The following is a 56,495-nucleotide window of genomic DNA, read 5'->3' as shown; positions in this document are numbered from 1 at the left end:
GTGCCATCCCGATGGCGTGGCTGCTGCGCGTATCGCCTGAGCGCGAGGCCTCGTGGATCGGCGCGCTCGTGTTCGGCGGCATCGTGCTGACGGCCGCCCGCGTGTTCGCGATCGATCCGCTGCGCGGCATCTGGCCGTCGGGCAACATGATGCCCGTGCTCGCGGCCGGCTTCGCCGCGAATGCGGTATGGGGCTTCGGCGCGCTCGTGTTCATGCGTGCGTTCATGTCCGACGACGCGGGCGACGAATAACGCTCGCACGGGCACCAAGCCCTTCGGCCGCGGACCGGTCGACCTCCGCAAAAAAAGGCCGCCTGCTTCTGCAGGCGGCCTTTTCGTTTCCGTCTCGCGTGCCGGTCAGCCCGGACGACGTCAGTCCTTCAGCTTCCGCAGCGGATGCGTATCGGGCGTCCACGGGCTGTCGAACATCGCCGCCACGTCTGCGCGCTGAACATCGGCCGCCGACTTGAAGCGCCACACGGGCTGGTGATCCTTGTCGACGATCAGCGCGCGCACGCCTTCGATCACGTCGCCGCGCGCGAACGTCGAGCGCGTGAGATCGAGATCGCGTCGCAGGCAATCGGCCATCGTCGCGCCGCGCGCGCGTTCGACGACTTCGAGCGACACGGCCATCGACAACGGCGACAGTTGCTCACGCATCGTGTGCGTCGCCTTCTCGACCCACCCGTCGACGGCCGCGCAATCCTGCTCCGCGTCGAGCGACGCGAGGATCGCGTTGAGGTCGGGCTGCGCAAAATGCCGATCGATCCCGGCGCGCGCATCGGCCAGCGCCGACGTGTCGGGCGTCGGCACGACCTTGTGCGCGGCCGCTGCATCGGCGACGCAGGCGACGGCCTGCGCGCCGCTGTCGACCGGCGCGCTGTGCAGCGTGTCGAACAACGCCGGCAGCGCGGCATCGGGCAGATAGACGTCGGCGAGTTGCGCGTACAGGGCGTCGGCTGCGCCGAGCGCCGCACCGGTCACCGCGAGATAGCGGCCAAGCGCACCGGGCGTGCGCGCGAGAAACCAGCTCATCCCCACGTCCGGGAACAGGCCAATGCGCGTTTCGGGCATCGCCATCTTCGTCGAGTCGGTCACGACGCGCAGGCCGCCCGTATGCCGGGCCGCCTGAGAAATGCCCATGCCGCCCCCCATCACGACGCCGTGCATCAGCGCGATATACGGCTTCGGATAGGTAAAGATCGCATGGTTCAGCGTGTATTCCTCGATGAAGAACGTGTCGACCGCGTCGCGGTCGCCGCGCTGCCATGCATCGTGGAAGAAGCGCACGTCGCCGCCCGCGCAGAACGCGCGCGGGTGCGGGCTGTGCACGACGACCGCGACGACATCGGGATCGTCGCGCCACGCATCGAGCGCCTGCTGCATCAGCCGGATCATGCCGACCGACAGCGCGTTCAGCGCCTTCGGCCGGTTCAGTTCGAGAAAGCCGATGCGGTTCGCGACATACGCACGCACATCGGGCTGGGCGGATTCGGCGGAAACGGCAGCGGAAGTGGAATCGGTCATGAGAGTCATCCGGCAAACGGCAGTCGCACGCTCAGTGCGCCTGCATCTTCGAGAACAGGTTCAGCACCACGACGCCCGAGATGATCAGCCCCAGGCCGATCACCGCCGGCAGGTCCGGCACCTGACGATAGAGCAGCATCGCGACGAGCGTGATCAGCACGATGCCGGCGCCCGACCAGACTGCATAGATGATGCCGACGGGCATCGTGCGCAACGTGAGCGACAGGCAGTAGAACGCGATGCCGTAACCGGCGACGACGAGCGTCGACGGCCAGAAGCGCGTGAAGCCGTCCGCCGCGCGCAGCGCGGACGTGCCGACCACTTCCGCGACGATCGCGATCGCGAGCCATGCGTAACCGGGCAGTTGCATCGCTCAGCTCCTGGCGAGAGACAGTACGGCATAGTCGTGGCCGAGTTCCGCACACAACGCCTCGACGACGAATTCGTGATCCGCGCGCTGCGGCAGCCCCGACGCTGTGATCGAGCCGATCACGCCGGCGCCGGCGACGGTCAGCGGAAACGAGCCGCCATGCGGCGCATATTCGGCGATCGGCAACCCGTGCTTGTCGGCGAGCGTAGCGCCGGCCTGCTGCATGCGCAGGCCGATCGCATACGAGCTGCGGCGGAAATGCGCGACGACGTTGCGCTTGCGGCGCACCCAGTCGGCATTGTCGGGCGTCGCGCCGGCGAGCGCCGCGTAGAACAGCGGCTGGCCGAACGTGACGATGTCGATCGCGACCGCATGGCCGCGCGACGTCGCGAGCGCATGCATCCGGTTGCCGAGCGCCCATGCGCGGGCCGGGTCGAAATGGGGAAACACGAGCGCCTGTTCCTGCGCGCCGATCGATTGCAGATCGTGAGCGATGTCCATGAATCCGTCGATGCAGTGATGAGAGTCGCAACGGGGCCGACGCGATCGCGCATGGCCCCGCTGAATAGGAGACGAAACAAACCGCTTGATTCTAGCGCACGTACCCGCCGTACCGGCCCCACAAGCAGCGACAAGAAATTGTCAGAAAGCGCTTGCACGCATTCGGGATAACCCATATAATTCATTTCTTCGACGGACGCGGGGTGGAGCAGTCTGGCAGCTCGTCGGGCTCATAACCCGAAGGTCGTAGGTTCAAATCCTACCCCCGCAACCAACCGTCCAGAATTACGCAAAAAGCCCGGCTCAGCGCCGGGCTTTTTGTTTTTCCGCGCCCGAGCGCCGCGCCCTCTTCGCGCATGCGCACCTCCGCTTCGCACGTCGTGCCGCCTGCATGCGCTGGCGTTCAAGAATGCCGCGCCCCGGTGATACACTCGCATCACCTCGTCCCTTCCACTCGACATGAAATTCTGCTCCGTCTGCGGTCACGAAGTCATCGCGCGCATTCCTCCGGGCGACAACCGCGAGCGCTTCGTCTGCGATCACTGCGGCACGATCCACTATCAGAATCCGCGCAACGTGGTCGGCACGGTCCCGGTCTGGGGCGACCAGATCCTGCTGTGCCGCCGCGCGATCGAACCGCGCTACGGGTTCTGGACCCTGCCGGCAGGTTTCATGGAAATGGGCGAGACGACGGCGGAAGCCGCCGCACGCGAAACGCTCGAGGAAGCCGGCGCGCGCGTCGAAGTGCAGAACCTGTTCACGCTGCTCAACGTGCCGCACGTGCACCAGGTCCACCTGTTCTACCTCGCACGGCTCACCGATCCAGCGTTCGAAGCCGGCGAGGAAAGCCTCGAGGTGAAGCTGTTCGACGAAGCCGACATCCCGTGGGACGAGATTGCGTTCCCGACCGTCAGCCAGACCCTGCGATTCTTCTTCGCCGATCGCGCCGCGGGCGACTACGGCGTGCACACCGGCGATATCTTCCGCTCGCTGCGCAACGGCTGAGCCCCCGCCCCATGGTCCCCTGGCTCGGCCCGGACGATCCGTTTCCGTCCATCGAACGCGCGCTCGGTCCCGCGACCGGCGCGCCCGGGCTGCTCGCCGCGAGCGCCGACCTGCTGCCGTCGCGCCTCATCGACGCATACCTGCGCGGCATTTTCCCGTGGTACTCGGACGGCCAGCCGGTGCTGTGGTGGAGCCCCGACCCGCGCATGATCCTCGTGCCGGCCGAATTCAAGGTGTCGCCTTCGCTGCGCAAGACGCTGAAGCGCGTGCTGCGCCAGCCCGAATGGGAAGTACGCGTCGATTACGACTTTGCCGGCGTGATGCGCGCCTGTGCGCAGGCGCCGCGGCGCGGGCAGCGCGGCACATGGATCACCGCCGAGATCATCGACGCCTATACGTCGCTCTACCGCTCCGGCAACGCGCACAGCATCGAGACGTGGCATGACGGGCGTCGCGTCGGCGGCCTGTACGGCGTGTCGTTCGGGCGGATGTTTTTCGGCGAGTCGATGTATGCGGACGCGACCGACGCCTCGAAAATCGCGCTGGCCACGCTCATCGCGCACCTTCGCGGGCAGGGGCTGGAGATGATAGACTGCCAGCAGAATACGTCGCATCTAGCGTCGCTCGGCGGCCGCGAGATCGCACGCAAGGCCTTTGTCGCTCACGTGCGCAGCGCGGTAGCCGAACCGCCGATTCCGTGGCAGTTCGACAAGCGCGTGCTCACCGCGCTGACGGGCCCCGCCGAAACGGCGGCGCCCTCCGGGACCGAGCGCTAGCGCGGCACTCCTTCCCTGCATCGAGAGCTGCCCATGACTCACCCGACTGAGCTGCCGCTTTCACCGCTTTCGGCGCTGCAATTCTATGCAACGGCGCCCTATCCGTGCAGCTATCTGGACGGCCGCATCGCGCGCTCGCAAGTCGCGACGCCGAGCCACCTGATCAATTCCGACATCTACACCGAACTCGTGAAGGCCGGCTTCCGCCGCTCGGGGGTCTTCACGTACCGTCCGTACTGCGACGGCTGCCGCGCATGCGTGCCGGTGCGCGTGCCCGTCGGCGAGTTCGTGCCGTCACGCACCCAGCGCAGGATGTGGAAACGGCACCGCGCGCTGATTGCGACGGTTTCGCCGCTGCACTACGACGAAGAGCACTATGCGCTCTACATGCGCTACCAGTCCGCGCGCCACGCGGGCGGCGGCATGGATCGCGACAGCCGCGACCAGTACGAGCAGTTCCTGCTGCAGAGCCGGATCAACTCGCGTCTCGTCGAATTCCGCGACCTCGACGCGCCGGGCGGCGAGCCCGGCAAGCTGCGCATGGTCAGCATGATCGACATCCTCGGCGACGGGCTGTCGTCGGTCTACACGTTCTTCGAGCCCGACGACCAGCACACGAGTTACGGCACCTACAACATCCTGTGGCAGATCGAACAGGCGAGAAGCCTCGGCCTGCCGTACGTGTACCTCGGCTACTGGATCCGCGAGAGCCCGAAGATGGCCTACAAGGCGAACTTCCATCCGCTCGAGGGGCTGATCGACGGCCGCTGGAAGACGCTCGATCCGGACCGCATCGACCTGCCGCCCGTCGACGCGGCGCTGGCCCGCGCGCCGCTGCCCGGCGGGCATTCCGGCTCCGGTTGATGCACGCCGCGGCGGCTACGAAGCGAAGCACGCCCCTGCCGCCCAACTCCCGGTAAAATAGCGGGTTGTCATTCATTCCGGCCGTCCGCCCAATTCCCGTGTTCAGTTCCCTCTATCCGCTGGCCCGCGCATCCCTGTTCAAAATGGATGCGGAAGACGCTCACCACCTTACGCTGCGCGCGCTCGGCGCGGCCGGCCGCACGGGCCTCGCCTGCGCGCTGTCGGCCCGCGTGCCGGACGCGCCGCGCACCGTGATGGGGCTCACGTTCCGCAACCCGGTCGGCCTCGCGGCCGGCCTCGACAAGGACGGCGCGGCCATCGACGGCCTGGCGGCGCTCGGTTTCGGCTTCATCGAGGTCGGCACGGTCACGCCGCGCGCACAGCCCGGCAACCCGCGCCCGCGGATGTTCCGCCTGCCGCAGGCCGAAGCGCTGATCAACCGGATGGGCTTCAACAACCACGGCGTCGACCAGTTCGTGAAGAACGTCCAGGCGGCCCGCTATCGCGGCATCCTCGGCCTGAACATCGGCAAGAACGCCGACACGCCGATCGAGCGCGCCGCCGAGGACTACCTGTACTGCCTCGAGCGCGTGTACCCGTTCGCGAGCTACGTGACGATCAACATTTCGTCGCCGAACACGAAGAACCTGCGCCAGTTGCAGGGCGCCGGCGAACTCGACGCCCTGCTCGCCGCGCTGAAGGACAAGCAGCAGCGCCTCGCCGACCTGCACGGCAAGCTCGTGCCGCTCGCGCTGAAGATCGCGCCCGATCTCGACGACGAACAGGTCAAGGAAATCGGCGACACGCTGCTGCGCCACAAGATCGAAGCGGTCATCGCCACCAACACGACGCTGTCGCGCGCGGCCGTCCAGGGCCTGCCGCATGCGGACGAAGCCGGCGGCCTGTCGGGCCGCCCCGTGTTCGACGCGTCGAATGAAGTGATCCGCAAGCTGCACGCCGAAGTCGGCAACGACGTGCCGATCATCGGCGTCGGCGGGATTTTCTCGGGCGAAGACGCCCGCGCGAAGCTCGCGGCCGGCGCGGCGCTCGTCCAGCTTTACACCGGCTTCATCTACCGCGGCCCGGCGCTCGTGTCGGAATGCGTGAAGGCGATCGCCCGCGAACGCACCGCGTAATATAGACATAAACAAACTGTATTTAATGGTCGATAGCGTTTTTGCTATCATCGACCTTACTACCAGAATCATTGACCCGGACAGGGCAAGGACACACACGATGAAATTTTCGCTGCTGAAGAAGCTGCTGGTCGCCGGCCTGATCGGCACGTCGTTCGCCGCCGCGACCGCGCATGCGGCCGACCTCCTCGACCAGGTCAAACAGCGCGGCACGCTGCGCATCGGCCTCGAAGGCACGTTCCCCCCGTTCAACTCGAAGAACCCGCAAGGCGAACTCGTCGGCTTCGACGTCGACATCGCGAAGGCTGTCGCGGCAAAGCTCGGCGTGAAGGCGGAATTCGTGACGACCGAATGGAGCGGCATCATCGCGGGCCTGCAGGCCGGCAAGTTCGACGTGATCGCCAACCAGGTCGGCATCACCGACAAGCGCAAGGAAACGCTCGACTTCTCGCCGGCATACACGTACTCGTCCGCGCAGTTGATCCAGCGCAAGGACGACACGCGTGAGTTCAAGTCGCTGGACGACCTGAAGGGCAAGAAGCTCGGCGTCGCGCTCGGCACGAACTACATGGACATGGCGAAGTCGGTGCCCGGCATCGACGTGAAGACGTACCCGGGTGCGCCCGAGTACCTGCGCGATCTCGCGGCCGGCCGCCTCGACGCAGCGCTCAACGACCGCCTGATGCTCGCGTACCTGACGAAGAACTCTCAACTGCCGCTGCGCCCGGGCGCGAACGTCGGCTCGGCAAACCCGTCGGGCATCCCGTTCAAGAAGGGCAACCCGAAGTTCCAGAAGGCGATCGACGACGCGATGGCGCAACTCGAAGCCGACGGCACGTTCACGAAGATCTCGGACAAGTGGTTCGGCATCGACGTGACGAAACCGATCAAGTAAGCACGCCTGCATTTCCCGCCTGACGGCGGGCCGGAAAGGGCGGCATCCTCAACGATGCCGCCCTTTGTTTTATTGGTCCGGTTTATGATTGCGCTTTCGCGCACGCATTCGATTCGTATTCCATGTCGACAACGTCCCTGCTCGTTCAATCGCTGCCGGTACTCGCTCAGGGTGCCGTGCTGACCGTCAAGTTTGCCGTGCTGTCGATGGTGTTCGGCCTGCTTGGCGCCGTCGTGCTCGCGATGATGGGCATCCGGCAGAGCGAAGCCCTCGACGGCTTCGAGCGCATCTGGGTCAACGCGCTTGCGTGGCTCGCGCGCGCATACGTGAGCCTGATGCGCGGCACGCCGCTGCTCGTGCAGATCTTCGTCATCTATTACGGGCTGCCGAGCCTCGGCATCTCGCTCGACCCGACGCCGGCCGGCGTCATCGCGCTGTCCGCGAACGTCGCGGCTTACATGTCGGAAAGCATGCGCGGCGCGATCAACGGGATCGCGCGCGGCCAATGGCTCGCCGCCTACAGCCTCGGGCTGTCGTGGGGGCAGACGCTGCGTTACGTGATCGGCCCGCAGGCGCTGCGCATCGCCGTGCCGAGCCTGTCGAACAGCCTGATCAGCCTGATCAAGGACACGTCGCTCGTGTCCGTGATCACCGTGACCGAACTGCTGCGCAGCGCGCAGGAAGTGATCGCGGCGACCTATCAGCCGCTGCCGCTCTATCTCGCCGCCGCGGCCGTGTACTGGATCCTGTGCCAGATCCTCGAGTGGGTGCAGCGCTGGTACGAAAAGCGCCTGTCGCTGCCGTCGCGTCACTGAGCCGCGTGGTGCCGCCGGGCCGCGCTCGCGCGCCCGGCTTCCTCCTTCCCGCTTACTCGCCCGAATAGCGCACGCCGAGCACGGCTCGCGCCGCATCGGTCATCGCGATCATCTGGCGCGAATGGTCGTGCGTCATGATCGGGCTTTCGGTCTTGCCCGCGCGCAGCAGGTCGCAGAAATGCGCGGTTTCGTAGTTCAGCCCGCCGCCGTCGACCGGTGCGTCGAGTTCGACGGTGCGTCCGTCCGCGTAGCGGATCGTCGCACGCGCGGGGTTCCACCACTTCTCGTGAATCGTCACGTGGCCGCCGGCCGCGGCGATCAGCGCGTCGCCGCGCCCCATTACGTCGAGCCCGCAAAAGAGCTGCGCGATCCCGCCGTTCGCATGCACGCTGTTCAGGCTCGCGAACAGGTCGACACCCGTCGTACCGACACGGCCGAGCGTCTGCACGTCGAGCGCCGCGCCGAGCCAGTCGACGGCAAGAAACGTCTCGTAGATCCCGATGTCGAGCAGCGCGCCGCCCGCGCGATCGAGACGATAGACGGCATGATCCTCCGGTACCGACGACGACGCGCACCCCGCCCGTACGAGCCGGATCTCGCCGATCGGATCGTCATGCAGATGCGCACGCAACTGACGGTACAGCGGGAAGAACGGCGGCTTCATCGCTTCCATGAAGAGCAGCCCGGCATCGCGCGCCGCCTGCAGCACGGTGTCGAGTTGCGCCGCGTTCAGCGTCGCCGGCTTTTCGCACAGCACGGCCTTGCCGGCGGCCAGTGCGGCCAGCGTGTACTGTGCGTGACTGTCATGGAGCGTCGCGATGTATACCGCATCGATATCGCTCGCGAGGAGCGCTTCGAGGCTCGCGGCAGGCGTGCCGCCGCAAGTCCCGCAAAAGGCGGCCGCGGCGTCGGCGCGGCGGGCCCATGCACCGGCGAGCGTGGCGCCCGGCACGTGCGCGAGGCTTTGCGCGAAGCGGCGCGCAATGCTGCCTGCGCCGACGATGCCGAAGCGCACCGGGCGATGGTCGTTGTCGTTCATCCTGATCTTCCGTGTCGGTCGTATGGCGATGGCCGGCACGCTGCCGGCCGGCCGTCATGATAAACGGCCTGGCGGCACACGGATGAGCGACACGTGCCGCGTCAGGCTCGCATCGGCACGTCGACCGAGAAATCGCGCGAAATCTCGTCGGCGCTGAAATCGATCAGCGCGAGCGATGCCGCTTCGGCTTCACGCGGGTCGCGCCGCTCGATCGCGTCGACGACACGCGCATGCGCCTTCACCGCGATGTCGTGCGCGCCTTCCTTCTGCACGACGCGCGGATTCACGAGGCGCACTGCACCGCGCACGATCGCCGCCATCTGCTGGAAGAACTGGTTGCCGCTCGCCTGGACGATCCGGGTATGCAGCAACTCGTCCGCGGTGTCGTAGCCGGGGTCGCCCGGCTGCAGCACCTTGAACGCATCGAACGCTTCGCGAATGCCCGCGATGTCGGTCGCCGTCGCACGCACCGCCGCCTGCGCGGTTGCACGCGGTTCGATCAGCATCCGGAATTCGATGACGTCGCGCATGAACTGCGGGTCGGGTTTTGCCCGAAATCGCCAGCTCACGACATCTTCGTCGATCATGCGCCAGTCACGCATCGGCCGCACACGCGTGCCGACCTTCGGACGCACGTCGAGCATGTCGCGCGCAAGCAACATCGACAATGCTTCCCGCATCACCGTACGACTCACATCGAACTCTTTCGACAGCACGTCCTGTGGCGGCAAGATGCCGCCGTACTTGTCTTCGACGATACCCGAGACAAGCCCATCCATCACTTTGGCGACCAGTGACCGGTCTTTGCCCTGCTCCATGACACCTCCCCGTGCGTCGATTTGCGAACACCTGCTCCGCAGTTCCGCCGGCCCTGGTTACTACTGTTCTTATGATCTATAAGTTGATGAGTTCGACGATATTTCGCTATCTGGTAAACACCTGACAGGGTTATCCCTCTTTTTGACGGGGTGATTTATACGGCTAAAAAAAAGGCCCGGGAAGCGCGCTGCGCCTGCCGGGCCCCGATTTCCACAAGATTTAAACATTCAGTCCATTACAAGCGATTTCACGCCATTACGGACTGCTTCTCATTCAGATTCAGCCAGCCGGATAGACGATCGTTTCAACGCCGTTTTCCGTGCCGAGCAAGCACAGATTCGCACCACGTTCGGCGAACAGGCCGACCGTCACGACGCCCGGCCATGCGTTCACCTGCGCTTCGAAGCCGCGCGGATCGGCGATCTGCAGCCCCTTCACGTCGATGATCTCGTTGCCGTTGTCGGTGATGTACGGTGCGCCGTCCTGGGTCACGCGCAGCACGGGCACGCCGCCGAGCGCGGTCACGCGCCGGCCGATCGCCGTGCGCGCCATCGGCACGACTTCGATCGGCAGCGGGAACGCGCCGAGCACCGGCACGCGCTTGCTGGCATCGGCGATGCAGACGAACGTGTCGGCCACCGACGCGACGATCTTCTCGCGCGTCAGCGCGCCACCGCCGCCCTTGATCATCGCGCCGCTCGCGTCGATCTCGTCGGCGCCGTCGACGTACACCTGCAGCGAGTCGACCTCGTTCAGGTCGAACACCTTGATGCCGTGCGATTTCAGACGTTCGGTGGTGGCCACCGAGCTCGACACGGCGCCGCGATAGCGCGTCTTGACGACGGCGAGCGCGTCGATGAAGCAGTTGGCGGTCGAGCCGGTGCCGACACCGATCACGGCGCCTTCCGGCACGTTCTGGATCACGTAATCGGCGGCGGCCTGGCCGACGAGGCGTTTGAGTTCGTCTTGAGTCATGGAGTGATGATGCTGCGGGATTGCGGGAAACCGCCAGTTTACCGGAGTCGGCGGACGGCCCGCGTTTTTCGGCGTGCGACGTGCCGCGCGCTCAGGGCGCGCCGGCCGCCGGTGCGCTGTCCATCGGTTGCGTGCCGGGAAAGTACTTGTCGAGCAGCGCCTGCGCGATCGCGTCGCTTTCCGCGTCCGGATTGCCCGCATAGTCGGACGGCCGGAAATGCATCTGGAACGCCGCGAACACGTGGCGTGTGCGTGCGTCGAGCACGCCGTCGGTCGGCACGTCGTAGCCGTAGCGCGCGAGCTTGAGCTGTAGCTCCCGCACGTCGACGGGCGCGTGCGGATCGCGACCACCGAGCCGCGCAGCCACGGTCGCATCGTCCGGCCACGCACCGACACCGGCCTGCGCGAGCGCATGCCACGGAAACAGCGGCCCCGGATCGATCTTGCGTTGCGGCGCGATGTCGCTGTGCCCGACCACTCGCGTCGGCGGAATCCGGTAGCGCGCGACGATGTCCTTCGACAGGCGGGTCAATGCGTCGACCTGCCCGGGTGGGTAGGGCTGCCACGTGCGATTCTGCGGATCGAGCGGGCCGCGGTTCACGTTCTCGATGCCGATCGACACCGCGTTCAGCTCGGTCGCGCCCTGCCACGCGCTGACGCCCGCGTGCCATGCGCGTTGCGCTTCCGGAACGAGCTGGTAGACAACGGGCATGCCGCGCTCGGTGCGCGGCTGCGGCGGGATGACGTAATGCACGCTGACCGAATCGCCCGTCAGCGTGCGCAGCGATTTCGCCTCGTCGCTTTCGGTGTAATGCATCACGAGAAAGCGGATCCGCGAATCGGCACCGCGCGCGTGCAGGCCGGTGTCAGCGTAGTAGGTGCCGCGTTCGACGAGCGACGGCGACGTACAGGCCGCCAGCAGGCACAGCACGGCGCACGACGCGCCAATTCGAAACAAGGTCATCGGTCGCGGGCTCCGGGGAGCCGCGTGCGGCATCGCATCGCCGCACGCGTCGTTCGGATCATCGAGGCCCGCGCGTGTCGCGCGGGACAGGTTGCGTCAGCCCTTCACGCGCCGCTGGCGCACGGCTTCGTACAGGCACACGCCGCTGGCGACCGACACGTTCAGGCTCTCCACGCTGCCGGCCATCGGGATGCTCATCACTTCGTCGCAGGTATCGCGCGTCAGCCGGCGCATGCCTTCGCCTTCCGCACCCATCACGAGCGCGACGGGGCCGTCGAGCTTCGTTTCGTAGAGCGTCGCCGACGCCTCGTCCGACGTGCCGATGACCCACACACCGGCTTCCTTCAGCTCGCGCAGCGCGCGGGCGAGGTTCGTCACCGTGATGTACGGCACCGTATCGGCTGCGCCGCTCGCGACCTTGGCCGCGGTCGCGTTCAGGCCGACCGCACGGTCGCGCGGCGCGATCACTGCATGCGCGCCGGCCGAATCGGCGACACGCAGGCATGCGCCGAGGTTGTGGGGATCGGTGACGCCGTCGAGCACGAGCAGCAGCGCGGGACCCTGGATGCCGTCGAGCAGTTCCGACAGGTTCTGCGCGAGCGGCACGTCCTCGACGCGTGCGACGACGCCCTGATGGCGCTCGGTGTGCGCCAGGCCCCACAGGCGCGTTTCGTCGGCCGCGATCAGCCGCACGCCCGCTTCCTTCGCGGTGTGCAGGAAGTCCTGCATGCGGCGGTCGCGGCGCGTCTGGTCGTACAGCACCTCCGCAACCGTCGATGCATCGTGCCGCAAACGTGCGGTCACCGCATGAAAACCGTAAAGAACCTTCAGACGTGACATGACTGGAACAACCTTCGATCAAACGTGCGGCCGCACGACGTGCGCAGCCGCGATCCATGGAAAAGGAAAGCGCCGCGTGGCCGGCCGATGACCGGTGACGCGGCGTCTCTCGATACTGCAGGGCATGCGCGTGCGCCGCCCCGAACGCTCAATACTTCTTGCGGGCGTGCGTCTTCTTCGCAGTCGGCTTCGCCGGCGCACCGCCACCGCCGCCGCCGCCGCCGCCCTTCTTCTTCGCGGCGGAACGCGCGGCGCGCGCGTCCTTCACCGCGACGCTCGGCGCGCTCGCGGCCTTCTTGCGACGCGGAGCGGACTCCTCCGCCTGCGGCAGCGCGCGCACGCGCGGACCGTTGCCGTTACCGCTGCCGTTACGCTCGGCGCCGGCGGCAGCCGGCGCAGGCGACGGACGCGGCGCCTTCACCGGCGTATCGCGCACGAGACGGAAATCGATCTTGCGCGCATCGAGATCGACGCGGCTCACCTGCACGCGCACGCGATCCGACAGGCGATAGCGGATCCCCGTTCGTTCGCCGCGCAGCTCGTTCTTGATCTCGTCGTACTGGAAGTAGTCCGAGCCGAGTTCCGTCACATGCACGAGCCCTTCGATGAACAGCGTGTCGAGCTGCACGAAGATGCCGAACGACGTCACGCCGTTCACCATCCCGCCGTACTCCTCGCCGAGCTTGTCGCGCATGAAGTAGCACTTGAGCCACGCTTCGACGTCACGCGACGCTTCGTCCGCACGACGCTCGTTCGCCGAGCAGTGCAGGCCGAGCTCTTCCCAGATCGCCGTGTTCGAACGCGAGCGGCCGCGCGATTCGTCGTCGGCCTGCTGCATTGCGCGCGCGCGCGGCGACAGCGCCGTGTTCAACTCGAAGCCTTCCGGCGCCTTCGGCACGTACTTCTTGCCGGACAGGATCGCGTAGATCGCACGGTGCGTGAGCAGGTCGGGATAGCGGCGAATCGGGCTCGTGAAGTGCGCGTACGCCTCGTAGGCGAGACCGAAGTGGCCGATATTGTCCGGGCTGTAGACGGCCTGCTGCATCGAACGCAGCAGCATCGGCTGCAGCATTTGCGCATCGGGCCGGTCGCGGATCTGCGCCATCAGCGCCGCGTAGTCGCTCGCATGCGGCTTGTCGCCGCCGCCGAGCGACAGGCCCATCCCGCGCAGGAAGGCGCGCAGGTTCTCGAGCTTCTCCGGCGTCGGCCCCGCGTGCACGCGGTACAGGCCCGGATGCTTGTTGCGCTTCAGGAAATCGGCCGCGCAGACGTTCGCGGCCAGCATGCATTCCTCGATCAGCTTGTGCGCATCGTTGCGCTGGCGCGGCACGATCTGTTCGATCTTGCCCTGCGAGTTGCAGACGATGTAGGTCTCGGTCGTGTCGAAATCGATCGCACCGCGCTTCTGGCGTGCAGCGAACAGCGACTTGTAGACGCCGTACAGGTCCTGCAGGTGCGGCAGCAGATCGGCGCGACGCGCGGCCTCCGGCCCCTTCGTGTTCGACAGCACGGCGGCGACTTCGGTGTACGTCAGGCGCGCCGCCGAATGGATCACGGCCGGATAGAACTGGTACGCCTTGATCTCGCCGCGCGCGGTGATCACCATGTCGCACGCGAGCACGCAGCGGTCGACGTGCGGATTCAGCGAGCACAGGCCGTTCGACAGTTTTTCCGGCAGCATCGGGATCACGCGGCGCGGGAAATACACCGACGTGCTGCGCTCGAGCGCATCGGCATCGAGCCCGGTGCCCGGCTGTACGTAGTGCGACACATCGGCGATCGCGACGATCAGCCGGAAGCCGTCGCCGCGGCCGACCTTGACCGGCTCGCAGTAAACGGCGTCGTCGAAGTCGCGGGCGTCCTCGCCGTCGATCGTCACGAGCGGCACGTCGCGCAGGTCGACGCGGAAACGCAGGTCGGTCGGCCGCACCTTGTCGGGCAGCGCAGCGGCTTCGTCGAGCGCCGGCTGGCTGAATTCGTGCGGCACGCCGTACTTGCGCACCGCGATCTCGATTTCCATGCCCGGATCGTCGATGTCGCCGAGCACTTCCACGACACGGCCGAGCGGCTGCGAATGACGGCTCGGGAAATCGGTCAGCTCGACGACGACGACTTGACCGACCTTCGCCTTCTTCACGTTCTGCGTGATCAGGATGTCGTGGCCGATGCGCTTGTCTTCCGGCGCGACGATCAGCGCGCCGTTCTCGTTGAGCAGACGGCCGATCACGCGCTTGTTCGCGCGCTCGGTGACTTCGACGACATGCCCTTCCGGACGACCGCGGCGATCGTAGCCGACGATCCGCGCGAGCACGCGATCGTTGTGCATCACCTTCTGCATTTCGCCGTTCGGCAAAAACAGGTCGTCCTGACCGTCGTCGCGGATCACGAACCCGTAGCCGTCGCGATGCCCCTGCACGCGCCCGGCGACGAAGTTCGACGGATGAGTCAACTGGTAATGGCCGCGCTTGTCGAGGCGGATCTGGCCGTCGCGTTCCATCGCGGCGACACGCCGGAAGAACCCCTCGCGCTCCTGACGCTTGATCGACAGTGCTTCGGCGATGTCGTTGGCGGCCAGCGGCGCGTCGCTCGTACGCAGCACGCCGAGAATTTCTTCACGGCTCGGAATGGGGTACGGATATTTGCTCAAGGGTTTGTCGATGGTTGTTCTCGTTGCGTTGATTGATGGTGCACGGCATCAACATAGAGGTGTCCGTCAGACAGTTCTATATTGACGGCGGCGGCCCATTCTATCACCCGCCTGTGTCGCCAAATGACGGGAATGCCGCCGGCAGGCGCGATGGCAGCCGGTTTACGATGCATCGCAAAAAAGTGTTGACACGAATAATTGGGGCGCTATAATTTCGCTTCTTTGCAGCAAGCAGCTCACTGCAAAACGTGCCCAGGTGGCGGAATTGGTAGACGCACTAGGTTCAGGTCCTAGCGGTGGCAACATCGTGGAGGTTCGAGTCCTCTCCTGGGCACCATCTGTATTTTGAAAAGGTCGGCTTCTAGCCGGCCTTTTTTCATTTCCGCGCCCGCATCGCGATGCGGCCGTCATCGGCCTTATGTCCGCCGTTCCGATCGATAGCAGAATTAATCGGTTATCAATCGCCCTTCCCGTTGTTACGTTAGCCGCCTTGCTTGCAACGTATCCAACGAGGAGCACGCTTCATGACGTCGATGAACCGCCGCGCGTTCGCGCGCGCGATGCTGGCCGCAGGCCTCACCGCCGCAGGCGTCCGGGTGCGCGCCGAAAATGCGCCTGCCGCCCTGCGCATCGGCTATCAGAAGTCGTCGACGCTCATCACGCTGCTGAAGACACGCGGCACGCTCGAACAGGCGCTGACACCGCTCGGCCTGCGTGTGTCATGGCATGAATTCGCGAGCGGATTGCCGCTGACCGAAGCACTCAACGTCGGCGCCGTCGACTTCAGCGCCGACGTGGCCGATACGGTTCCAGTCTTTGCGCAAGCCGCACATGCGCGCTTCGTGTACGTCGCGCAGGAAGCACCTTCGCCGAAGGCACAGGCGATCGTCGTCAAGCAGGACAGCACGCTGCGCACTCTCGCCGACCTCAAGGGCAAGCGCATCGCGGTCACGAAGGCGGCCGGCAGCCATTACCTGCTGCTTGCCGCACTCGCACGCGCGAAACTCGCGCCCGCCGATGCCGCGATCCACTACCTGACACCCGCAGACGGCCGCGCCGCATTCGAGCGCGGCAGCGTGGACGCATGGATCACCTGGGATCCTTATGTCGCATCGGTCGACAGGAATCCCGACGTTCGGATTCTGGCCGACGGCGACGGACTCGCGTCGTACCAGCGCTACTACCTTGCATCGAGCAGTTTCGCTGCTGCGCGGCCCGACGTCGTCCAGATCCTGTTCGACCAGTTGTCGCAGGCCGGCACGTGGCTGCGCGACCATCCGCAGGAGGCCGCGGAAACGCTCGCGCCGATCTGGGGGCTCGACGCTGCGACGATCGCACGCGCGAACGCGCGACGCAGCTACCTCGTCCGCGCCGTGGCCGCGCAAAACTTCGGCGAACAGCAGAAGATCGCCGACACGTTCCTCGCGGCCGGACTGCTGCCCGCCCGCGTCGATACCGGCCAGGCGCAGCGCTGGAATTTCACGGCGAAACGTGCGGAGCCGGTCCACGCATGAAGGCCCGCCACGCACGGGCGCCATATTTTTATCGCTTCGGATGAAATTGTGTTGACAGACTCCGCCGACACGCTAGAATAGCGGTCTTCGCACTGCAGCAAGCGAAACGTGCCCAGGTGGCGGAATTGGTAGACGCACTAGGTTCAGGTCCTAGCGGTGGCAACATCGTGGAGGTTCGAGTCCTCTCCTGGGCACCACTCGATTGAGAAAAAAGGTCGGCTTCTAGCCGGCCTTTTTTCATTTCCGGCACCGGAATCGATGTGCATGCGCGCACCGACATCGATGACTTACGTTCGCCGCCACGCGCTTGCACGCACTGCCCGCCCCGCCCGAACACGCCCGACCAATTATTTTCGTTCGCGACCTCAAATAGTGTTGACAGCCTCGATAGACGCGCTATAATTTCCCTTCTTTGCAGCAAGCAGCTCACTGCAAAACGTGCCCAGGTGGCGGAATTGGTAGACGCACTAGGTTCAGGTCCTAGCGGTGGCAACATCGTGGAGGTTCGAGTCCTCTCCTGGGCACCACTCGATTGAGAAAAAAGGCCGGCTTTTAGCCGGCCTTTTTTCATTTCCGGCGCCAGAATCGCACCTCGCCCCGATCACGCGCACCGCGTGCCGGATGCCGCCTCTCGCCATCTTCGCGTACGGACATACCGCTTCGGTTTCCGCGACCAGCGCACGCGCGATCATCAAGATCGACGCCCGGCATGCCGACCTCGACATCCAGTTCGATCTCGAACAGGCCATCCGACGGATCGCGCTGAATCGTTGCGCTCGCCGAGATCGCCAGATCCGTCGGCAGGCGAATCCTGTGCTTCATCGCGACCAGCGTCAGCGCACCGTGAAAACATGCCGCAAACCCGGCGGCAAACACCTGCTCCGGGTTCGTGCCGCCGCGCGCACCACCCAATTCCATCGGCAAACGCAACGACAGTTCGCGTTCGCTCGATGCCACGCGCGCGCCCGGACGATCGGCCGTGCGCCGATTCGCCACCGGTGACGACGACCGTCGTCGTGTAAAGCAGCAGCGGCTCGCTGCCGGCAAGCGATCAGGCAACGACACTGAAGGTCGTGTCGTGCGTTGCATGGGTTTCTCGCGGAAGAAGACACGGCGCGATCCCGATCGCACCATGCCGGATGTTCAAGAGCGATTCCGAACCGTACGATCCCGCACCGCCGGGCTTCGCCTCGTGCGGGTTACGGCGATACGTGCAATCCCGCGGGAAATCGTGGCGTGCTGGTCCATCCCGGCTCATCAGACGAATGCCACATTTCCCGATTTCCAGGCACTCGCGATCGATCCCCGGTTCCCCATGCCGGCACGTACCCTCCCCGTCACAAGACAAAACCGGGATTTCCCTAGGCTGACATGCCGGCGCTCACGCGGTTAAATAAATCAACGTGATTTATTTAATGCGCCGCCAAGCGGTGCGACATGGAAGGAGACGCCATGAGAAGCCCGCACTTCGGCCAGGGAAGCAATTCGGCCAACGTGCGCCGTTACAACGAGCGCCTGCTGCTGAAGACGCTGCGCCGCGTGGGCAGCGCGTCGAAGGCCGACCTCGCCCGTCTCGCGAACATGACGGGCACGGCGGTCGGCAGCATCATCGAATCGCTCGCCGACGCGAAGCTGATCGAATTCGCTGGCCGCACCGAAGGCCAGCGCGGCCAGCCCGCCTCGTTGATCCGCCTCGACCCGCGCGGCGCGTTCGGCATCGGCGTCCATCTCGACCGGATGCGCATCGAGACCGCGCTCGTCAACTTTGCAGGCGACGTGCTCGGCCGACGCTCGCACGACACGCTGCTGCCGCCCCCCGCCGACGTGCTCGAAATCGTGCGTCACGACATCGGCGCGATGCAGGCCCTGCTCCCCGACCATGAACGCGCGCGCCTGACCGGCATCGGCGTCGCGCAGCCCTACAACCTCGGCGCGTGGATGCGCGAGCTGGGCCTCGCGCCCGACACGTTCCGTACATGGGAAGACGTCGATTTCGCGGCCGACCTCGGCCGCACGCTGTCGCTGCCGGTCTTCGGCGAAAACGACGGCAACGCGGCCGCGATCGCCGAACTGTTCTACGGATACGGCCGGCAGTGCGACGATTTCGTCTACCTGTTCATCGGGCCGGCGATCGGCGGCGGCATCGCGATCGATGGCGACTGCCTGCGCGGCGTGACCGGCAATGCGGGCGACATCGCCGTGATTCCGGTACCGCCGAGCCGGCTCGCCTCCGCACCGCCGCCGCGCGGCCCGTGGGACATCCTGCTCGCGCGCGCGTCGCTGCATGCACTCGTGCGCCATCTGCGCCATCACGGCGAGACGGTCGACAACCGCGCCGATCTCGAAGCATGCATCGCCCGCGGCCTGCCGGCCGTCGACGAATGGATCGACGATTGCGTCGACGCGCTTGCGCCCGCGTTGCGCGCGGTGCTGTGCGTGGTCGATGCGCCGGTGGTCGTGCTCGACGCCGACACCGATGCGGGCCTGCTCGACGCGGTCACGACGCGCCTGCGCTCGGCGCTGGTCGCCACCGCGCCCGAAGCGCGCGGCACGCCGACGCTCGTACGCGGTACGTTCGGTGCCGACGCCGGCGCGATCGGCGCGGCCACGCTGCCGATGTTCTTCAACTTCTCCCCGCGGGCCGGCATCCTCAAGGGCGCCCGCACCGACTCGCAGGAGGTCAACCATGTCGCGATCTGAGTCGCCCCGTCCTTTGCTCGAGATGCGCGGGATCAGCAAGACGTTCCCGGCCGTACGCGCGCTCGACAACGTCAGCCTGACCGTCTATCCCGGCGAGATCCATTCGCTGATGGGCGAGAACGGCGCGGGCAAATCGACGTTGATGAAGATCCTGTCGGGCGCGTATCGCGCCGATGCCGGCGGCGAGATCCTGATCGACGGCGAACGCATCGACATCGACAGCCCGCTCGCCGCGCGCGATGCCGGCGTCGCGGTGATCTACCAGGAGCTGTGCCTGTCGCCGAACCTGACCGTCGCGGAAAACATCTACATCGGCCGCGAACTGCGGCGCGGCAACCGGCGCTGGGGCACGATCGACCGCGCGGCGATGGCGCGCGGCTGCCAGGACGTGCTCGCGCGCCTGGGTGCGCCGTTCGGGCCCGACACGCTCGTCGATACGCTGTCGATCGCCGAACAGCAGCTCGTCGAAATCGCGCGCGCCGTGCACACCCGCGCCCGCATCCTTGTGATGGACGAACCGACCACTCCGCTGTCGTCGCGCGAGACGGAACACCTGTTCAGCCTGATCCGCCAGTTGCGCGAGGAAGGCCTCGCGATCATCTACATCAGTCACCGGATGGCGGAGATCTACGAACTGTCCGACCGCGTGTCGGTACTGCGCGACGGCGCGTACGTCGGTACGCTCGAACGCGCCTCGCTGTCGGCCGATCGGCTCGTCGCGATGATGGTCGGCCGCGACATTTCCGGCTTCTACAAGAAGGAGCACGCGCAGTACGACCCCGGCCACCTGCTGCTGTCGGTCCGCGACATCGCCGACGGCGCACGCGTGCGCGGCTGCAGCCTCGACCTGCACACCGGCGAAGTACTCGGCGTCGCGGGGCTCGTCGGCGCGGGCCGCACGGAACTCGCGCGGCTGATCTTCGGCGCCGAACCGCGCGTGCGCGGCGACGTGAAGCTGGGCGACCGCACGTTCGGCGCACACTCGCCGCGCGACGCGATCGACGCGGGGCTCGTCTACCTGACCGAGGACCGCAAGCGCCAGGGCCTGTTCCTCGACATGAGCGTGCGCGACAACATCAACATCTCGGTATGCAACCGTGACGCCCGGCTCGGCGCACTCGACCTCGCACGCGGCGCCGAACGTGCGCGCGACGCGATCGCGTCGTTGTCGATCCGCGTCCCCCACGCGAACGTCAACGTCGGCGCGCTGTCCGGCGGCAACCAGCAGAAAGTGCTGCTGTCGCGGCTGCTCGAGACGAAGCCGCGCGTGCTGATCCTCGACGAACCGACGCGCGGCGTCGACATCGGCGCGAAATCCGAGATCTACCGGATCATCAACGAACTGGCCCGTGCCGGCGTGGGTGTGATCGTGATCTCGAGCGAGCTTCCGGAAATCATCGGCGTCGCGGATCGCGTGCTCGTGATGCGCGAAGGCGAGATCGCAGGCGAACTCGGCGGCCACACGCACACGCCCATCACGCAGGAAGCGATCATCGCGCTCGCCACCGGCTCGCAGGCCGAACTCGCGGACGCGCACTGAGCCCGCCCCTTCATTTCACTCTTACATTCAGGTTACCGAAATGATCAACCCGACCAAGCAGCGGAACCTCGCTTCCGCGACGGCCCATCCGGTGGCCAACCGTACGCCCCTGATGCGCGGCGCCGATCATCGCGCCCGCATGCAATCGCTGATCCGCACGGCCGGCATGCTGCCGGTGCTGCTGATCCTGTGCGTCGGCTTCGGCTTCCTGACCGACGGCTTCTTCACGCTGCAGAACCTGTCGATCGTCACGCAGCAGGCATCGATCAACATCGTGCTCGCGGCCGGCATGACCTTCGTGATCCTGACGGGCGGCATCGACCTGTCGGTCGGCTCGGTGCTCGCCGCTGCGGCCGTCGCCGCGCTGCTCGCGTCGACGATTCCCGGCTGGGGCTGGCTCGGCGTGCCGTTCGCACTCGTCGTCGGCCTCGTGTTCGGCGCAATCAACGGCGGGCTGATCTCGTTCCTGCGCCTGCCGCCGTTCATCGTCACGCTCGGCGCGATGACGGCCGTGCGCGGCGTCGCGCGCCTGATCGGCAACGACACGACCGTGTTCAATCCGCAACTGCCGTTCGCGTTCATCGGCAACGGCTCGATCCTCGGCGTGCCGTGGCTCGTCGTGATCGCATGCGCGGTGATCGCGATCTCGTGGTTCATCCTGCGCCGCACGGTGCTCGGGATGCGGATCTATTCGGTCGGCGGCAATCCGGAAGCCGCACGCCTGTCGGGCATCAACGTGCGGGCGATCCAGATGTTCGTCTATGCGGCGTCGGGGCTGCTGGCCGGCCTCGGCGCGGTGATGTCGGCCGCGCGGCTCTATGCGGCCAACGGCCTGCAGCTCGGCCAGTCCTACGAACTCGACGCGATCGCCGCGGTGATCCTCGGCGGCACGAGCTTCGTCGGCGGCGTCGGCTCGATCGTCGGCACGCTGATCGGCGCGCTGATCATCGCCGTCCTGACGAACGGCCTCGTGCTGCTCGGCGTGTCCGACATCTGGCAGTACATCATCAAGGGGCTCGTGATCATCGGCGCCGTTGCGCTCGATCGCTATCGCCAGCGCGATTCCGCGCGCACCTGATCCCTTCCCGTCGATTCCACCTTGCGGCGCAGGCCGGACCGCCTGCGCCCGTTCGCCAACCAACCTCACGGAGACACCACGACATGTTCAAGCACACCGCCGCCCTGACCGCCGTCGCCTGCGCGCTCGCCTTCGGCGCTGCCGCCGCCCATGCGGCCGACAAGCCGCTCAAATCGATCGGCGTCACGGTCGGGTCGCTCGGCAACCCGTACTTCGTCACGATCGTCAAGGGCGCCGAAGCACGCGCGAAGCAGCTCAATCCGAATGCGAAGGTCACGGCCGTCTCGGCCGACTACGACCTGAACAAGCAGTTCACGCAGATCGACAACTTCATCTCCGCACACGTCGACATGATCCTGCTCAACGCAACCGATCCGAAGGCGATCGAACCGGCGGTGAAGAAGGCGCAGGCGGCCGGCATCACGGTCGTCGCGATCGACGTCGCCGCGGCCGGCGCGAATGCGACCGTACAGACCAACAACGTGAAGGCCGGCGAACTCGCGTGCGACTACATCGCGAAGAAGCTCAACGGCAAGGGCAACGTGATCATCGAGAACGGCCCGCAGGTATCGGCCGTGATCGATCGCGTCAACGGCTGCAAGACCGTGCTCGCGAAAAACGCCGGCATCAAGCTGCTGTCGAGCGATCAGGACGGCAAGGGCTCGCGCGAAGGCGGGATGAACGCGATGCAAGGCTACCTGACGCGCTTTCCGAAGCTCGACGCGGTGTTCACGATCAACGACCCGCAGGCGATCGGCAGCGACCTCGCCGCGAAGCAACTGAACCGTCCGGGCATCGTGATCACGTCGGTCGACGGCGCACCCGACATCGAAGTCGCGCTCAAGTCCAACACGCTCGTGCAGGCGTCGTCGAGCCAGGATCCGTGGGCGATGGCGCAGCAGGCCGTGAACGTCGGCTACGGGATCATGAACGGCCAGAAGCCGGCCAATCCGATGATCCTGATCGAGCCGACGCTCATCACGCGCGACAACGTGAAGACCTACAAGGGCTGGAGCACGCCGCGCTGATCGCGCCGCCCCGCTGCCCGCCGAACCCGGGCGGTGCAGGGCCGCGCCGCCATGCGAGACGGCCCGCACTGCCCGCTTTCTTGGATCAACCGCCGTACGGCCGTGCGCAACGCCACGGCACAAGGTTTCGACATGACGACGACGTTCCCCCGCCTGATCGTATTCGGCGAAGCGCTGACCGATTTCATCCGCGACGACGCACAGCACTGGCACAGCGTCGCTGGCGGCTCATGCTGGAACGTCGCACGCGTCGGCGCGCGGCTCGCCGTGCCGACGGCCTTCGCCGGCACGGTCAGCCGCGACACCTTCGGCGACGAGCTGATGCGCAAGAGCGCCGACGCCGGGCTCGACATGCGCTTCATCCGGCAGGTCGACCGCGCGCCGCTGCTCGCGATGGTCGTGTCGAAGCAGCCGCCCCACTATTTCTTCATCGGCGAGAACAGCGCCGATCTCGCATTCGATCCGGCCGACCTGCCCGCCGGATCCTTCGACGCGGCAGAGATCGTGCACGTCGGCTCGCTCGGCGTCGTGCGCGAGCCGCTCGCGTCACGCCTGATCGAGGTCGCACAGGCCGCGCGTGCGGCCGGCAAGCGGATTTCGTTCGACCCGAACTTCCGGGCGCCGATGGCTGCGCCGTCGTATCGCGACACGCTGCGCCGGCTGGCCGCGCTCGCCGACTGGATCAAGGTATCCGACGAAGATCTGCGCGGGCTGTTTCCCGAACTCGACGAGGCGGCCGCGCTCGCGCAACTGCGCGAATGGGCGCCCGACGCGACGATGCTCGTCACGCACGGCGCATCGGGCATGCAACTCCTGCATCGCGACACCGTGCTGTTCCAGCCCGCATTCCCGACCGAAGTCGCCGACACGGTCGGTTGCGGCGACGCGAGCGTCGGCGGCTGGCTCGCGAGCCAGCTTACGCGCCCCGATGCGGCGGCCGTCGAACATCTGCGCTACGCGGCCGCCTGCGCGTCGGTGGCCTGCGCGCATGCAGGCGCCTATGCGCCGACGGCCGGGGAAGTGGCCGGCATGATCGATCGCACGGCCAGCGCCGCCGCGCTTTCGCAATAGACGGCGCCGTCGCGCCACAGTGTCAGGCGGCGGTCGTTCCGCCGCTGCCGTCCGGCGGCATGCCTGCCGTCAGCAGTTGCAGGCTCTCGTCGACGCTCAGTTCCGACATCGCGTCGTCGTGCAGCGTATCGTCCGCCGCGCGGCGCAGCGCATGCAACGCATGCACCTTGAGCCGGACGATCGCGAGCCGCAATCCGCGCGCCGCGCATTCGGCGGCAAAGGTACGCAACGATTCGATCGTCGTACCGTCGACATCCGGCGTTTCCTCGAGACTCAGCATCACGGTATGCGTGTCCGGCGCGGCCTTCATCAGCGCACGCACGCGATTCAGCATCCGGTCCGCATTCGCGAAGAACAGTTGCGCCTCGGGCCGCACGATCAGCACGCCCGGCACCGGCTTCGCGTCGGCATGGCTCGCGACGTCGACGAAGTCGTGGCTGTCGCGCAGCCGGCCGAGCACGCTGACGTTCGGTTCGGACAGCTTGCGCAGCGTCAGCAGCAGGCTCACGCCGATGGCCGCGAGCAAGCCGTGCAGCACGCCGAGCACGAGTACCGCGAGCAGCGCCGCGATTACCACGAGCCGGTCGCGATGCCACGCCCAGTACGGCCGGAACACGGACGGATGCAGCGAGTGGCTGACCGCGAAGATCACGATGGCGGCAAGCACGGGCTCCGGCGTGCGCGCGAGTTGCGGCAGCAGCAGCCAGACGATCAGCGCGACCACGCCGGCCGCCCACAGGCCGGCAAAGCGCGACTGCGCACCGGCCGCCTCGTTCGCCGACGTCGCCGAATAGCCGGCGCCCACCGGCATCCCGTGCAGCAGCCCCGACACGAGGTTCGCGCAGCCGAGCGCCACGAGGTCGCGGTTCGGCGACACGGTATCGCCATGCTTGAGCGCAAAGTTGCGGATCGAACCGTACGACTCCGCATACAGGATCAGCATCAGCGCGAACGCGAGTTCGACCGTCTGCATCCACGCGTTGCGGTCGAGATGCGGCAGGCCGAATTCGAGGTGCCGGAAGTCGATATGGCCGACGATCGCGATCCCGTATCGCTGCCAGTCGATCGCATAGCCGGCCGCGATCGACAGCACGATCACGACGAGCGTCGCGGGCACGCGCGAGCGGCGCCCGAGCGCGAACAGCAACGCCAGCGCGAGCGCACCGAGCACGACGCTCGCGAGGTTCGCATGCGGCGCGCCGGTGATCAGGTCGAGCGCGACGCGCGGCGCATCGCTGTGCTGCACGGAAATCGCGAGGATCTTCGGCAACTGCTTGATGACGATCGTCAGCGCGAGACCGAACGTGAAGCCGCGCAGCACCGGCCGTGCGACGAAATCCGACATGCCGCCGAGCCGCGCGGCGCCCGCGAGGATGAACAGCACGCCCGTCATCGCAACGAGCGCCGCCGCGAGCGCGAGCTGCGCGGCCAGCGCCATCCCCGACTCGGCGAGCACGGTTGCCGCGAGCACCGCGGCCGACGACGACGTCGACGACACGATCGCGAAGCGGCTGCTGCCCGTCAGCGCATAGACGACGAGCCCCGACAGCAGCGCGATCAGGCCGGCCTGCGGCGGCAGGTTGGCGAGCCCCGCATACGCGACCGCTTCGGGAATCAGCAGCCCGGCGATCGACAGGCCGGCCAGCGCATCGAGGCCGATGCGCCGCCTGGGCGGCGGCGAAGCCGCATCGAGCGCGGCGAAATGGTCCGCATGCTGCGGGCCGGCGTCGGGGCGGATCGGGGCAGTCGTCATGAGCGGTCGGCGCCGTGCGCCGGTCAGGGTTTGACGGCGATGACGCCCGACCAGCCGGGCAGATAGCGCGCATCCTGCTCGTGTGCGCGATGCAGCGCGACGTCGAGCGCCTTCGCGAAATTCTTGCGGATCTGGTCGAGCGACACGTGCTGGCGCAGGTAATCGGCCCACAGGAATTCGCTGAACGGCGTTGCGTCCTTCGCATAGCCGCCCGCCGTGCGCAGCTCGCCGGCGAGGCTGCGGTACGGATCGTCCTCGAGCCCCGTCAGCGCCTTCGGCAAGTGCGCATAGTCGCGCCGCGAGCCGTCCGCGCCGAACGGATGCACCCACTGGTTGTGTTCCATCATCCGCCAGAAGATCGTGTCGTCGAGCCACGACAGATCCTTCAGCAGCATCGCGTTCACGCGCGACTCGCCCTCCTCGATCAGCGCGAGGCCGAGGTGGTGATGATCGGTGATGTAGTGCATCCCGTCCGGGCCGAGGATCGCCGGGAACCAGTGCGATTCGATCGCGGCCTTGCGCGCACGCTTGTTGAGCGCCTTCCAGTGCTTGCGCTTCGCCTTGACTTCGCGATAGCCGACCGTCATCTGCGTCGGACGCAACGCGTCGAGCCGGACGGGAATGAGATGAACGTCGTTGCCGAGTGCCATGGTCGTACCCCATGTTGCGAAATTCCGGCAACGATACTCCTGATCGCGCGAGCCGTTAATACGTCATGACCTCGATACGCGTGCGGTTGACGATCTCTGACACCCGCCGCGCGCACGACGCGGCGTTACGTGCGCAGATCGTTGCGTTCGAGACGATGGCGAATGTAAGGAATGCCGTCGTTCACGACGCTCACGCGGCGCATCCCGAGCTTGTGCGCAACGTTCAGCGAGCCGCTGTTGGCTTCCGCGATGTCGGCGATCACGCGCGGCAGGCGCACGGTGTCGAACGCGTGCCGCACGACGGCCTGCGCGGCCTCGCTCGCGATACCGCGCCCCCAGGTCGCGCGCACGAGCCGCCAGCCGATCTCGACGTCGTGCGCCCCGTCCACATAGTCGGGAATCAGCAGGATCCAGCCGACGAATGCATCGGGCGCCGTCTTCTCGAAGATCGACCAGTAGCCGAGGCCCGGCGGATAGTCGCGCGTGATCCGGTGCGTGACGAAGCGGCGATGCTCGACGGGGTCGTGCCACGGGCCCGCGATGTGCCGCGTGACCTCTGGATCGCGATCCATCGCGACGCACGCATCGAGATCGGCCAGCACGCGCGGACGCAGCCACAGCCTGGCTGTTTCGAGCACGGGCAATTCGGCGGCGGAACGTTCATTCATCCGGACTCCTGATTCGGTGACGATGCGCATCGAACGCATTACAGAATGGATACAAAAAGCCTTCCGGAATGATACAGACACCTGTCGCGGGTCTCGCGCGGCCCCGTTTCCGTTTCCGAAACAGTTCATTTCGTAGGGATTATTCCCGATTCGGGGGTATCGCGCCCCGCATCGCGCAGCGCGGACGCCTACACTCGATCCATGCCCCCGCGCCGCGCGCCGGCCGGGCCGGCATCCGCATGCACAATCCGCATGCACATCGTGCGCGCACAAGCCAACGTGGAGACCTCGGACATGAGCTGGACCCGCGAACAACGCAACGTCACGATCGCCGCCTACCTGGGCTGGACGCTCGATGCGTTCGATTTTTTCCTGATGGTTTTCGTGCTGAAGGATATCGCCGCGGAATTCGCGTCGACGATCCCCGCGGTCGCGTTCGCACTCACACTGACGCTCGCGATGCGCCCGCTCGGCGCGCTGATCTTCGGCCGGCTTGCAGACCGCTTCGGGCGCCGCCCGACACTGATGGTCAATATCGCGTGCTACTCGCTGCTCGAACTTGCGTCGGGTTTCGCGCCGAGCCTCACCGCGCTGCTCGTACTGCGCGCGCTGTTCGGCATCGCGATGGGCGGCGAATGGGGCGTCGGCTCCGCGCTGACGATGGAGACCGTGCCGACCCATGCGCGCGGCTTCGTGTCGGGACTGCTGCAGGCCGGCTACCCGAGCGGCTACCTGCTCGCGTCCGTCGTGTTCGGCCTGTTCTACCAAACCATCGGCTGGCGCGGCATGTTCATGGTCGGCGTGCTGCCCGCGCTGCTCGTGCTGTACGTCCGGGCGCACGTGCCCGAATCGCCGGCGTGGAAGCAGATGGAGAAGCGCCCGCGCCCGAGCCTCGGCGCCACGCTGAAGCAGAACTGGAAGCTCACGATCTACGCGATCGTGCTGATGACCGCGTTCAACTTCTTCTCGCACGGTACGCAGGATCTCTATCCGACCTTCCTGCGCGAACAGCATCACTTCGATCCGCATACCGTGTCGGGGATCACGATCGTGCTCAACATCGGCGCGATCGTCGGCGGCCTGTCGTTCGGTGCGATCTCGGAGCGGATCGGCCGGCGCCGCGCGGTCTTCATCGCCGCGTTGATCGCATTGCCCGTGCTGCCGCTGTGGGCGTTCTCGAGCGGCCCGGTTGCGCTCGCAGCAGGCGCGTTCCTGATGCAGATCTCGGTACAGGGCGCGTGGGGCGTGATTCCGGTTCACCTGAACGAGATCTCGCCCGACGAAATCCGGGCCACCTTCCCCGGCGTCGTCTATCAGCTCGGCAACCTGCTCGCGTCCGGCAACGCGACGATGCAGGCGTCGCTCGCCGTTTCGAACGGCAACAACTACGGCTTCGCGCTCGCGCTCGTGGCCGGCATCGTCGCCGTTGCGATCGCCGTGCTGATCCTGTTCAGCCGCGAACGGCGCGGTATCGACATGACGCAATCGGTCAATACGCGTAGCACGGTCGGCTAAACCCGCACCTTGCGGCACCGCATCATCGCGCGCGCCCCGTCCCGCCGGGGTCGCGCACCGCACTTTCCGCATTCGCACATCGAACTAGAGGAATTTGTCCAGATTCCCCGCTTGCCCGCTCCGCCCGCGATTTTTTATCTTAATAAAAACGACTGTTTGAATCAGATAATCAAATCACCTGTTCGCGGCCGGGAAACCGGCATGGGAGGCGGAACATGGCAGTAAGTCAGGAGGGGCGGCCATCCGCGGGACGGCCGTCCGGGGCACGGTCATCCGGCACTCGGCAGACCGGCGGGACGAAGGCGCGCATCCTCGATGCGGCCGAGGATCTCTTCATCGAGCACGGCTTCGAAGCGATGTCGATGCGGCAGATCACGTCGCGCGCGGCGGTCAACCTCGCGGCGGTCAACTACCACTTCGGCAGCAAGGAAGCGCTGATCCACGCGATGCTGTCGCGCCGGCTCGACCAGCTCAACCAGGAGCGCCTCGGCATCCTCGACCGCTTCGATGCGCAGCTCGGCACGCACATCACCTGCGAGCACGTGCTCGGCGCGATGTTCATTCCCGCGCTGAAGGCGTCGCGCAATCCCGAGCGCGGCGGGCCCGGGTTTCTCCGGCTGATCGGCCGCGCGTACACCGATCCGTCGCCGTTCGTGCGCAACTTCCTGACCGCGCACTACGCGAGCGTCGCGGGCCGCTTCTTCGACGCGTTCCAGCGCGCGTTGCCGCATCTGCCGCGCACCGAGCTCGGCTGGCGGCTGCACTTCGCGATCGGCGCACTGTCCGGCGCGCTCGCGGGCGCCGAAACGGAAAGCCTGATCGACGAGTTCTCGCAAGGACGCACGATGAACGACGTGCAGATGATCGCGCGGCTGTCGTCGCTGATCGTCGCCGCGCTGAAGGCGCCGATGCCCGACAGCGCGCAACTGTCGATCTTCGCGGCGGTACTCGACGACGCGGGTGCGAGCGAAGCGTTCGGGTTGCCGCAGTCGGGCGCGACGACCGCCGATACGGCGACGCTGCATTCCACGAACTGAGCGCGCGAAGCCACGCGCGGCTTCCTGTTCACGATTTGATTGATACGCGCGGTCATGCAGGGCGTCGAGGCGCCCGCACCGACCGGCCGCGAAGCACGGGGCATGGGCAGGCGCCGAAGCGCCCGCCTGCCCTCGCCGAGAGCCAAGACCGGAGACACGTCATGTCATCTTCCGCAGCAACCACCGCGGCCCAGGTTCCGCCGAACACCGACGGCATCTGGTACGCGTCGTACCCGCCCGGCGTCCCGCACGAAATCGACGTCGCGCAATACGCGTCGCTCGTGCAGTTCTTCGACGAATGCACGACCCGCTTCGCCGACCGCGTCGCGTACGTGAGCGCCGGCGCGTCGATGACCTATCGCACGCTCGCCCGGAAGGTCGACGCGTTCGCGTCGTACCTGCAAAGCCTCGGCGTGAAGCCGGGCGACCGCGTCGCGATCATGCTGCCGAACACGTTCCAGTATCCGGTCGCGCTGTTCGGCACGCTGAAGGCCGGCGCGATCGTCGTCAACGTGAACCCGCTCTACACCGTGCGCGAACTCGCGCACCAGCTGAAGGACAGCGGCGCGCAGACGATCGTCGTGTTCGAGAACTTCGCGCGCACGCTGCAGGATGCGCTGCCGGAAACGCAGGTGAAGAACATTGTCGTCACCGCGCTCGGCGACCTGCTCGCCGACGGCTTCAATGCGAAAGGACGCCTGATCAATTTCGTCCTGAAGTACGTGAAGAAGCTCGTGCCCGCCTATCACCTGCCGCAGGCCATCCGGCTGCGCTCCGCCCTCGCGCTCGGCGCGCGCGGCAAGCCGCAGCGCGTGCAGACGACGCGCGACGACCTCGCGTTCCTGCAGTACACGGGCGGCACGACCGGCGTCGCGAAAGGCGCGATGCTCACGCACGGCAACCTGATCGCGAACCTGCTGCAGGCAAAGGCCTGGATCGCCGACCAGGTGTCGGGCGACGTCGAAACCGTGCTCACGCCGTTGCCGCTTTATCACATCTATTCGCTGACGGTGAACGCGTTCATCTTCATGGGACTCGGCGGGCGCAACATCCTGATCGCGAACCCGCGCGACATGAAGATGGTGATGAAGATCATCCGCAACGAAACGTTCACGGGGATCACGGGCATCAACACGCTGTACAACGCGTTCCTCGACAACGAGGAATTCCGCAAGCGCGATTTCTCGAAGCTCAAGCTCGCGATGGCGGGCGGGATGGCGATGCAGCGCGCGGTCGCGGAGCGTTTCCAGCAGGTGACGGGGCGGCCGGTCGTCGAAGGCTACGGCCTCACCGAATGCTCGCCGATCGTCACGATGAATCCCGTGGACCTGAACGACATGGCCGCATTCAGCGGGTCGATCGGCCTGCCCGCGCCGTCCACCGTCGTGCGCTTTCGCCGCGAGGACGGCACCTGGGCCGCCATCGGCGAGCCGGGGGAGCTGTGCGTGCATGGCCCGCAGGTAATGCGCGGCTACTGGCAGCGCCCCGACGAGACGGCCAAGGTGATCGACGCCGACGGCTGGCTCGGCACCGGCGACATCGGCGTGATGGACGAGCGCGGCTTCATCCGCCTCATCGACCGCAAGAAGGACATGATCCTCGTGTCGGGCTTCAACGTGTATCCGAACGAGATCGAGGAAGTGCTCGTGATGCATCCCGGCATCAGCGAAGCCGCGGCAATCGGCATTCCCGACGAGGTACAGGGCGAACGGATCAAGGTGTTCGTCGTGCGCCGCGACCCGTCGCTGACGGTCGACGACGTGCTCGCGCACTGCCGCAAGAACCTGACCGGCTACAAGATGCCGAAATTCGTCGAGTTCCGCGACGCGCTGCCGCAGACCAACGTCGGCAAGATCCTGCGCCGCGCGCTGCGCGACGAGGAACTCGCCAAGATCAAGGCCGCGAAGCAAGGCTGAACGATCCATCGCTCCGGGAGATGCTGTCGATGAACGAAGGAATGAAGCGCCGTACGCGGCATGCCGCCACGGCAGCCGCTTGCGTGCTGTCGCTCGCACACGCGGGCCTGCATGCTCAGGAAACGGCCGGCGCCGCGAGCGCGGCACAGGAAGTCGCGCTGCCGGCGGACCTCGCGAAGGTCACGCACGAGCCGCTCGTGCAACAGGCGCGCTGGTTGCGCACGGCAGCCCAGCACGGCACGCTCGCGCAGCTCGACGACGCGACGCTGACGGCGCTCTTCAAGGCGCTCGATCCGCTCGCCGTGCCGCTCTACATCCGTAACGGTCCCAACGGCTACCCGTCGTACCAGTTCACGATGGTGCGCCAGGAGCGCATCAGCGGAAAATGGTCCGACACGCCCGACCGCATGCTCGTGAAGACGACCCGCGAGCCGCTGCGCGTGTATGCGAAATGGCTGCCGGGCGGCGCCCATGCCGGACAGGAGACCATCTACGACACGACCCAGCGCAAGGACGAGATGTACGGCCATCTCGGCGGCCTGCTCGGCAAGATTCCGCTGTGGACGGCGATCGACGGCGCACTGGCGCGCGCCCAGTCGAATCACCAGGTGAAGGATCTCGGCACCGAGTTCATCACGAACCTGTACCTGACCGAAGGGAAGAAATACCTGGAAGCCGGCGTGCAGCGGCCAACCAATGTGGAAGTCCGAACGATCAGCGGCGTACGTGTTGTCACGCTCACCTACGAAACGCCGACCGGCCGGCCGCAGTTCTATGCGAAAAAGGAAATCCTCGGGCTCGACCTGCACGCCCCGTATTTCCGGACCGTCGAGTCCTATGACAACGACGGCAAGATCTTCGAGCGGATCGTCATCGAGAAAATCGCGCCGGCGACCCTCGACGACACCGCATTCGACCCGAAAAACCCCGACTACGCGTTCTGATTCGCGCCGCCGGTGCGGGCCTCGGGTTCAATCGTCATCGTCGTCGCCGTGGTGCTTGCGCCAATGCTTGTAGTAGTGCTTGCGCCACTTCCGGTAACGATCGTCGTCGTCATCGCCGTAGTAGCCGTATCCGTAGCCCGGATAGGCGACGACGGCCGGCTGCGGCGCCACATAGACCGGTGCCGGCTCGACATAGACCGGTGCGACCGGTACGCCGATGCCGACCGACAGGTCGACATGCGCCATTGCACTGCCGGAAACAAGCCATGCCATGCTCCCGATCACCCCTGCCACTTGTCTCTTGTTCATGCTGCGGATCCCTGACAAGCCGGCCCGCCCGGCTCACGCAAGCAATATAAGGATGGCGCCCGTGCCGAGGTGATACCGCGCTGCGAGAGTCGTAACGCAACGTAACGAAACGGCTTTGGCCGTTCGGCCGAATCGCGAAAATGCGCCGGAACGTCTATAGTGGGTTACGGTTCGACACAATCACGACTGCGCGCTTGCCTATCGAACAGGGTAGAATCCCGCCAAACGCCTTGTGGACGAACACGCCACACACACGCACAACATATTCTCTGACGCAGGCTCCTGCCGCACCTCAATGGCCAATCCCGCAGAATCCCATCCGCAAAACGACTTCATCAATTCGGCGCGCAAGGAACGTAAGCGCGTTGAAATCTATCTCGTCAACGGCATTCGTCTGACGGGGTGTATCGAGTCGTTCGACCAGTATCTGGTGATGCTGCGCACCCCCGTGGGTCTGCAAGGCATCTACAAGCGTGCGATTTCCACGATCCAGCTCGACACCGGCGGCTCGCGCCCGGGCGGCAGCGGCCCCCGCGGGCCGCGCACCGGCGGTCGCCCCGGCGGCCGTGAAGGCGGCGGTCACAGCCCGTACGGCTCGCACGGCGGCTCGCGCGAATCGCGCGGCGACGGCGGCTACGGCTCCCGCGAACCGCGTGAAGGCTATGGTTCGCGTGAACCGCGCGAGGGTTACGGCTCGCGCGAGCCGCGCGAAGGCTACGGCGCACCGCGCGAACCCCGTGAGCCGCGCGAAAGCTACGGCGCGCCGCGCGACACCGGCGATGCATCCGGCAACACGTCGTCGCCGGATTCCCGCGGCGGCAACGGGCCGGTGATCGTGACGCGCCGCCGGCGAATCGTGCCGGACGGCCAGTAAAACCAAAGGGCAAGCCAAACGGCTTGCCCTTTTTACTTGTACGGCCGGCGCGGCATGTCGCCGCACCGCCGCCGACACTCAGCGCGCCGTCGCCGGCAGGCCCGCGTTGGCCTCGCGCTGCAGCGAGCGCACCTGCTGCTGCAAGGCGCGCAGTTGCGACTGCAGTTCGGCCTGCTGCGCCTGCAGCGCAACCGTCTCGCTGCGTACGCTCTTCTGGCGGTCCGAAACGGCCGCCTGCTGCTGGCGAGCGATCGAGATGTCGGCCTGCAGACGCCGCGCACGGTCCTGCGTGACCTCGATCTGCTTGTCCGTCTGTGCCTTCTGCGATTCCAGCTTTGCCGCGCGCAGTTCGTTGACCGCCAACCGCTCGGCCTGGCGCGAGAAATCGCGATAGATCGCTTCCGCACGCGTTTCGTCGTACGTCTTGATCACGCGCCAGAACGCCTTCTGCTGGAACAGCGCAACGAAGTACGCGCCGTCTTTTACGTTGAACAGCAGGCTTGCGCCATAGCTGCCGTTGTAGCTCGTACGCATTTCCGTCAGCGAGTGCGCCTGGATCTGGCGCTGCAGATCGTCGACCGTGCTTTGCCCCGTCGTCTCGCCCGCCTGCGGCTGCACCGACGCCTGGACCTGCGAATCGATCACCGGAATCGCAGCCACCGGCGCAGACGCCTGCTGCACTGCCGACGGATCGCTGCCTGCCAGCCCCTGCGCGAACGCGCCCTGCATGCCTCCCACCATGGCGAGCAACACGCCCACCCGCCCCAACCCCGTCATATGGCTCATGAAGTTTTATTCCCGCCCGAGTCGTTGTAATTCAGCGCGATTTTATCTCATTAATTACTCGCTTTCGCGTGTCTCGGGCTCTTCGTCGAAGATCTGATATTTGCGCATTTTTTCCCACAGTACCTTGCGGCTGATGCCGAGCTGCTGCGCCGTGTCCTGACGCCGCCAACCGTTTGCGTCGAGCGCCGCGATGACGCGGCTGCGCTCGTTCATGTCCCACTTGCTGCGATCGACGAAGACCTCGGCCGCACTTTCGGCCGGCACCGGCTGGGCCGAGTTGCGTGCGTGTGCGATCAGCCGCTGCAGCCGCGCGGCATCCCACCCGCCCGTCTGCCGCACCGTCACGCCGACGCGCTCCGCGAGGTTGCGCAGTTCGCGCACGTTGCCGGGGAAATAGCTGTCCGCGACCGAATCCGTCAACCAGTACGGCAGATCGGACAACTCGGCGAGCCGCTCTTCGCCGACCACCTCGGCGACGAACGACTTGAACAACGCGATCTTGTCGACCGCGCCGCGCTCTTCCAGCGACGGAATGCTTAGCTCGATCACCGCGAGCCGGTAGTAGAGATCGGCGCGAAACAGCCCTTCCTTCACGAGCTGCGGCAACTTCTTGTTGCTCGCCGCGACCAGGCGGAAATCGACCTTGACCGGCGCCGTCGCACCGACCCGCAACACCGCGCCGTCCTCGAGCACGCGCAGCAGCTTGACCTGCTGGTACAGCGGCAGATCGCCGACTTCGTCGAGGAACAGCGTGCCGCCGCCAGCCTGCTCGAAATAGCCTTTATGCGCAACAACCGCGCCGGTGAACGATCCTTTCGCATGCCCGAAGAACAGCGATTCGAACAGGCCGTCGGGAATCGCGCCGCAGTTCACCGGCACGAATTCGCCGTGCCGGTAGCGCGAGTGCTTTTCGTGCAGCAGTTGCGCGATGCGCTCCTTGCCGACGCCGGTTTCTCCATGCAACAGCACGTTGGTGTCGCAGTCGGCGAACGTATCGACTTCGTGCAACAGTGCCTGCATCGATTCCGAATGCGCGACGAGTTCGGACGGCTGCAACGTTTCGGCCGCGTGCGCGCGCAGTTGCGTGACGAGCTTGCCGATCATGCCGCGCAGTTCGGCACACGTGAAGTCGAGCGGCAGGACGTGCGAATACTCGGGCGGATACTGCGACGCGTCGTGATCGCGCGCCGCGCCGACCCAGACGACCGGCATGCCGATGTTGGCCTGCCAGTCGCGCAGGAATGCTGCGCCGCCTTCGATCATCGTCACGCTGATGATCGCCAGCGACCGCCGCATCGCGGCGCGCTCGGGCGAGACCACCGCGTTGTCGGCGCGGATCACTTCGACGTCGAAGCTCGCCATGCACCGGGCGACGCGGTCGACGATGTCCGCCTTGCCTTCCCAGACATACAGGTCGAGCTCTTCGATTGCGGGCGTATTTCTCATCTGATCTGCTTCTTCAGTAAACCGTTTGGGCGACCCCGCAATTGAGCGAGATCTGATGGACCGTCGCCGCGCCAACCTGGACGCCGAGGAGATTCAGCAGCGGAACGAGGACTGCGTCAAGGCTCGACAGGAGCGGCCCGAGCAGACCGCTCAAAAAGCTGAGCAACGTGGAGACGAAGTTCCCCGGAACCGTCAGGATGCTGGCGCCGAACAGGCCGACGTTGACGGTGATATTTGCGGCCGCGAGTTGCGTCAATGCCGAACTGAGCGCCGAGCCGAGCGCATTCGAGTTCACGGTCCAGTAATTCGCATCGATTCCCGGTACGCCATTGAACGTATGCGATTGGGACGCGCCTTGCACCTGAACCGAGATGTTGGACATGGAAGCCGTCAACTGGGCAATCCCGAGAACATTGGCGTTGATGATCTGAGCCGGCGATGTACAGCTGTAACTCGACGACAGGCTGATCTGGCCGGACGCATTGAGCGGAGGCTTGCCGATGCACAGATTGGCCACGCCCGGTTGTGCGGTAATGACGACCGTGCTTGCCGCCTGCGTGGAGGCGCATTGGGTCGAGTTCAACGTCGCAGTGCCGGTACCTGCCTGCAGATAAATCGGCAGATTGACGTCGACATTCACGCTCAGCAAAGTCAGCAAAGCGCCAAGCAGCGGCAACTGCGCCGTGCCGAGATCGACATTGAGATACACGCCCACCGCCGCGGTCGACGCCTTCGTGCGCCACGTTCCCGTCGACGGATCGATCCCGCCCTCGCCGATGCCGATCGACGGCGGGCTGATGATCTGCACCTGCAACTGCGTCCCCGTCAGCCCGCCGAGATTCAGCGACGGCACATTGACCGTGACCGCCGGCTTGCCCGTTGCCGCGATCTCCGCGCCGACGAGCAGCAGGTCGAGCAGATCCACCTGCGCGTTGAGCGCCGCCTGCGTATCTGCGAGCGCGACGTTCAGCAAGCCGCCGGCGCCGCCGAGGCCGATCGTCGTCCCCGGAATGTTGGCGCTCAGGATCGCCTGCAGCGTGGCGAGGCTCGCCTGCAGGTTGGCGTTCGCGACGGCCGTCTGCGTGGCCGCGTTCACCATCAACTGGACCAGTTGCGGCAACGTGAGCTTCAGCGCGAGCAGTTGATCGACCGTGCCGACGCCCGCCGCCACGACGAGATCGCCGACCGTCACGTTCGTGCAGGCCAGCGATTGATACGACCCGATGTTCAGGTTCAGGTTGGCGCCGAGCAACCCGCCGATCAGTCCGTTGACGAGCCCCGGATTGCCGGACACGGGCGCGGATCCGCCCGCGCAACCGACGCCGCCGAGCGCCGCGAGGGTCGCCCCGACCGAGAACGTATCGATGTTCGTCGAACGCGCGGTCGATACCGCCGACACCGTCTGCGGCGGTCCGACGAAGAAGAACGGCACCTGACGCGTGACGATCACCTTCGCCGCGTTCAACTGCGTGGTCCCCGGAGTCGCAGTCGCGTAATAGCTGGGTTTCGGATTGACCGACGTGTCCCAGCGGCCGCATTCGATGCTGATCGTGTCGCCGTTCGACGCATTGAGCCCGTTCGACTGCGCGTTGCTGGTCGCCGTGGCGGTCGGTTGCGAACAGGCATCGTCCATCCGCTGCACGGCCGCGAGCGCGGCCATGTCGGCAATCCGCTGCACGTCCCGGCGCTGGTAAAAGAGGTTACCGACGCCGATCGCGCCAAGCGTCGTGATGGCGATCAGCGTCGCGATGATCGCCATCACCGAGAACGCGCCGCGCTGTCGTGACGCGCGGCGGATTGCGCCGCCACTGTGCCGGGTATTCACCGTTTTGCTCCGTCAGCGCGCGAGGTCGCCACCGGACGATCCGCCGCTGCCGCCGCCACTGCCGCCACTGCCGCCACTGCCGCCGCCGCCCGCCGTCGACATCGTGCCGAACCACTGCGGAATCGGCGTCTTGAACGTGTCGATGTAGCGCTGATAGGCATACGTGCCGGCCGCGCCGTCGATCGGCTGAGGCGTGGCGGCCGCACGATTCGAACGCTGCAGGTCGAGCAGCGCGTTCGTCGCATGACCGATCTCGGACGCCGGCGGGTCGCTTTGCGCGTGCGCGATGCCCGCACCCAGCGCGCATGCGAACGCGACGCACACGGCCCGCACGCGGATTGAGGAAAGGTGAAACATGATGGCCTCCGTGAATATCGTCGTTATCGCGCGAAACGCTGCAGCAGCGGCACGGCGAGATCGAAGTTGTCGCTGCTCGCCACCGCCGGCGCGGACGTCGTGGCCGGCGCACGGGCAATCGCGCGCTGCTGCGCGCGCACCGCGGCCGCGACCTTCGTCTCGTCGTCGTGAATCTGGCTGCGTACCGCAGGCGAAAGCTTCTGCTGATCCATCAGCCGCCGCGCGTCCTTCGCGTGACCGGTCGCGAGCAGGTACAGCACGAAGTTGCTGAGGATTTTCGGGTTCTTCTGCTCGAGTTCGGCCGCCTTCAGCAGCGGCACGCGTGCGCCCGCCAGGTCGCCTTCGCGCATCCGCGAATACGCGAGATCGGACAGCGTTGCCGCATCGGTCGGCGCAAGCGCCGTCGCCTGTTCGAGTTGCTGCGCGGCAAGCGCAAAATCGCCGCGGGCGCCGGCGGTCAGACCCAGCCCGCGATAGCCGCGCGCGGCAAGCGGCGTCGTCAGCAGCTTCGTATAGGCGGCCACGCCCGCGTCGTACTGGCCGGTCGCGCGCAATGCGTCGGCGCGCAGCAGGATCGTGTCCGGCGAGGCGCCATATTGCTTCTCGTACTGATCGATGTGCGCGAGCGACGCGAAATACAGCCCCTGCGCCTGCATGCGATCGATCAGGCCCAGATACATGCCCGGCGTATCCGGCTTCGCATTCTTGTCGGCGGCGGCCTGCATCAGCGCACCGCGTTCGGCCTGCGCACCGATTCCGTATCCGGACTCCTTGAACAGCGAGCACCCGCTGGCAAGCAACGCGAACGCCGTCGCGCCTGCGATCGTGCCGATCCAACTCAATCGATTCATCTTGTGTCGCTCCTTCCCTTCATGCCGCATCAGCGCTGAATCGCAGCGAGCGCGGACAGCACGGTCATGATGCCGGGCCCCGCGGTCACGATCAGCAATGCCGGCAACAGCGTAATGATCATCACGCCGGTCATCTTCACCGTCAGGCGGCCGATCTGCTCGCGCAGCGTCGCACGACGCCCTTCGCGCAGACGGTCGCCGAACTGCTTCAGCGGCTCCTGTACCGCGCCGCCATGCTTGTCCACCTGAATCAGCAATCGCACGATCGCCCGCAGATCCTCGTTGTCGAAACTGTTCGTCAGGCGTTGCAGCGATTGCTCGCGCGTGCGTCCAGCCGCGAACTGCCGCTGCGCGACGCCGAGCTCCCACGACAGCACCGGCAGCATGGTCTGAAAATCGTGCGTGACGACCTGGATGCTCTGGTCGAGCGACAGGCCGACGCCCTGCAGCAGCCGCAACATGTCGACCAGCAGCGGCAACTCGGCCGCGATGCTCTGCCGGCGCGCGGTGGCGCGACGGCGCACGTAGATTTTCGGCAGCATGTAGCCGGTCACGAGCGAGACGGTGAGCCAGAGCGGCCAGCGCGTCCCGTGTCCGCGGCCGACCAGTATCAGCAAGGTGAGCGCCGGCAGCAGGATCGCGCAGACGATGCGCGCACTGACGAACAGCGCGCGCGCACGAACGTCGACGAAGCCGCACTGTTCGAGCAACTGGCGATCCTCGTCGGCGATCAGGTAGCGGCTGAAGCCGGTCTCGAGCCACCGCATCCCGGCGTCTTCGAAGCGTGCGCGCAACCCCGCGAAACGGGGGCGCGACACTGGCGGCGGCGCCTCGCGCACCGGCTCTGCGGCGCCGGCGCGCGCGGCGGCCGCTTCGATGGCCGCGGTCCGGCGTTCGAGCGCGTTCACCAGCGCGCGCTCGGCACGCTGCACGAGCACGACGCGCACGATTGCGAGCGCGGCCAGCAGCAGCACGCCGACCGATCCGAGCACCAGCGCCAGTGCGCCTAAACGGTTTGCATCCATCGATTCACCTCAGCCGCGCGAGCCGGTACAGCCAGAAACCGCCCATCGCCTGCAGCGCGAACGCCAGATAGATCAGCTGACGCCCGGCATCGTCGTTCCACATCACCGTGAAATAGCGCGGGCTCGTGGCGATGACGAAGCTGCCGACCGCGATCGGCAACAGCGCCAGCACCCAGGCTGACAGCCGGGTCTCGGCCGACATCGCGGACAATTCGCGCTCCGCCTGCTCGAGATCGCGCATGAACGTCGACATCCGGTCGAGCATCACGTCCGCCCGCCCGCCGTAGCGGACCGACAGACGCAGCACCGCACCGACCAGTTCGAATTCGCGGATCCGGTACGTGTGCGCGATGTGCAGCATCGCGCGATCGATCTCGACGCCGGAGCGCAGCATCTGCGACACGTCGTCGAGGCAGCGGCGCAGCGGCATCTCGGCCGTCTGCAGCGCCGACTGGAACGCCGCGGGCACGCTGTTCCCGAGGGTCACGAGCCGCACGATCCCGTCGAGAAACGACGGCAACTGCCGGACGATCTTCAGGCGGCGCCGGCCGATGCGCGACGTGATCCACAGCACGACGAGCACCCCGCCCGCAACGATCGCAGCAACCGCGGCGAGCACCCCGCCGGCCACGCCGGCCCACAGCGCGAGCAGCGCAACGATCGCGACCGCCAGCACGAGGCCCGCGCGCACTTCGTCGAGGCCCGCGCGGTCGGACAACACGCTCCACGCTTCGAACACCGACGCACGCCAGCGCGCAAACCCTTGTGCCGGTTCCTGCGCATTCGCCGCACCGGCCGCCGCGGCACGCACGGTACGCGTGTCGCCCGCCGGGGCGGCGGTGCGCGCACCCTGTCCCACCTGGCTGTCGAAGAACCGTTGCGTATGCGCGCGCCCTTCCCGCACCTGGCTTCCGCGCCACAGCAGCAGCCCGGCCGCCGCGCAGATCAGCGCGAACATCAGCGCGAGCAAGGTGGCGCTAGACATTGAAGCCCCCGCCTCGCCCGAAGTTGCCGCCGAACCCGCCGCCGCTCGACACCAGCGTGTTGCGGAAACGTGCGAGCTTCGGCGAATGCGGATGAATGCCGAGCGATTCCCAGTGATCGATCTCGTCGCCCTCCGGCGTGACGCGCGCCTCGTAGCGATACAGTTCCTGCGTCGACACGATGTTGTCCGACATGCCGGTGACTTCGGTGATCGACAGGATCCGCCGGCGACCGTTGGACAGCCGGCCGATCTGGACGATGAAATCGATCGCATTGGCGATCTGCCGGCGCAGACTTGCTTCGGTACCCTGAAAACCGGCGAAGCCGGCCAGCATCTCGAGCCGGTACAGGCACTCGCGCGGCGAACTCGCGTGCACGGTGCCCATCGATCCGTCGTGACCGGTATTCATCGCCTGCAGCATTTCGAGCACTTCGCCGCCGCGCACTTCGCCGACGATGATCCGGTCCGGCCGCATCCGCAACGTGTTGCGCAGCAGGTCGCGAATCGACACGACGCCGCTGCCGTCGAACCCGCCGGGACGGCTCTCGAGCCGCACGACGTGCGGGTGATTCAGCGACAGTTCGGCCGTATCCTCGATCGTCACGACGCGTTCGGCCATCGGGATGTGGAACGCGAGCGCGTTCAGCAGCGACGTCTTGCCCGAGCTGGTGCCGCCCGACACGAGTACGTTGCAGCGCGCCTCGACCGCGGCCTCGAGCAGCCGGCCGATTTCCTCGTTGTAGGTACCGTTGCCCAGCAGGTCCTCGGGCTTCAGCGGATCCTTGCGGAACTTCCGGATCGACACGACGGGGCCGTCGATCGACAGCGGCTCGATCACGACGTTGACACGCCCGCCGTCGGGCAGCCGTGCGTCGACCATCGGATTCGATTCGTCGAGCCGCCGGCCGACCGGCGCGAGAATCCGTCGCACGATCCGCAGCAGGTGCGCGTTGTCGGTAAAGCGGATCGGCAGCTTCGACAGGATCCCGTGCCGCGACACGTAGATGTCGTTGTAGCCGTTGATCAGGATGTCCTCGACGTGCGGGTCCGCCAGCAGGTCCTCGATCGGCCCGAAGCCGGCCAACTCCTTCGTCAGCGCCTCGGCAACCGCACGCACCTCGCTCTCGTTGAGCGGGATCCGCCGCAGCCGCACGAAGCTGTCGATCTCGAGATCGACGAACTGGTTGATCGCCTGCCGCGACCAGCGGCCGAATTCGGCACCCAGCTCCTCGATCCGCGTGAGCAGATGCTCGTGTGCGGCATTCTTGATGTCGTGGAACTGTTGCGTTTGCGAGAACGGCGCTGCGCCGTCGGCAAATTGAATGTCGTGTGCCATCGCTTACGACCGCTTCGTAGAGGATTGAATGATTCGCCTGAGCGCCGAGAGGCCGCCGGCCGCACGCTGCGCCGCTCCCGGCGCCGGCGCGCCCGCGAGGCGCTCGACCAGCGGCCCGAGCGCGCGGACGTACGGATCGCGTTCCGCGACCTCGGCAATCAGCTTGCCCTGGTTCGCCGCATGCCCGATCGACACGCGCCGCGACGGCAGCGTCGCGACCAGCGACAGTTCCAGCCGTTCGGCGATCTGCGCGGGCAACAGCCCGAGCTCGGCGTCGAACTGGTTGACCACGAGCCGGATCCGTTCGGTCGCGGCGCCTGCCTCGCGCAGCCCGTCCAGCATCTCGACCGCCGATATGATCGATGCCACCCCCTGGTCGCACACGAGCCACGCTTCGTCCGCAAGGTTCACGACCTGCGCGATGAATTCGCGATTCGGGAAGCCGCCGAGGTCGACGATCTGGTGATCGAAGAACGCACGCAGCCGGTTCAGCAACGCCGCGCACGACGCCGTCGCCACCTCGCGCAGCTCGGCGAGGTTCGGCGGCAGCGTCGTCAGTGCGACGCCGCTCGAATGGCGCGCGAGCGCGGTCGTCACGAACGTGCGGTCGATCCGGCGCAGGTTGCGCACGGCTTCGACGAAATGGAATTCGCAGCGCGTATTCAGGAACAACGCGCCGTCGCCGGCCGGCAACCCGAGATCGAGGAGCGCCGCCGTGTGCGCGGGATCGGCGGGCCGCCGCTGCATCAGCACCGACAGGTTCGCCGCGAGCGTGCTCACGCCCATCCCGGCGCGCGCGCCGAGCAACGCGGTGACCTTGCCGTGACGGTTCACCGGCTCGTCGACGTTGTCGAGCAACACGCGCGTGATCCGCAGCGCCTCGTCGGCCGGGGCGGAAAAATCGACGAAATCGCGCACCCCCGCGCGCAGCGCGGCAAGCGCGCCTTCCGGTTGCGCGAGCGAGCCCAGCGCGACCACCGGCACGCCCGGATGCGACACGCGCACCGCCGCGACCACCGTGCTCGCGGCCGCGCAATCACTCGAAAAATCGATGAATACCAGTGCCGGGTTCAACACGCCGATACGCTGCGACAGCGCCGCGCCGTCGAGCGGCGCACCCTCGACCGCGCCGGCGGAAAGCAGCGACTGCGACAGCCAATGCACGTGCTCCGCAAGCGAGGATGCGCATACGAAGTGGTCGGTGACGGCGGGCTCAGCCAAAGAATAGGTTCTCGCATTCATCTTGGATACTCCCAATGAAGCAAGGCATCGCGTTGTGCGCGACGGCCTGCGCTGTCCCGTAACGATTCGGCGCGCTCATTTCGAGAACCCCGGTCCTGCATCCGGCGATGCCATGCCGCCCAGGTAGGAACGCCACACCGGACCGTCGCGTTGCTCGGACAGCTCGCCCGGCGTTGCCGGCAGCGGCGCGCCCTGCGCGATCGGTGCAACGAGATGCGGCGTCACGATGATCACGAGCTCCTTGTCGTTCTGCTGGTAGCTCAGATTCTTGAAGAACGCGCCGATGATGGGCAGATCGCCCAGGAACGGCACCTTGTTGACGTTGGACGTGGTCTCGCGGTCGATCAGGCCGCCGATCACGAAGCTTTCGCCGTCGCCGAGCTCGACCGTCGTGTCCGCGCGCCGCGTCGTCAGCGCAGGCACCTGGACGCTGTTGATCGTGATCGAATGCACGAAGTCGAGCTGGCTCGACTCGGGCGCGACCTTCAGCGCGATCCGCCGCGGGCTCAGCACGGTCGGCGTGACCGTGAGCCCGACGCCGTAGGGTTTCCACTCGATCGAGATCGTGCCGAGCGATTGCGGCACCGGCACCGGAATTTCGCCGCCCGCGAGGAAGTTCGCGCTCTGGCCGGACAACGCGACAAGCGTGGGCTGCGCGAGCACGCGGGCCAGATTGTTCGCCTCGAGAATCGACAGGTCTGCGAACAACCCGTGCGACACCGAATTGACGACGAGGTTGAACGCCGACGAAATCGGCACGCTCGTGTTGTAGGTGAGCGAACCGCCCGGCGTACCGGTAATCGATGTCAGCCCCGTCGGCGCGAATGCGCCGAACGAGAAGCCGTTGCTCTGCTTGAAGAAGTTGAGGCCCGCCTGCTTCAGCACCGAACGGCTGAATTCGACGACGCGCACGTCGACCTGCACGACGTTCTTGCCGGAGATCGTCGACGCATCGACGGTCGTCGCGTCCTTGCCGCCGACCGACTTCGCCGCATGAACCGCCCGCTGGTGCCCTTCGAGCGTCCCGGACGCGCCGCCGATCACCGTCGTGCCCCCGTACGTATTCACGCTCGGCGATCCGCTGTCGAGCAGCGCCCGCGCCGCGCCGCTCGTGACGTTCACGTTGTAGACGGTCGGTTCGTCGCGGCCGCGCTCCCAGATCATCACGTTCGTCGCGCCGGCGTTCTTCGCGATCAGCAGCACGCCGCCGCGCCCGCCCTTCACGACGAGCACGTCGGCGACCGACGGATCGCCGACCGCAACCCGTTGCAGCGTACGCCCCGTCGCAAGCTGCCGTTGTGCGCCGATCGCCAGGCTGATCGTCCCGCTCGTGTCGGCCGCGTCCGACAGCGGCGGCATCGCCAGCGCGCTCAATGCAATAGCCAATCCAATCAGTTTCTTTTTCATTGTTTTGGAGGCATCGGTCCGCCCCCCTTCTCTGGTTGTCGTCTTCGTCCCGCTCAATAGGCGACCGTTTCGGCCCGCCCACCCCGAATCACTTCGATGCCGCCGCCGCCCGGATGCCGCGTGACCACCCGCGGCGCCGGGCTCGTCGCGCTCTTCGACAGATCGCCCAGCATCACGCCGGCGGCTGCAAGCGCCGACGGGGTCTTGTCGTCGCCGGCACGAACCGCGACGGTCTGCGCCGCGACATCGTCGTCGCGCGGGTTACGCAGCGCGAGCACGAGCCGGCCGCTCTGCTCGGCGAGCGTCAGCGCGTCAACCTGTGCGGTCGGCACGGCCAGCACTGCGGTCCGCATCCCGACCACCGAGCCGTTCGAGCTGTCCCGCTCGGTCGTGGCATCGCCGAACGACAGCACGCGAACCTTCGACATCAGCAGCCGTGCCTGCGTATTCGCGATCTCGGCCGTCGACGTTCCGCCGATCGCCACGCCGGTCCCGTCGCGCTTCAGGTTCAGGAACACGTCGACATAGTTGCCGGGCCGCACGCGGTTGCCGACCGCGTTGGTCTCGTCGACCTTGATCGCGACGGCGCGCTCGCCCGGGGCGATCTGCTCGGCAAGCCCGGACGACAATGCGCTGGCGACGACGGCCGCCTGCGCGGGAATGTCGGCTGCCGGAATGCGGCCGACCAGTTGCAGCGGATCGGCAAACGCCCCTTGCGGCGCGGCGGCCGACTGCTGCACCTTCAGCGCATCGGCCGGGATCGGCTGGCCGGCCTGCAACGGCCGTGTCGCCACGACGACCGGTACGCTTTGCGTCGCGACCGTCGCCGCAACCGGCGCGACGTCGGCCGGCTTGCGGCCGAGCATCCATGCATAGACGCCGAGCAGGACCGCGATCGCGATCAGCAAGCCGGCAATGATCTTGGTCAGGTTGTTGGCCATGGTGTTGTTATGTTTCCCCGCTACTCACGATTGAATTCTCCGCGCAACCTTGCCGGCCGGGCGCCCTCCACCCGGCACGACGCGATCGCTGCCGTTTATATGATGTTGACCGGGCTGATCTGCACCATCGCGGTTCCGGTGAGTGTCGACGGCACCGGCAACAGCGCACCGAGCAGCGGGAACGACGGGATCAGCGGGTTCTGCGAATATGGGTAGGTCAGCGTGATCTGCACGCACAGCATCGTCGTGTCGTACGAACAGCTGCCTTGCTGCGTCGGCGTGCACGTCGATCCTTTCAGCCACGTGGTCAGGTTCGTTGCGGCCGTGCAGGCGGCCTGGGCCCGCGCCGCAAGCGCGGCCTGCTGTGCCGCCTGCACCGATGCGGCCGCTCCGACCTGCTGATAGTTCAGCGCGGCGCGCGCGCCCTCCGTTGCCGCCAGCGTCAGGTTTTGCTGCGCGGCGAAGATCATCCCGTACGTGACGATCGCGTACAGGATCAGGAAGAACACCGGCAGCATCAGTGCAAATTCGATGGCCGTCGCGCCACGCTCGCGACGCCGCCAGCCCGACACGGGACGAACGGCCGTCATTGCATCCCCCCGGTAGCGATCCGGTACAGGCACCACAGTGCTGCCGGAATCACGAGAAACGCGGCATACGGCGACGCCCGGAACCCGGCGATCTCCATCGTCGGAGCATGCCGCTGCCACAACGCGGATACCGGCGTACGGGTGGCGAAGACCAGCGTACCGGCATGCGCGAATGCAAGCAGGCTCGCCACGATCCAGAGCCACAGCAGCGCATGCGGGCCGCACCACGCGCCCAATACCGCGAATACCTTGACATCTGCGGCGCCCATGACGCGCAGCACGAAAAACGGAAAAAGGCTGACAAAGCCGATCAGTACGCCAATGAGCGCCTGATTCACGGAAATGCCGAATGGATTATGTCCGGAGAGCAGAAATGCAGATACGAATCCACCGATCACCAGTGAATTCGGTATACGCCTATGACGGATGTCCTCGAGCGCGACAAGCACCGCCCACGCGAGGAAAACCCCGACGCCAGTTAGCAGGATCATTTACGCCCCGAGCGGCAAAACTTACCGCGCGGATTGCCGAAGCAATCCGCGCCCCTAACAACAGGGAGTGAGCAAAAGCCCGTTCGTTATGCCTTCGGCAGCTGGTTCGCGATGTAGGAGAACGCCCCCGAGATACCGCCCGTCAACGTGCCAACGGCAGTGACGAGGGCAACGGCGACCAGCCCGGCGATGAGTCCGTACTCGACTGCGGTAACCCCGTTTTCTTCTTTAAGGAAACGCTTGATGATTGCTTTCATTTTATTCCTCGTGCCTGTATTTACGTTTTTTGGCCTTTTATACGTATACGTCCCCGCATATCCGGCCCTTGCCCCGAGCCGTTCGCTACATCTGCTGTAACGACAGTCGGGTGCGCTTTCTTTATAGGTCGCCCCGAAGGGCATGGCTCACAATTTGATGCAAGTTAACATTCGCGATAGTGACCCTCCTCGAACGTTGTGTACCGAACCGTACATTTCCTTACATCTGCTCCGGATTCTATATCCGATCCTATTTAAGTTCCAACCTCTTTAGCGACTCTGTCGGAAAAAAATCTTCAGGAGCACAACGTATTTGTACGGCGTTTCGGTACGACTTACACATAGGATTTACGATAGGTTAGATGTGCACGCCTAATCCACCAGTAAAACAATTGCCTCGTCCACCAAGCCTGCATGGGCCCCACGTTACGCCGCACGCGTAACGCCAATGTTGTGACGTTACGTTACGAAACGGCCGAAACCGTTCTCATTCGTCTGCACTTAAACAGATTCAACAATCTTTCAATTTCCATAACTTCCTTTTCCGACAAGGAATTGCCTCGTTTAAAACCTGTTGTCGAACCGTCGGGCATCGGAATGGCACGACTGTTGCAGAGTAGTCCTCGCACCACTCAACACAACGCAGTTCACAACACATCTTTAATGCGAGGACAAAATGGACATTAAGGTTATCCCTCATGGCGTGTTCCGGACGACTCTGATCGCGGCCACCGTTGCAGCCATGCTTTCCCTCTCCGCGTGCGGCGGTTCCGGCTCCATCAGCCAAGGTCTCGGCGGCGGCTCGAGCTCGGGCGGCGGCGATTCGATCTCCACGTCGGGCGGCAACTCGTCCGGCACGAGCGGTACCTCGGGGACGAGCGGCACGTCGGGCACCAGCGGCACCTCGGGTACGAGCGGTACCTCCGGCACCTCGGGCACGAGCGGCACCTCCGGCACCTCCGGCACCAGCGGTACCTCCGGCACGAGCGGTACGTCCGGCACCTCGGGTGTGTCGTCGAACCCAGTGGGAAATGTCCTCGCAAACAGCAGCAATATCGTCACGGGTGTCGGCAGCACCGTCTCGGGTCTCGGCTCCGTCATCGGCAGCCAGAGCCTGCCTGGCGTCAACCCGGCCACCACGCAAGCCGCCGGCGGCATCGTGCAGAACGTGGGCGGCGCCGTCACCGCGCTGGGCAACGGTCTCGGCAACGGTCTCGGCCAGCTTGGCGCAACGAAGGATCCGCTCGGCACCACGCTCGCCAGCACGGGCGGCGTGGTCAATCAGCTGGGCGGCGCAGTTACGCAAACGGGCAACCTGGTCACGAGCCTCGGCAGCGGCCCGCTGTCGCCGCTCGCCCCGGTCACGGGTGCCGTCGGCGGCCTCGTGTCGACGCTCGGCGGCGCCGTCGCGAACGGCGGCAACACGCTCACCAACGCACTGTCGACCGGCCCGATCCAGCAAGTCACGCAAACCGTCAGCTCGGCCATCACGCCGATCACGACGATGGTCGGCCAGACGACCCAGACGATCGGCTCGGCGACCGGCCTCGGCGCGCCGGTCAACACGCTGCTCGGCACGATCGGCAACGGTCTGAACCAGGCCGGCGCGCTGCTCGCATCGACGGGCGGCAACCCGGTCACCACGGGCCTCGGCAACACCGTCTCGTCGACGGGCAACACCGTGAAGGCCGTCGGCGGCCTGCTCACCGGTGGCACCGGCGGCGTGACCAACCCGCTCGCCCCGCTCACGGGCCTCGTCTCCACGGTCACGGGCGCACTCGGCGGCGCAACGGGTGGCGGCAGCGGCCCGCTCGCACCAGTCACCGGCCTCGTCTCGACCGTGACCGGCGCACTCGGCGGCGCGGCAGGCGGCAGCGGCGGCCCGCTTGCCCCGGTCACGGGCCTCGTCTCGACGGTTACCGGCGCACTCGGCGGTGCAGCAGGCGGCAGCGGCGGCCCGCTCGCCCCGGTCACGGGCCTCGTCTCGACGGTCACTGGTGCACTCGGCGGCGCGGCAGGCGGCAGCGGCGGCCCGCTCGCTCCGGTCACGGGCCTCGTCTCGACGGTCACCGGCGCACTCGGCGGCGCAACGGGCGGCACGAGCGGCGGTCCGCTCGCACCGGTCACGGGCCTCCTCGGCGCAGTCACGGGCGCACTCGGTGGCGCAGGCGGCGGCAGCCCGCTCGCCCCGGTGACGAACGCGGTATCCACGGTCACGAGCGCGGTCGGCGCACCCGCACTGAGCGGCGGCACGGGCGCCGTCACGAACGCGGGCTCGTCGTCGAATCCGCTCGCGCCTGTCACGTCGCTGATCGGCGGCCTGCTCGGCGGCACGCACGGCAAGTAATCCGGTATCCATTCATCGACAAGACAGCGAGGAGTCCATCATGTCCCAGCAACGTTCAATCACGACGGTCGCCCTGCGCCAGTGGCGCGTGCCCCTCACCGCCTTCGCCGCAGCCTGCCTGCTGGCCGCCTGCGGCGGTGGCGGCGTGAGCTCGCCGCCGGCCAGCAGCAACAACAACAATCCGAGCACGAGCGGTACGCCCAGCACGAGCGGCACCAGCGGCTCGCCGACCGGCACCAAGGGTGTCGTCAGCACGGTCGGCCAGACGGCCACCGACCTCGGCAGCACGGTCGGCAACATCAGCCTGCCCGGCCTCGGCGACGGCGTGACGAAGGGCGTCGGCAGCACGCTCTCCAGCACCGGCACGATCGTCGGCGCGGCGGCCGATGCCGTCAGCAACGGGCTGGGACAGATCGGCTCGACGAAGGATCCGGTCGGCACGACGGTTGCCGGTCTCGGCAACGTGGTCGGCGCGACGAGCAACACGGTGTCCGGCCTGAGCTCGACGGTCAAGGCGCTGGGTACGGGCCCGCTCGCCCCGCTCGCACCGGTCACGACCCCGGTCGGCACCGTGCTCGATACGGTTGCCAACGGCCTGACGGCCGCCGGTACGACGATCGGTTCCACGCTGTCGTCCGGTGCCGTGCAGCAGGTCACGCAACCGATCAGCTCGGCGATCACGCCGCTCGTGATCACCGCCGGCCAGGTCACCCAGCAGGTCGGCACGACGACCGGCCTCGGCCAACCCGTCTCGGGCCTGCTCGGCCAGATCGGCGGCGCGATCAGCTCGGCCGGCAAGCAGGTCGGCGGCACGTCGAGCCAGCCGCTCGTCGGCGACGTCGGTCAGCTCGTGACCGCGGTCGGCAACACCGTGACCAACGCGGGTGGCCTCGTCAACCCGAACGGCCCGAACGGTGCCGCGCCGATCCCCGGCCTGATCACGAGCCTCGTCGGCGGCTCGACGGCGACCGTCCAGAACGGCACGTCGTCGGGTTCCGGCTCGACGAACCCGCTCGGCGGCCTGCTGTCGGGTCTGGGTTCCACGCCGCTCGGCTCGCTCACGGGCGCCCTCGGCGGTGCAACGGGCGGCTCGGGCAGCGGCCCGCTCGCACCGGTCACGGGCCTCGTCTCGACGGTCACGGGTGCACTGAGCGGCGCGGCAGGCGGCAACGGCGGCCCGCTCGCCCCCGTCACGAATCTCGTGTCGACGGTCACGGGCACGCTGGGTGGCGCAACGGGTGGCGCAGGCAGTGCAAACCCTCTCGCGCCGGTCACCGGATTGCTGAATACTGTCACCGGAGCAGTGGGCGGTGCATCCGGGGGCTCGAGCCCGCTCGCGCCGGTCACGTCGCTGGTCGGCAGCGTCACGGGTACCGCATCGTCGGGCGGCGGTTCGACGGGCCTGCTGGCACCGGTAACGGGGTTGCTGGGTACGCTGGGTAGCGTTGGCAAGTAAGGAGGACGGTCGCACTATCGCAGCCGGAGCGGATGGCGCGGCCGTACACACACAACCGGCATGGCGGCACGCGGCGCGCGACACCTGGGTGTCGCGCGCCGGCATTACAAAGAAGACACAAAAGCAAGGCCTACGAGGAAGAACAATGAAATCCAGACTCGACAGATGGATGATGCTGCTCGTCATCGCGGCGGCAGGCACGGCACAGGCACAAACGCGCGTCGGCGGTAACCCGCTCGACTCCCTTCCCCAGATCAACGCACCGAAGACAGGCCCGAACGTCACCGTACAGGTCGCACCGCAAGCGCCGCAGTTGCAGGAGCTGCTGTCGCGTCACCTGACGCCGAAGACGTTCCAGGTCGAAGGCGTGAAGTCGATTCCGTTCGAGGAAATCACGCGCCGCTTCACGCCCCTCGTCGGCAAGGACATCACGATCGGCGAACTGATCGAAACCGCCAACGGCGTGACGAAGCTGTACCAGGAGCGCGGCTTCGCGCTGTCGTTCGCGTTCGTTCCCGCGCAGACGTTCGAGAACGGCGTCGTGCGCATCACGGTTGTCGAAGGCTACGTGTCGGATGTGAAGGTCACCGGCAAGCCCGGCGCGATGGAATCGAAGATTCGTGCGATTGCCGCGCATATCACGGCCGACCGCCCGCTGCGCCGCGCGACGTTCGAGCGCTACGTGAACACGTTCGGCCTGCTGCCCGGCCTCACGGTGAAGGCGAATGTCCCGCCGCCGCAAACCACCGACGGCGCCACGACGCTCGATCTTGCGGTCGACCGCAAGCCGTTCAACGTCAGCACCGGGATCGACTTCAACCACCCGGGCGTCCAGGGCCTCATCACCGCGACCGAAAACGGCCTCACGTCGTTCGGCGAGCAGTTGAGCATCTCCGCGCTCGCGCCGCCGGGACGCGACAAGCAGACCTACTTCGCGTTCAGCGGCGCGGTGCCCGTCGGCAGCAACGGCCTGATCACGCGCCTCGATGCCAGTACGTATCGCGGCAAGCCGACCAACAACCCGGGGTTGCCGTCATCTGTCGAGCGTACCGTGAAGAACGAGAAGCTCGGTCTTTCGGCATCCTACCCAATACTGCTGAACAACCAACGCAGCTTGCTCGGCACGGTATCGGGCTACGCAGCGCATAACGAAGACCGCTATCAAAGCCAGATCAACGGCAATACGCTCGACAACCGGTCTCAAGTCCGCGTGCTGCAACTGCAACTCGACTACACCAGTGTCGAACCGAAGCAGGTGCGAAAACTGAGCGTCAACGTGGCCAAGGCGTTCGACATCCTCGGTGCCTCGAAATCACAGACCGGCCTGGTTAACGGCGTGGGGGTCACGTATGCCGATCCGACTTCGCTGACCTTCGTCCGCACCGGCGCGACTGTCACGCAAACCAACGAATGGCCGTTCCGGATCGGCACGTCGGTTTCGCTGACCGGCCAATACAGCCCCGACTCGCTGCCGACGTCCGAACAGATCTCATTCGGCTCGACGCGCTACGCGCTCGGCTATCAGCCTGGCGAAGCGTCGGGTGACTCTGGCTGGGGGATGTCGCTGGAGGTCAACCGCGGCTTCACGCCGGGCTGGACGTATCTGAAATCGATCACGCCGTACGTCGCGTACGACATGGCGCGCGTATACCTGCACTCGGGTACGCCGTCACCGAACCGCATGTCGTCGGTCGGCATCGGTGTGCGGTTTTCCGACAGCCGCTTCTACAGTCTCGACCTGAACGTCGCGAAGCCGATCGGCGATGCGCCGGTCGAAAGCGCATCGCGCAGCCCACGCATCAACGCCGCATTCTCGTATCAGCTCAACTGATCGGTCACCCGACAGCCCGCGCCACGCGGGCTGTTTCGATTAGAGTCCCCTCTATCAAACGTGGCGCGCGGTTTCACGTATTCTGGCGAAGCTCGCAACATGCCCGCCCCATGCAGACGGTCGTGCGGGCGAATCGAACACGACATGCAAAACAAGGAGGATGACAATGATTCAACTGACCCGCCCGTTGCGTGCAATCGCCATCGCCGGCGCCCTGCTCGCGTGCGCAGCCCCCACGTTCGCACAAGCCGACAATCCCATCGGCATGTGGCAGACGATCGACGACAACACCCACCAGCCGAAGGCACTCGTGCAGATCGCGGAAGACGGCGACGGCGCGCTGACGGGCAAGGTCGTCAAGGGCCTCGGCGCGAACGATACGCCCGATCGCCGCTGCACCGCCTGCACGGACGAGCGCAAGGATCAGCTCATCAAGGGCATGACGATCATCAAGGCGATGAAGAAGGAAGGCGACCACTGGGACGGCGGCAACATTCTCGACCCGGAAAACGGCAAGGTCTACAAGTGCAAGATGACGCTTGAAGACGGCGGCCAGAAGCTCGTGGTGCGCGGTTATATCGGCGTATCGCTGCTCGGCCGCTCGCAGACCTGGGTTCGCCAGCAATAACGCAGCACGCGCCGACTCGCGCGGCTCAATGAAAAAATCGGCCTGCGACGAAGTCGTCAGGCCGATTTTCTTTGGGTGCGGACACAACGGAAACCGATCAGCATCACGCCGCATGCTTCAGCGAATCGGGCGGATAGTCGCCGGTGGAGCGATACGCGGGTGCCGCGTTGCTACGCGCCTCTGCCGCCTTCGATTGCGCGTGCTTGCGCATCCGCGCGGACAATTCGTTGCACAGATTCATGCCGGCATCGCCATAAAGCGCACGCATCACATTCATCAGCGTGCCCGTCTCGTGCCAGACCTTGAAGCGGCGATGGCATGTCTGATACGACGGGTAACGGCGCGGTATGGCCGACCATGTTGCGCCGCTGTAGATCACCCAGAGCACGCCGTTCAGCACGCCCCGCGTATTGGCTAACGGACGGCCGCGCAACTCGGTGCGCGGCTGCATTTCGGGCAGAAGCGGCGCAACGCAGCGCCACTCGTGGTCGGTCAGATCGCGATACGGTGTCATGGACATCTCCAGCCTTAGTAACCATGACACAACGATATCGGCTCACCTCAACGATGAATATAAGACAAATCCGAAAATACCCCGAGATTGCGTGAATTTGACCGGAATTGACGTTTGAATCCCGTCAATTGCCAGAAAGCGCAATCAGGTCAGCGACGTATCGACGATGCGACGCGGCGTTTCGATATATTCCTTCGACTGCATCTCGACGATGCGCGACACCGTGCGCGCGAATTCGTTGGCCATCGGGCCCTCGATGTACAACTGCTCCGCCGGCACCGCCGCGGACATCAGCAGCTTGACCTTGTGGTCGTACAGCACGTCGATGAGCCACGTGAAGCGGCGCGCCTCGGACGCCATCCGCGGCGACATCTGCGGCACCTCGGACAACACGATCGCGTGGAAACGGCTCGCCAGTTCGAGATAGTCGTTCTGCGAACGCGGGCCGCCGCACAGCGTTGCGAAGTCGAACCAGACCACGCCGTCCGCCTTGCGCAGCGCCTTCAGCTCGCGCTTCTCGATATGCAGGATCGGGCTTTCGTCCGGCACCGCGGCGAGCTTGCCGAACGCGTGACGCAGTTCGCGATCCGCATCCGCGCCGAGCGGCGTGTGATACATCTTCACCTGCGCGAGCGTGCGCTGGCGATAATCGACGCCCGCGTCGACGTTCAGCACGTCGAGCCGGTCCTTGATCAGCGCGATCGCCGGCAGCATGCGGTCGCGATGCAGGCCGTCCGGGTACAGGTCGTCGGGATCGTAGTTGGACGTCATCACGAACTGCACGCCGTTGTTGAACAGGCGGTCGAGCAGACGGTACAGGATCATCGCGTCCGCAATGTCCGACACGTGGAATTCGTCGAAGCAGATCAGGCGGTAGCGCTTCGCGATGCGCCGCGCGAGTTCGTCGAGCGGATCGGCCTGCCCTTTCAGTTCCTCGAGTTCGCGGTGCACTTCACGCATGAACTCGTGGAAATGCAGGCGCGTCTTGCGCTGCACGGGCACCACTGCGTAGAAGCTGTCCATCAGGAAGCTCTTGCCGCGGCCGACCCCGCCCCACATGTACACGCCGCGCGGGAGATCCGGATGATTGATGAGCTTCTTGAACGCGTTCGAGCGGCGCGCCTTGTATTCGACCCATTCGTCGAAACAGCGCTGCAGGCGATCGACGGCCGCACGCTGAGCGGGATCGGATTGATAGCCGCGCGTGGTCAGTTCGCGCGCGTAGTATTCGGTGACGTTCATCGGGCAAACCAGAAAGAACGAAGGCGAGCGGGAAACCCCGCCCGCCTTCGTCATGAGACGGCTGCGCCGGCCGATGGCCGGCAGGCGCTAGTCCGTGCTCAGCTGTTCAGCGAGCGCTTGTCGACGGCGAGCGCCGCTTCGCGCATCACTTCCGACATCGACGGGTGCGGATGGCAGATGCGGGCGATGTCTTCCGACGCCGCCTTGAATTCCATCGCCACCACGGCTTCCGCGATCAGGTCCGACGCGTTCGCGGCGATCACGTGCACGCCGAGCAGTTCGTCGGTCTTCGCATCGGCGATCATCTTCACGAAGCCGTCCGGTGCGTTCATGCCGAGCGCGCGGCCGTTGATCGAGAACGGGAACTTGCCCGTCTTGATCTCGCGGCCTTCCGCCTTCAGCTGCTGCTCCGTCTTGCCGACCCATGCGATTTCCGGGTACGTGTAGATCACCCACGGAATGCAGTTGTAGTCGATGTGCGGCTTCTGGCCGTCGATCACTTCAGCGACCAGCACGCCTTCGTCTTCCGCCTTGTGCGCGAGCATCGGGCCACGCACCACGTCGCCGATCGCGTACACGTTCGGCACCGCCGTACGGCAGTGGTCGTCGACGTCGATGAAGCCGCGCTCGTTCGCCTTCAGGCCGATTGCCTCGAGACCGAGGTTGTCGGTGTTCGGCACGCGGCCGACCGACACGATCAGGCGGTCGGCGTCGAGCGTCTGCGCGTTGCCGTCCTTGTCCGTGTAGGCGATCGACACACCGTTCGCGGTCGCCTTCACTTCGCCGATCTTCACGCCGAGATTGATGTCGAGGCCCTGCTTCTTGAACAGCTTGGCAGCTTCCTTCGCGAGCGCTTCGTCCGCTGCGCCGAGGAATGCCGGCAGCGCCTCGAGCACCGTCACTTCGGCACCGAGGCGGCGCCACACCGAGCCGAGCTCGAGGCCGATCACGCCTGCGCCGATCACGGCGAGCTTCTTCGGCACCGAGTCGAACGTCAGCGCACCTTCGTTGTCCGACACGATCTTGTTGTCGACCGGGACGCCCGGCAGGTGACGCGCCTTCGAACCCGTCGCGATGATCACGTTCTTCGCGGTGACGACTTCGGTTTCACCTTCGCCGCTCACTTCGATCTGCACGCCGGCATCGGTCTTGCCGGTGAACTTGCCATG

Annotated in this window: 53 protein-coding genes and 4 tRNA genes (2 of these 57 cut by a window edge); 26 read left to right on the top strand and 31 right to left on the bottom strand. The window is 66.3% G+C overall.

Annotated elements, in window-relative coordinates; all coding sequences use genetic code 11:
- Positions 1 to 251: the 3' portion of a hypothetical protein gene (locus BLA15945_RS02995; protein WP_006484223.1), read on the top strand. It extends 178 nt beyond the left edge of the window; 251 of the gene's 429 nt are visible here — the last part of the coding sequence; its start codon lies beyond the left edge, outside the window; it ends in the stop codon at positions 249 to 251.
- Positions 252 to 371: 120 nt separating this feature from the next.
- Here the strand turns inward: BLA15945_RS02995 and BLA15945_RS02990 are convergent, their stop codons facing one another.
- The 3 genes from BLA15945_RS02990 to BLA15945_RS02980 are packed head-to-tail and all read right to left on the bottom strand — an operon-like array spanning position 372 to position 2,397.
- Positions 372 to 1,526 carry an enoyl-CoA hydratase/isomerase family protein gene (locus BLA15945_RS02990; protein ID WP_174991439.1) on the bottom strand — a complete coding sequence of 385 codons (1,155 nt, stop codon included), beginning with the start codon at positions 1,524 to 1,526 and terminating at the stop codon, positions 372 to 374.
- A 31-nt stretch (positions 1,527 to 1,557) separates the two neighbouring features.
- Positions 1,558 to 1,890 (bottom strand): DMT family transporter, encoded by a 333-nt coding sequence (locus BLA15945_RS02985; protein ID WP_404823581.1) that lies wholly within the window; start codon positions 1,888 to 1,890, stop codon positions 1,558 to 1,560.
- A gap of 9 nt (positions 1,891 to 1,899) precedes the next feature.
- Positions 1,900 to 2,397, bottom strand: coding sequence for a heme-degrading domain-containing protein (locus BLA15945_RS02980; protein ID WP_059234583.1), 498 nt, complete (start codon positions 2,395 to 2,397; stop codon positions 1,900 to 1,902).
- 197 nt (positions 2,398 to 2,594) lie between these two features.
- Here BLA15945_RS02980 and BLA15945_RS02975 point away from each other — a divergent pair.
- The 7 genes from BLA15945_RS02975 (at position 2,595) to BLA15945_RS02945 (ending at position 7,888) form a co-directional block, all read left to right on the top strand.
- Positions 2,595 to 2,671, top strand: a tRNA-Met gene (locus BLA15945_RS02975).
- A gap of 185 nt (positions 2,672 to 2,856) precedes the next feature.
- Positions 2,857 to 3,402 (top strand): NUDIX hydrolase, encoded by a 546-nt coding sequence (locus BLA15945_RS02970; RefSeq protein ID WP_011351855.1) that lies wholly within the window; start codon positions 2,857 to 2,859, stop codon positions 3,400 to 3,402.
- Positions 3,403 to 3,413: 11 nt separating this feature from the next.
- On the top strand, positions 3,414 to 4,178 hold the full coding sequence (aat, locus tag BLA15945_RS02965; RefSeq protein WP_059234585.1) for a leucyl/phenylalanyl-tRNA--protein transferase: 765 nt from the start codon (positions 3,414 to 3,416) through the stop codon (positions 4,176 to 4,178).
- Positions 4,179 to 4,211: 33 nt separating this feature from the next.
- Positions 4,212 to 5,042, top strand: coding sequence for an arginyltransferase (locus BLA15945_RS02960; RefSeq protein ID WP_059234587.1), 831 nt, complete (start codon positions 4,212 to 4,214; stop codon positions 5,040 to 5,042).
- Between the two features lie 98 nt (positions 5,043 to 5,140).
- Positions 5,141 to 6,178, top strand: coding sequence for a quinone-dependent dihydroorotate dehydrogenase (locus tag BLA15945_RS02955; RefSeq protein ID WP_059234588.1), 1,038 nt, complete (start codon positions 5,141 to 5,143; stop codon positions 6,176 to 6,178).
- A 100-nt stretch (positions 6,179 to 6,278) separates the two neighbouring features.
- Positions 6,279 to 7,073: a cystine ABC transporter substrate-binding protein gene (locus tag BLA15945_RS02950; RefSeq protein WP_059234590.1), complete on the top strand. Its 795-nt coding sequence runs from the start codon at positions 6,279 to 6,281 to the stop codon at positions 7,071 to 7,073.
- A gap of 122 nt (positions 7,074 to 7,195) precedes the next feature.
- Positions 7,196 to 7,888, top strand: coding sequence for an amino acid ABC transporter permease (locus BLA15945_RS02945; RefSeq protein WP_006484207.1), 693 nt, complete (start codon positions 7,196 to 7,198; stop codon positions 7,886 to 7,888).
- Positions 7,889 to 7,940: 52 nt separating this feature from the next.
- Here BLA15945_RS02945 and BLA15945_RS02940 read toward each other — a convergent pair whose 3' ends face one another.
- From BLA15945_RS02940 to rnr, 6 genes are all read right to left on the bottom strand, one after another.
- Positions 7,941 to 8,927 carry a Gfo/Idh/MocA family protein gene (locus BLA15945_RS02940; RefSeq protein ID WP_059234592.1) on the bottom strand — a complete coding sequence of 329 codons (987 nt, stop codon included), beginning with the start codon at positions 8,925 to 8,927 and terminating at the stop codon, positions 7,941 to 7,943.
- Positions 8,928 to 9,028: 101 nt separating this feature from the next.
- Positions 9,029 to 9,745, bottom strand: a complete 717-nt coding sequence (locus BLA15945_RS02935) for a FadR/GntR family transcriptional regulator (RefSeq protein WP_059234593.1) — start codon at positions 9,743 to 9,745, stop codon at positions 9,029 to 9,031.
- Positions 9,746 to 10,025: 280 nt separating this feature from the next.
- A complete protein-coding gene (rpiA, locus tag BLA15945_RS02930) occupies positions 10,026 to 10,721 on the bottom strand; it encodes a ribose-5-phosphate isomerase RpiA (RefSeq protein WP_059234595.1) in 696 nt (231 codons plus the stop codon).
- Between the two features lie 91 nt (positions 10,722 to 10,812).
- Positions 10,813 to 11,685 carry an N-acetylmuramoyl-L-alanine amidase gene (locus BLA15945_RS02925; RefSeq protein WP_059234597.1) on the bottom strand — a complete coding sequence of 291 codons (873 nt, stop codon included), beginning with the start codon at positions 11,683 to 11,685 and terminating at the stop codon, positions 10,813 to 10,815.
- Between the two features lie 96 nt (positions 11,686 to 11,781).
- The gene (rlmB, locus tag BLA15945_RS02920; protein WP_174991438.1) at positions 11,782 to 12,525 is read right to left on the bottom strand and encodes a 23S rRNA (guanosine(2251)-2'-O)-methyltransferase RlmB; all 744 of its coding nucleotides are present in this window, start codon (positions 12,523 to 12,525) and stop codon (positions 11,782 to 11,784) included.
- A gap of 148 nt (positions 12,526 to 12,673) precedes the next feature.
- The gene (rnr, locus tag BLA15945_RS02915) at positions 12,674 to 15,172 is read right to left on the bottom strand and encodes a ribonuclease R (protein ID WP_174991437.1); all 2,499 of its coding nucleotides are present in this window, start codon (positions 15,170 to 15,172) and stop codon (positions 12,674 to 12,676) included.
- Between the two features lie 250 nt (positions 15,173 to 15,422).
- On the opposite strand from rnr, the gene BLA15945_RS02910 reads away from it, so the two are divergent.
- From BLA15945_RS02910 to BLA15945_RS02895, 4 genes are all read left to right on the top strand, one after another.
- Positions 15,423 to 15,509: transfer RNA gene (locus BLA15945_RS02910), tRNA-Leu, on the top strand.
- A 187-nt stretch (positions 15,510 to 15,696) separates the two neighbouring features.
- A complete protein-coding gene (locus tag BLA15945_RS02905) occupies positions 15,697 to 16,686 on the top strand; it encodes an aliphatic sulfonate ABC transporter substrate-binding protein (protein WP_174991436.1) in 990 nt (329 codons plus the stop codon).
- Positions 16,687 to 16,796: 110 nt separating this feature from the next.
- Positions 16,797 to 16,883 (top strand) — tRNA-Leu (locus BLA15945_RS02900).
- A gap of 243 nt (positions 16,884 to 17,126) precedes the next feature.
- A tRNA-Leu gene (locus BLA15945_RS02895) sits at positions 17,127 to 17,213 on the top strand.
- Positions 17,214 to 17,253: 40 nt separating this feature from the next.
- On the opposite strand, the gene BLA15945_RS02890 is transcribed toward BLA15945_RS02895, so the two are convergent.
- Positions 17,254 to 17,643: an OsmC family protein gene (locus BLA15945_RS02890; protein WP_320205685.1), complete on the bottom strand. Its 390-nt coding sequence runs from the start codon at positions 17,641 to 17,643 to the stop codon at positions 17,254 to 17,256.
- A 495-nt stretch (positions 17,644 to 18,138) separates the two neighbouring features.
- On the opposite strand from BLA15945_RS02890, the gene BLA15945_RS02885 reads away from it, so the two are divergent.
- From BLA15945_RS02885 to BLA15945_RS02865, 5 genes are all read left to right on the top strand, one after another.
- Complete coding sequence (locus tag BLA15945_RS02885; protein ID WP_059236793.1) at positions 18,139 to 19,386, top strand: ROK family protein; 1,248 nt, start codon at positions 18,139 to 18,141, stop codon at positions 19,384 to 19,386.
- Positions 19,373 to 20,926 (top strand): sugar ABC transporter ATP-binding protein, encoded by a 1,554-nt coding sequence (locus BLA15945_RS02880; RefSeq protein ID WP_174991435.1) that lies wholly within the window; start codon positions 19,373 to 19,375, stop codon positions 20,924 to 20,926. The genes BLA15945_RS02885 and BLA15945_RS02880 overlap by 14 nt, the downstream gene beginning before the upstream one ends.
- Positions 20,927 to 20,966: 40 nt before the next feature.
- Positions 20,967 to 22,004: an ABC transporter permease subunit gene (locus BLA15945_RS02875; protein WP_059234608.1), complete on the top strand. Its 1,038-nt coding sequence runs from the start codon at positions 20,967 to 20,969 to the stop codon at positions 22,002 to 22,004.
- Between the two features lie 83 nt (positions 22,005 to 22,087).
- Positions 22,088 to 23,032, top strand: a complete 945-nt coding sequence (locus BLA15945_RS02870) for an ABC transporter substrate-binding protein (protein WP_059234610.1) — start codon at positions 22,088 to 22,090, stop codon at positions 23,030 to 23,032.
- 132 nt (positions 23,033 to 23,164) lie between these two features.
- On the top strand, positions 23,165 to 24,103 hold the full coding sequence (locus BLA15945_RS02865; protein WP_174991434.1) for a carbohydrate kinase family protein: 939 nt from the start codon (positions 23,165 to 23,167) through the stop codon (positions 24,101 to 24,103).
- Positions 24,104 to 24,125: 22 nt separating this feature from the next.
- Here the strand turns inward: BLA15945_RS02865 and BLA15945_RS02860 are convergent, their stop codons facing one another.
- The 3 genes from BLA15945_RS02860 to BLA15945_RS02850 all read right to left on the bottom strand — a co-directional run bounded on the left by BLA15945_RS02860 (position 24,126) and on the right by BLA15945_RS02850 (position 27,174).
- A complete protein-coding gene (locus BLA15945_RS02860; RefSeq protein WP_174991433.1) occupies positions 24,126 to 25,856 on the bottom strand; it encodes a SulP family inorganic anion transporter in 1,731 nt (576 codons plus the stop codon).
- A gap of 23 nt (positions 25,857 to 25,879) precedes the next feature.
- Positions 25,880 to 26,506, bottom strand: a complete 627-nt coding sequence (locus tag BLA15945_RS02855) for a ParB-like protein (protein WP_174991432.1) — start codon at positions 26,504 to 26,506, stop codon at positions 25,880 to 25,882.
- A gap of 125 nt (positions 26,507 to 26,631) precedes the next feature.
- Entirely contained in the window at positions 26,632 to 27,174 is a 543-nt protein-coding gene (locus tag BLA15945_RS02850; protein WP_174991431.1) for a GNAT family N-acetyltransferase, read from the bottom strand.
- Between the two features lie 294 nt (positions 27,175 to 27,468).
- Between BLA15945_RS02850 and BLA15945_RS02845 the strand changes: the two genes are divergently transcribed.
- The 4 genes from BLA15945_RS02845 (at position 27,469) to BLA15945_RS02830 (ending at position 32,586) form a co-directional block, all read left to right on the top strand.
- Entirely contained in the window at positions 27,469 to 28,689 is a 1,221-nt protein-coding gene (locus tag BLA15945_RS02845; RefSeq protein ID WP_174991430.1) for an MFS transporter, read from the top strand.
- A gap of 215 nt (positions 28,690 to 28,904) precedes the next feature.
- A complete protein-coding gene (locus BLA15945_RS02840; protein WP_043182625.1) occupies positions 28,905 to 29,726 on the top strand; it encodes a TetR/AcrR family transcriptional regulator in 822 nt (273 codons plus the stop codon).
- Between the two features lie 161 nt (positions 29,727 to 29,887).
- Positions 29,888 to 31,642: an AMP-binding protein gene (locus tag BLA15945_RS02835; protein WP_174991429.1), complete on the top strand. Its 1,755-nt coding sequence runs from the start codon at positions 29,888 to 29,890 to the stop codon at positions 31,640 to 31,642.
- Positions 31,643 to 31,671: 29 nt separating this feature from the next.
- On the top strand, positions 31,672 to 32,586 hold the full coding sequence (locus BLA15945_RS02830) for a DUF1571 domain-containing protein (RefSeq protein WP_174991428.1): 915 nt from the start codon (positions 31,672 to 31,674) through the stop codon (positions 32,584 to 32,586).
- 27 nt (positions 32,587 to 32,613) lie between these two features.
- Here the strand turns inward: BLA15945_RS02830 and BLA15945_RS02825 are convergent, their stop codons facing one another.
- A complete protein-coding gene (locus tag BLA15945_RS02825) occupies positions 32,614 to 32,895 on the bottom strand; it encodes a PXPV repeat protein (RefSeq protein WP_174991427.1) in 282 nt (93 codons plus the stop codon).
- Positions 32,896 to 33,190: 295 nt separating this feature from the next.
- On the opposite strand from BLA15945_RS02825, the gene hfq reads away from it, so the two are divergent.
- On the top strand, positions 33,191 to 33,769 hold the full coding sequence (hfq, locus tag BLA15945_RS02820) for an RNA chaperone Hfq (protein ID WP_059234622.1): 579 nt from the start codon (positions 33,191 to 33,193) through the stop codon (positions 33,767 to 33,769).
- 78 nt (positions 33,770 to 33,847) lie between these two features.
- Here the strand turns inward: hfq and BLA15945_RS02815 are convergent, their stop codons facing one another.
- The 14 genes from BLA15945_RS02815 to BLA15945_RS02750 form a co-directional block, all read right to left on the bottom strand.
- Positions 33,848 to 34,555: a DUF2968 domain-containing protein gene (locus BLA15945_RS02815; RefSeq protein WP_059234625.1), complete on the bottom strand. Its 708-nt coding sequence runs from the start codon at positions 34,553 to 34,555 to the stop codon at positions 33,848 to 33,850.
- A gap of 54 nt (positions 34,556 to 34,609) precedes the next feature.
- Positions 34,610 to 36,001 carry a sigma 54-interacting transcriptional regulator gene (locus tag BLA15945_RS02810; RefSeq protein ID WP_059234627.1) on the bottom strand — a complete coding sequence of 464 codons (1,392 nt, stop codon included), beginning with the start codon at positions 35,999 to 36,001 and terminating at the stop codon, positions 34,610 to 34,612.
- A gap of 13 nt (positions 36,002 to 36,014) precedes the next feature.
- The gene (locus BLA15945_RS02805) at positions 36,015 to 37,826 is read right to left on the bottom strand and encodes a TadG family pilus assembly protein (RefSeq protein ID WP_059234628.1); all 1,812 of its coding nucleotides are present in this window, start codon (positions 37,824 to 37,826) and stop codon (positions 36,015 to 36,017) included.
- Between the two features lie 12 nt (positions 37,827 to 37,838).
- The gene (locus tag BLA15945_RS02800; RefSeq protein ID WP_174991426.1) at positions 37,839 to 38,183 is read right to left on the bottom strand and encodes a DUF3613 domain-containing protein; all 345 of its coding nucleotides are present in this window, start codon (positions 38,181 to 38,183) and stop codon (positions 37,839 to 37,841) included.
- Positions 38,184 to 38,206: 23 nt separating this feature from the next.
- Entirely contained in the window at positions 38,207 to 39,034 is an 828-nt protein-coding gene (locus BLA15945_RS02795; RefSeq protein WP_059236803.1) for a tetratricopeptide repeat protein, read from the bottom strand.
- A gap of 29 nt (positions 39,035 to 39,063) precedes the next feature.
- On the bottom strand, positions 39,064 to 40,059 hold the full coding sequence (locus tag BLA15945_RS02790; RefSeq protein WP_059234633.1) for a type II secretion system F family protein: 996 nt from the start codon (positions 40,057 to 40,059) through the stop codon (positions 39,064 to 39,066).
- A 4-nt stretch (positions 40,060 to 40,063) separates the two neighbouring features.
- On the bottom strand, positions 40,064 to 41,044 hold the full coding sequence (locus tag BLA15945_RS02785; protein ID WP_174991425.1) for a type II secretion system F family protein: 981 nt from the start codon (positions 41,042 to 41,044) through the stop codon (positions 40,064 to 40,066).
- A complete protein-coding gene (locus BLA15945_RS02780) occupies positions 41,037 to 42,380 on the bottom strand; it encodes a CpaF family protein (RefSeq protein WP_059234636.1) in 1,344 nt (447 codons plus the stop codon). The genes BLA15945_RS02785 and BLA15945_RS02780 overlap by 8 nt, the downstream gene beginning before the upstream one ends.
- A 3-nt stretch (positions 42,381 to 42,383) precedes the next feature.
- Positions 42,384 to 43,622, bottom strand: a complete 1,239-nt coding sequence (locus BLA15945_RS02775) for a fimbrial protein (protein ID WP_174991424.1) — start codon at positions 43,620 to 43,622, stop codon at positions 42,384 to 42,386.
- Positions 43,623 to 43,697: 75 nt separating this feature from the next.
- Positions 43,698 to 45,029, bottom strand: a complete 1,332-nt coding sequence (locus BLA15945_RS02770; RefSeq protein ID WP_059234640.1) for a type II and III secretion system protein family protein — start codon at positions 45,027 to 45,029, stop codon at positions 43,698 to 43,700.
- A gap of 53 nt (positions 45,030 to 45,082) precedes the next feature.
- Positions 45,083 to 45,970, bottom strand: coding sequence for a Flp pilus assembly protein CpaB (cpaB, locus tag BLA15945_RS02765; RefSeq protein ID WP_174991423.1), 888 nt, complete (start codon positions 45,968 to 45,970; stop codon positions 45,083 to 45,085).
- 95 nt (positions 45,971 to 46,065) lie between these two features.
- Positions 46,066 to 46,560, bottom strand: coding sequence for a TadE/TadG family type IV pilus assembly protein (locus BLA15945_RS02760; RefSeq protein ID WP_174991422.1), 495 nt, complete (start codon positions 46,558 to 46,560; stop codon positions 46,066 to 46,068).
- Entirely contained in the window at positions 46,557 to 47,051 is a 495-nt protein-coding gene (locus BLA15945_RS02755; protein ID WP_059234647.1) for an A24 family peptidase, read from the bottom strand. The genes BLA15945_RS02760 and BLA15945_RS02755 overlap by 4 nt, the downstream gene beginning before the upstream one ends.
- A gap of 86 nt (positions 47,052 to 47,137) precedes the next feature.
- Positions 47,138 to 47,308 carry a Flp family type IVb pilin gene (locus tag BLA15945_RS02750; protein ID WP_059234649.1) on the bottom strand — a complete coding sequence of 57 codons (171 nt, stop codon included), beginning with the start codon at positions 47,306 to 47,308 and terminating at the stop codon, positions 47,138 to 47,140.
- Positions 47,309 to 47,984: 676 nt separating this feature from the next.
- Between BLA15945_RS02750 and BLA15945_RS02745 the strand changes: the two genes are divergently transcribed.
- The 4 genes from BLA15945_RS02745 (at position 47,985) to BLA15945_RS02730 (ending at position 53,570) form a co-directional block, all read left to right on the top strand.
- The gene (locus tag BLA15945_RS02745) at positions 47,985 to 49,655 is read left to right on the top strand and encodes a collagen-like triple helix repeat-containing protein (RefSeq protein ID WP_174991421.1); all 1,671 of its coding nucleotides are present in this window, start codon (positions 47,985 to 47,987) and stop codon (positions 49,653 to 49,655) included.
- A gap of 40 nt (positions 49,656 to 49,695) precedes the next feature.
- Positions 49,696 to 51,111 carry a collagen-like triple helix repeat-containing protein gene (locus BLA15945_RS02740; protein WP_059234653.1) on the top strand — a complete coding sequence of 472 codons (1,416 nt, stop codon included), beginning with the start codon at positions 49,696 to 49,698 and terminating at the stop codon, positions 51,109 to 51,111.
- A gap of 145 nt (positions 51,112 to 51,256) precedes the next feature.
- Positions 51,257 to 52,942, top strand: a complete 1,686-nt coding sequence (locus BLA15945_RS02735) for a ShlB/FhaC/HecB family hemolysin secretion/activation protein (RefSeq protein ID WP_059234656.1) — start codon at positions 51,257 to 51,259, stop codon at positions 52,940 to 52,942.
- A gap of 166 nt (positions 52,943 to 53,108) precedes the next feature.
- Positions 53,109 to 53,570, top strand: coding sequence for a DUF2147 domain-containing protein (locus tag BLA15945_RS02730; RefSeq protein WP_059234658.1), 462 nt, complete (start codon positions 53,109 to 53,111; stop codon positions 53,568 to 53,570).
- Positions 53,571 to 53,673: 103 nt separating this feature from the next.
- Here BLA15945_RS02730 and BLA15945_RS02725 read toward each other — a convergent pair whose 3' ends face one another.
- The 3 genes from BLA15945_RS02725 to lpdA form a co-directional block, all read right to left on the bottom strand.
- The gene (locus BLA15945_RS02725; RefSeq protein ID WP_174991420.1) at positions 53,674 to 54,084 is read right to left on the bottom strand and encodes a transposase; all 411 of its coding nucleotides are present in this window, start codon (positions 54,082 to 54,084) and stop codon (positions 53,674 to 53,676) included.
- Positions 54,085 to 54,228: 144 nt separating this feature from the next.
- Complete coding sequence (gene zapE, locus BLA15945_RS02720) at positions 54,229 to 55,326, bottom strand: cell division protein ZapE (protein ID WP_059234662.1); 1,098 nt, start codon at positions 55,324 to 55,326, stop codon at positions 54,229 to 54,231.
- Between the two features lie 98 nt (positions 55,327 to 55,424).
- A protein-coding gene (gene lpdA / locus BLA15945_RS02715; protein WP_059234664.1) for a dihydrolipoyl dehydrogenase crosses the window boundary here: on the bottom strand, positions 55,425 to 56,495 show its 3' portion. 360 nt of this gene lie beyond the right edge of the window; only the last 1,071 of its 1,431 coding nucleotides appear in the window; its start codon lies beyond the right edge, outside the window; it ends in the stop codon at positions 55,425 to 55,427.

Source organism: Burkholderia arboris, assembly GCF_902499125.1.
GTDB lineage: Bacteria > Pseudomonadota > Gammaproteobacteria > Burkholderiales > Burkholderiaceae > Burkholderia > Burkholderia arboris.
Note: the sequence above shows the minus strand (reverse complement) of the source record. Positions and strands in the feature narration are given on the sequence as shown.

Bases quoted from the DNA above. Each gene is read 5' to 3' on its own strand.
- BLA15945_RS02880 (WP_174991435.1), top strand. From the start codon at position 19,373: ATGTCGCGATCTGAGTCGCCCCGTCCTTTGCTCGAGATGCGCGGGATC.
- BLA15945_RS02905 (WP_174991436.1), top strand. From the start codon at position 15,697: ATGACGTCGATGAACCGCCGCGCGTTCGCGCGCGCGATGCTGGCCGCA.
- BLA15945_RS02815 (WP_059234625.1), bottom strand. From the start codon at position 34,555: ATGAGCCATATGACGGGGTTGGGGCGGGTGGGCGTGTTGCTCGCCATG.
- BLA15945_RS02990 (WP_174991439.1), bottom strand. From the start codon at position 1,526: ATGACCGATTCCACTTCCGCTGCCGTTTCCGCCGAATCCGCCCAGCCC.
- zapE (WP_059234662.1), bottom strand. From the start codon at position 55,326: ATGAACGTCACCGAATACTACGCGCGCGAACTGACCACGCGCGGCTAT.
- BLA15945_RS02825 (WP_174991427.1), bottom strand. From the start codon at position 32,895: ATGAACAAGAGACAAGTGGCAGGGGTGATCGGGAGCATGGCATGGCTT.
- BLA15945_RS02840 (WP_043182625.1), top strand. From the start codon at position 28,905: ATGGCAGTAAGTCAGGAGGGGCGGCCATCCGCGGGACGGCCGTCCGGG.
- BLA15945_RS02770 (WP_059234640.1), bottom strand. From the start codon at position 45,029: ATGAAAAAGAAACTGATTGGATTGGCTATTGCATTGAGCGCGCTGGCG.
- BLA15945_RS02845 (WP_174991430.1), top strand. From the start codon at position 27,469: ATGAGCTGGACCCGCGAACAACGCAACGTCACGATCGCCGCCTACCTG.
- BLA15945_RS02860 (WP_174991433.1), bottom strand. From the start codon at position 25,856: ATGACGACTGCCCCGATCCGCCCCGACGCCGGCCCGCAGCATGCGGAC.
- BLA15945_RS02800 (WP_174991426.1), bottom strand. From the start codon at position 38,183: ATGTTTCACCTTTCCTCAATCCGCGTGCGGGCCGTGTGCGTCGCGTTC.
- BLA15945_RS02755 (WP_059234647.1), bottom strand. From the start codon at position 47,051: ATGATCCTGCTAACTGGCGTCGGGGTTTTCCTCGCGTGGGCGGTGCTT.
- BLA15945_RS02875 (WP_059234608.1), top strand. From the start codon at position 20,967: ATGATCAACCCGACCAAGCAGCGGAACCTCGCTTCCGCGACGGCCCAT.
- aat (WP_059234585.1), top strand. From the start codon at position 3,414: ATGGTCCCCTGGCTCGGCCCGGACGATCCGTTTCCGTCCATCGAACGC.
- BLA15945_RS02730 (WP_059234658.1), top strand. From the start codon at position 53,109: ATGATTCAACTGACCCGCCCGTTGCGTGCAATCGCCATCGCCGGCGCC.
- BLA15945_RS02745 (WP_174991421.1), top strand. From the start codon at position 47,985: ATGGACATTAAGGTTATCCCTCATGGCGTGTTCCGGACGACTCTGATC.
- BLA15945_RS02980 (WP_059234583.1), bottom strand. From the start codon at position 2,397: ATGGACATCGCTCACGATCTGCAATCGATCGGCGCGCAGGAACAGGCG.
- BLA15945_RS02885 (WP_059236793.1), top strand. From the start codon at position 18,139: ATGAGAAGCCCGCACTTCGGCCAGGGAAGCAATTCGGCCAACGTGCGC.
- BLA15945_RS02780 (WP_059234636.1), bottom strand. From the start codon at position 42,380: ATGGCACACGACATTCAATTTGCCGACGGCGCAGCGCCGTTCTCGCAA.
- cpaB (WP_174991423.1), bottom strand. From the start codon at position 45,970: ATGGCCAACAACCTGACCAAGATCATTGCCGGCTTGCTGATCGCGATC.
- hfq (WP_059234622.1), top strand. From the start codon at position 33,191: ATGGCCAATCCCGCAGAATCCCATCCGCAAAACGACTTCATCAATTCG.
- BLA15945_RS02935 (WP_059234593.1), bottom strand. From the start codon at position 9,745: ATGGAGCAGGGCAAAGACCGGTCACTGGTCGCCAAAGTGATGGATGGG.
- BLA15945_RS02970 (WP_011351855.1), top strand. From the start codon at position 2,857: ATGAAATTCTGCTCCGTCTGCGGTCACGAAGTCATCGCGCGCATTCCT.
- BLA15945_RS02795 (WP_059236803.1), bottom strand. From the start codon at position 39,034: ATGAATCGATTGAGTTGGATCGGCACGATCGCAGGCGCGACGGCGTTC.
- BLA15945_RS02830 (WP_174991428.1), top strand. From the start codon at position 31,672: ATGAACGAAGGAATGAAGCGCCGTACGCGGCATGCCGCCACGGCAGCC.
- BLA15945_RS02940 (WP_059234592.1), bottom strand. From the start codon at position 8,927: ATGAACGACAACGACCATCGCCCGGTGCGCTTCGGCATCGTCGGCGCA.
- BLA15945_RS02925 (WP_059234597.1), bottom strand. From the start codon at position 11,685: ATGACCTTGTTTCGAATTGGCGCGTCGTGCGCCGTGCTGTGCCTGCTG.
- BLA15945_RS02855 (WP_174991432.1), bottom strand. From the start codon at position 26,506: ATGGCACTCGGCAACGACGTTCATCTCATTCCCGTCCGGCTCGACGCG.
- rlmB (WP_174991438.1), bottom strand. From the start codon at position 12,525: ATGTCACGTCTGAAGGTTCTTTACGGTTTTCATGCGGTGACCGCACGT.
- BLA15945_RS02740 (WP_059234653.1), top strand. From the start codon at position 49,696: ATGTCCCAGCAACGTTCAATCACGACGGTCGCCCTGCGCCAGTGGCGC.
- BLA15945_RS02760 (WP_174991422.1), bottom strand. From the start codon at position 46,560: ATGACGGCCGTTCGTCCCGTGTCGGGCTGGCGGCGTCGCGAGCGTGGC.
- BLA15945_RS02750 (WP_059234649.1), bottom strand. From the start codon at position 47,308: ATGAAAGCAATCATCAAGCGTTTCCTTAAAGAAGAAAACGGGGTTACC.
- BLA15945_RS02850 (WP_174991431.1), bottom strand. From the start codon at position 27,174: ATGAATGAACGTTCCGCCGCCGAATTGCCCGTGCTCGAAACAGCCAGG.
- BLA15945_RS02835 (WP_174991429.1), top strand. From the start codon at position 29,888: ATGTCATCTTCCGCAGCAACCACCGCGGCCCAGGTTCCGCCGAACACC.
- BLA15945_RS02870 (WP_059234610.1), top strand. From the start codon at position 22,088: ATGTTCAAGCACACCGCCGCCCTGACCGCCGTCGCCTGCGCGCTCGCC.
- BLA15945_RS02865 (WP_174991434.1), top strand. From the start codon at position 23,165: ATGACGACGACGTTCCCCCGCCTGATCGTATTCGGCGAAGCGCTGACC.
- BLA15945_RS02725 (WP_174991420.1), bottom strand. From the start codon at position 54,084: ATGACACCGTATCGCGATCTGACCGACCACGAGTGGCGCTGCGTTGCG.
- BLA15945_RS02810 (WP_059234627.1), bottom strand. From the start codon at position 36,001: ATGAGAAATACGCCCGCAATCGAAGAGCTCGACCTGTATGTCTGGGAA.
- BLA15945_RS02775 (WP_174991424.1), bottom strand. From the start codon at position 43,622: ATGAATGCGAGAACCTATTCTTTGGCTGAGCCCGCCGTCACCGACCAC.
- BLA15945_RS02790 (WP_059234633.1), bottom strand. From the start codon at position 40,059: ATGGATGCAAACCGTTTAGGCGCACTGGCGCTGGTGCTCGGATCGGTC.
- BLA15945_RS02950 (WP_059234590.1), top strand. From the start codon at position 6,279: ATGAAATTTTCGCTGCTGAAGAAGCTGCTGGTCGCCGGCCTGATCGGC.
- BLA15945_RS02945 (WP_006484207.1), top strand. From the start codon at position 7,196: ATGTCGACAACGTCCCTGCTCGTTCAATCGCTGCCGGTACTCGCTCAG.
- BLA15945_RS02735 (WP_059234656.1), top strand. From the start codon at position 51,257: ATGAAATCCAGACTCGACAGATGGATGATGCTGCTCGTCATCGCGGCG.
- BLA15945_RS02960 (WP_059234587.1), top strand. From the start codon at position 4,212: ATGACTCACCCGACTGAGCTGCCGCTTTCACCGCTTTCGGCGCTGCAA.
- rpiA (WP_059234595.1), bottom strand. From the start codon at position 10,721: ATGACTCAAGACGAACTCAAACGCCTCGTCGGCCAGGCCGCCGCCGAT.
- BLA15945_RS02785 (WP_174991425.1), bottom strand. From the start codon at position 41,044: ATGTCTAGCGCCACCTTGCTCGCGCTGATGTTCGCGCTGATCTGCGCG.